The sequence below is a fragment of the Xanthomonas sp. NCPPB 2864 genome, from assembly GCF_056675615.1.
Window position 1 is genome coordinate 1 of the sequence record NZ_JBWWVS010000012.1, and the last position, 57,671, is coordinate 57,671.

A 57,671-nucleotide genomic window follows, 5' to 3' on the forward strand; every position below is an offset into this window, starting at 1 on the left:
TTCTTCAACGTGGGCTCGGTGAGCAGCCGCGGCGGCGAACTGACCGTGATCTGGAAGCCGACCAGCTACCTGCAGTGGTACAACTCGGCCTCGATCAACCGCTCGACCTACGACGACAACTACGTGCAGAACGGGGTGATCATTCCGACTGCCGGCAAGACCACGGTGGATACGCCCAAGCGTATGTTCGCCAGCGAAATCGCCTTCAACTACGCCAACTGGAACATCAACCTGCGCGGCAAGTACACCGGCCAGCGTTATTACACCTACACCAACGACCAGGGCTTCGGCGGTTACACCTCGTTCGATGCGGGCGCCGGGTACGACTTTGGCCAGGCCGGCGTGCTGCAGGGGCTCAAGCTCTCGCTCAACGTGACCAACCTCACCGACAAGCGCTATGCGTCCAACCTCACCGCGTTCGCCAACAGCGATCCGAATGGCCGTCAGCTGGCATTCCATGCCAGCGCGCCGCGGCAGGTGTTTTTGACCTTGGATGCCAAGTTCTGAGTTAGGGATTGGGGAGTCGGGATTGGGGATTGGTAACAGCGGGTCTTGTGGCTGCTGACTGATTTCCGGTGGCGATCGACGTGGATGGTTTTAGAGTGGCTGGCAAGACCTGTCGAGTGATTGTCGGGCGGATGCGACGATGCGAAGGTGCGGGATGCAAGGTCGTGCATCCCGCCTCGCTCATCGGCCGCGCTCGTCTGGCGGTCGTGCCGTGGTGTTGATGGCTGCTTTTTTGTTGGAGAAAGGCATGATGCAGTTCCACCGTGCGTTGGTGTTGGGAGCGATGATGGTCGGCATGAGCGGGCCCGCGTTGGCAGAGGCGCCGTTGGCGAAGACGGTGCAGATCTTTGCGCACCGTGGCGCCAGCGCGTTGCGCCCGGAACACACCCTGGCCTCGTATGCCAAGGCGATCGTCGATGGCGCCGATTTTGTCGAGCCGGACTTAGTGTCCACCAAGGATGGTGTGCTGGTGGCCCGGCATGAGAACGAGATCGGCGGCACCACCGACGTGGCCAGCCACCCGGAGTTCGCCGCGCGCAAGACCCGCAAGACCATCGATGGCCAGGCGATGGAAGGCTGGTTCACCGAAGACTTCACTCTTGCCGAATTGAAGACCTTGCGCGCGCGCGAGCGGTTGCCGCAGTTGCGCGGCACGCGTTGGGACGGGCAGTTTCAGATCGTCACCTTCGACGAGATCATCGATTTCGTCGCAGCCGAATCGGCAGCGACCGGGCGCACGATCGGGCTGATTCCGGAGATCAAGCACCCGAGCTATTTCAGTGCGCTGAATCTGGCGATGGAAGACAAGGTGCTGGCGAGCCTGCGTGCGCATGCCTACACGCAGACCGCGCCGGTGGTGATCCAGTCGTTCGAGACCGGCAACCTGCGTTACTTGCGCGGCAAGATCGGGCGCAACAGCACTATTCGCTTGCTGCAGCTGCTGGGCGGCGCGCAGATGGCGCTGCCCGATGCGGGCTTGGGCAACGCGCCGCGCACCTACGCGCAGATGATCACGCCCGAAGGGCTGAAGCAGGTTGCCGGCTATGCCGATGCGATCGGCCCGGACATCCGCAGCATCATTCCGCTGGATGCGCAGCAGCGCCTGGGCACGCCGACCAGCCTGGTGCACGACGCGCATGCGGCAGGACTGCAGGTGCAGCCGTATACCTTTCGCCCGGAGAATTATTTCCTGGCCGCCAACAACCGCAGCAGTGCTGCGGTGACCGAGCGCAACGAGGCCGGCGCATTGGCCGAGTTGAAGGCGTATCTGGATGCTGGTATCGATGCGTTCTTTGCCGATGATCCCGGCTTGGCGCGGCGTGCGTTGAGCGAGCGTGCAACGCGTTAAACGTTGGACGCATATGCGGTCTGTAGGAGCGCGCTGGCGCGCGATGAAGCGTTCCCGATAACGCTCCATCGCGCGCAAGCGCGCTCCTACGTCCCAGGTGGCCGTTCGCGTGGCGGGAAGTGCAGCACCACGTTCTGCGAGCCGTCTTCCTGGCGCTGCCACAGCACCGGCACCTGGCGTGGCGGCGGCGGTTCCAGCACGTCGCGTTCGGCGTTGCTGATCTCCCAGGCTGCGTCTTCGTCCTCGTCTTCCCAGCTGTAGCGCGGCCTGGCCTGCTGCGGGTCGCGCAGGCGCAGCAGCAGCGCGGCGATCAGGCCGGCCACCGCGCCGCCCAGATGCGATTGCCAGGACACACCGGCCTCGTGCGGCAGGATGGTCAGCAACATGCCGCCGTAGAACAGGAAGGCGATCATGCTGGTGGCAATCGCCGGGCGGTCGCGGCGCAGCAGGCCCAGCACGAACACCAGGAACATCAGCCCGTGGGTGACGCCGCTGGCACCCAGATGCCGGCTGCCGGGCTCGCCCAGCAACCACGCGCCCAGCCCCGAGCCCAGCCACAGCAACGGCAGCGCCAGGGCGGTGGCGCGCGGATACACGCTGCCGGCCAGCGTGCCCAGGATCAGCAGCGCGGCGGCGTTGGCGCCCAGATGCGCGAGCGAGCCGTGCAGCAGCGGTGCGGTGAGGATGCCGAGCAGGCCGTCGGCCTGCAGCGGTGCCACCGCCCAGGCGCGCCAGTCGAACATGCCCTGGGCGGTGAATACCGCCACCAGCAGCAACACGGCAGCCAGGCTGAAGTTGAAGGCACGCAAGACCCGGGAACGATCCAGGCGATCTTGCGAGGTGGCGTCGGCGGCAACAGGATGCGGTGTCATGCCTTCACGGATGGCGTCGCGCGGATGTTTTACAAGCCTGTCCGGCGCGGGATAAGCAGGCCCGACGACGGGATAATCCAGTTCCGCCACCGGTGATTGGCGCAGCGGCTCGCGTTGCATCACGCAGGTGGCCGAAGCGCGACACCCATTGGCTGCGGGCCCTTGCCCGCCCACCGTCGCGGGACACGCCCCAAGTACGTACTTGTAGGCGCCTACGCGGCATCCATGCCGCATAAGGTCCCGCGACGGTGGGCAGGCAAGGACCAGTCGAGATGGTCGGTGCGCTTGGTTGCGAGCAGCGCATGCGGCGCGGCCGTTCCCGATTCCCTAATCCCGATTCCCGACTCCCAGCCCCTCAGTGCCGAGCCGGCTTGGGCGGCCGCAGCAGGCTGAGCACGATGGTGAAGACCAGGATCACGATCACCACCGCCAGCGAGACCAGCACCGGGATCTTGTACAGATCGATGATCATCATCTTGGTGCCGATGAACACCAGGATCACCGCCAAGCCGTACGGCAGCAGGTGGAAGCGGTCGGCCATGCCGGCCAGCAGGAAGAACATCGCGCGCAGGCCCAGCACCGCGAACACGTTGGAGGTCAGCACGATGAACGGGTCGGTGGTGATCGCGAAGATCGCCGGGATGCTGTCCACCGCGAAGATCACATCGATCACCGCAATCAGGATCAGCACCACGAACAGCGGGGTGAACCAGCGCTTGCCGTCCTTGATCACGCTCAGCGCATGGCCGTGGTATTGCGGACTCAGGCGCAGATGGCCGCGCATCCAGCGCAGCACCGGGTTGGCTTCCAGGTCCGGCTCCTTGCCGGCGGAGAACCACATCTTGATGCCGGTCAGCAGCAGGAAGGCGCCGAACACGTACAGCAGCCAATGGAACTTGGTCAGCAGCACCGAACCGGCGAAGATCATGATCGCGCGCAGCACGATCGCGCCCAGCACGCCGATGATCAGCACGCGCTGGCGCTGCTCCTCGGGCACGCCGAAGTAGGTCATCACCATCAGGAACACGAAGATGTTGTCGACCGCCAGCGATTTCTCGACCAGGTAGCCGGTCAGGAACTCCAGCCCGATGCGGTCGGCCGCCGCATCGCCCATGCTGCCCTGCAGGTACCACCACAGGCCGGCGTTGAAGGCCAGCGCCAGCAGCACCCAGCCGATGCTCCACCAGGTGGCTTCCTTGAAGGTGACCTTGTGGGCACCGCCGTGGCGCATCAGCACCAGATCGACCAACAGCGCCACGATCACCACGATCGCGAAGCCGCCCCATAACCAGACATTGCCAATGGTTTGCATACAAGAATCCCGAAAGTGAAACGACCTGGACAGCCGGTGGGCTGAGGCCTTGTGACACGGAAATCGTGGATTCCGGGTGACGGACCTTCGCCTGCGCGGCGAAGGTCTCGCTCACAACCGGCCGGGCCGGTTGCCGTTGCACCGGAGCGCCTGATGGCAGGGCTCGTCATGACGGCGACAACGCTGGGAGCTACTCCCCTTCTGCAGCCGATTCTGCGTGCCCGGGGCAGGCACGTCAATCCAGCCGGATACAATGGGCGGATGAATACTCCTGTCCCCGTCGTCCGACTCAAGAATGCGTGGCGCTCCAGCCACCCGTGGATCTTCCAGAAGCTGGTGGAAAAGCCCGCCGCCAAGCCCAAACCCGGCACCATCGTCGATGTGGTCGGCGTGGACGGGGAGTGGGTCGGCCGCGGCTTCTACAACGGCCACTCGCGCATCGCCGTGCGCATCCTGGAGACCGACCAGGCGGTGCCGGTGGATGCGGGCTGGTTCTCGCGCAAGATCGCCGCGGCAGTGAGCCTGCGCCGCGACTGGCTCAAGCTCGACGCGGTGTCCGATGCCTGGCGCGTGGTGCACAGCGAAGGCGACGGCCTGTCCGGCCTGGTGGTGGACCGCTATGGCGATCTGGTGGTGGTGGAGTTCTTCGCCGCCGGCATGTTCCGCCACCGCGAATGGATCTACGAGGCGCTGCGCGAGCAGTTCCCGGGCTGCCGCTTCCACAGCTTCGCCGACGAACACGTGCAGAAGCAGGAAAGCTTCGATTTCCACGGCAACACCACCACCGAAGCGTCGGTGATCACCGAGTACGGCATCAAGTTCCGCGCCGACCCGGCCGGTGCGCACAAGACCGGCTTCTTTGCCGACCAGCGCGAGAACCGCCAGTGGCTGAGCGAGCAGGTCGAAGGCAAGAGCGTGCTGGACCTGTGCTGCAACACCGGCGGCTTTGCGGTGTATGCGGCTGCGCGCGGCGCGTCCGAGGTGCTGGGCGTGGACATCGACGAGGACGTGATCGCCATCGCCAAGGGCAACGCCAAGCTCAACAACGTGCGGCCGAAGTTCGTGCAGGCCGACATCTTCCCCTGGCTGCGCGATGCCTCCAACCGCGGCGAGCAGTTCGATGTGGTGATCCTGGACCCGGCCAAGATGACCCGCGACCGCGAGCAGGTGATTCCGGCGCTGAAGAAGTACCTGGACATGAACAAGCTGGCGCTGGGCGTGGTCAAGCCCGGTGGCCTGTTCGCCACCTTCTCGTGCACCGGGTTGGTGGCCGAACAGGAGTTCCTGGACATGCTGCGGCGGGCCTCGTATTTCTCCGGGCGCACCATCCAGATCCTGAAGATGGCCGGTGCCGGTCCGGACCACCCGTTCATGGCGCACGTGCAGGAATCGCGCTATCTGAAGGCTGTTTTCTGCCGCGTGATCTAGCGCGGCGATCACCCCCTGGAGCGGCCAGTCGATGACAGCGGACGATGAGGAACGCAAGGCGCTGAGCCGGTTGCTGCGCGAGATCGAGCGGCCCCATGCCAGTCTGTTGGCCAGCAACTGGCCGGTGTTCGGGGTGTGGCTGCTGTTCGCCGGCGCCTTCATGTACCTGTTCCAGACCGGCAACGGTTCGCCATTGCATCCGTTGCTGCTGGCGCTGGGCTCGACCTGCCTGGGCGTGCTCGGTGCCTGGATCGTGCTGCGCTCGGTGTGGGCGCGGCAGTGGCTGCACGTGCGCGAACACGTCGATGTCGAGAGCGTGCGCGCGCGTCTGGCCGAACTGGGCGATTGAACCCACACCTGGCCCCCGCACGCCATCGCCAGGCGAGCGGTCACGGTGGGCGACGCATGGATCCCTGCGTGCGGCTGCAAGCTTGGCGCGGCGTACAGACGTTGGCACTGCGCGCAATGTAATTTCGTGTGTATTTTTTCAGAGCCGCAATGTGCGCATCGCCTGCGCCGTGGCGCGTGCAGTACGCGTGCCGCAAGTCGTTATGATCCGGTGACCCCCACCTGGCTGTGAGATCGCATGCACCTGCACACGCTGTCTCTGTCTGTCTCGCTGTTGCTCGCCACCGCGCTGCCTGCCCACGCGCTGGAGTTTTCCAAGGCCGAACTGGCGCGCGCCACGGCGCTGCAAAAACGCCTGGTCACGCTGGATTCGCATCTGGACACGCCGGCCAACCTGGAGCGCCCCGATTTCGACGTGTTGCAGGCGCATGCCGGCAACCGGCTGTCGCAGGTGGATTACCCGCGCATGGTCGAAGGCGCGCTGGATGGCGGCTTCTGGGCGGTCTACACCGCGCAGGGCAATCGCAGTGCGGCCGCGCACCTGGACGATCGCGATGCCGGTCTGCAGCGCTTGTTGAAGATCCACACGCTGCTGGCCGCGCAACCGCAGCGCTTCGCCTTCGCCACCACGCCCGCCGATGCCGCGCGCATCAAGGCCGCTGGCAAGCGCGTGGTGTACATCAGCATGGAAAACGCCAGCCCGCTGGTGGCCGACCCCACGCTGCTGCGCTTCTATTACGCGCAGGGCCTGCGCCTGATGAGCACCGTGCATTTTCTCAACAACGAGTTCGCCGACTCGGCCACCGACCCCAAGGGGCCGGAGTGGAAGGGCCTGAGCCCGGCCGGCAAGCAATTGGTGCAACAGGCGCAGGCGCTGGGCATCGTGATCGACCAATCGCATGCCTCCGATGCGGTGTTCGACCAGTTGATCGCACTGTCGCCGGTGCCGATCGTGCTCTCGCACAGCGGCGCGCGTGCGGTGTTCGACCATCCGCGCAATATCGACGACGCGCGGCTGAAGGTGCTGGCCGAGCACGGCGGGGTGATCCAGGTGAATTCCTACGGCGGCTATCTGGTCGATAGCGGCGCCAGCCCCGAGCGCAAGGCCGCCGAGAAGGCGCTGACCGAGCAATACGGCGGCTGGGAGCACATCAAGATCGCCGACGGCACGGCCCTGAGCGCCGCGCTCAAGGACCTGGATGCGCGCTATCCGATCAAGCGCGCCACCGAGGAGGATTTCTTCGCCCATCTGGAGCATGTGCTCAAGGTGGTCGGGCCCGAGCACGTGGGCATCGGCATGGACTGGGACGGCGGCGGTGGCGTGGTCGGCCTGGAAGACGTCTCCGACCTGCCGCGCATCACCGCCTGGCTGCTGCGCAAGGGCTACACCGAGCAGCAGATCGCCGGCATCTGGGGCGGCAACCTGCTGCGGGTGATGGGACAGGCGCAGGCGTATGCGGTGGGGAATGGGGAATCGGGAGTGGGGAGGTAGTGCTGGGATTGGGGAGTCGGGATTCGGGATTCGCAAGGCCGAGGCGGTCTGTCGTGCGGGCTGGGTGCTGCGTCGGGCTTGGCGGTGAGGCGCCAGATTGGTTGTTGGTGCAGGGCTGGGGTAGAGGCGCGTTGCTGCTGCGGGCTTCTTCGCCGGATGGGCTGATTGGGGCGCGCGCGGAGTGCGCCGGCACTAGTTGTCAGCCAGGTGGTTGGGTGGCGGGTCGCCGTCGCAGCATCGGGATGGTCAGCCTTGTACCAACATCATGGTTGCTGCAGCGTTCCGAGCCTCGCACACGCTCGGGACACCTGATGTGGATTTGGGCATTTGCACAAAAACCCACGTCCGCTTGCCCGCAGACAGGTAGCAGGCTGACGATGCTTCCGGGAAAAAGCTCCAACTAGAATGCGCCGACCCCTGTGTGGTGCCGGTGCCAGCACTGCGCGCCGGTGGGCCCACCGACTGCTGGAGCGTGCGATGACCCAAGCCACCCGGCCACTGCCGCCCCCCGATGGCATGGCCCCGACCTACCGCAAGATCCTGTGGCGGCTGATCCCGTTCCTGTTCGTCTGCTACCTGTTCAACTACCTGGACCGGGTCAACGTGGGCTTCGCCAAGCTGCAGATGCTCGGCGATCTGGGCATGAGCGAGACCGTGTACGGGCTGGGTGCGGGCATCTTCTTCATCGGCTACCTGGCCTGCGGGGTGCCGAGCAATCTGATCCTGCAGCGCATCGGTGCGCGCCGCTGGGTGGCGATCATGATGGTCAGCTGGGGCCTGCTGTCGACCTGCCTGATGTTCGTGCGCACGCCGGCCGGCTTCTACACCCTGCGCCTGCTCACCGGCGCGGCCGAGGCCGGCTTCTTCCCCGGCATCGTGCTGTACCTGACGCGCTGGTTTCCGCGCGCCCAGCATGGCCGGGTCATGACCGTCTTCATGTCGGCCATCCCGATCTCCGGCGTACTGGGCGGGCCGTTGTCGGGCTGGATCCTCGGCCATTTCTCGGCCGGGCAGGGTGGCCTGGCCGGCTGGCAGTGGATGTTCCTGCTGCAGGGCCTGCCGACCGTGCTGCTGGGCATCGGGGTGTGGTTCCTGCTCAGCGATGGCGTGCAGCAGGCCACCTGGCTGGACCCGCAGGAGAAGCAGGCACTGACCCGCGCGCTGGCCGCAGACGAAGCCGGCAAGCCGGCCGGCGCCTCCAGCTCGCTGGGCGCGGTGCTGCGCAATCCGGCGGTGTGGATGCTGGGCACGGTGTACTTCTGCATCCAGAGCGGGGTGTATGCGATCAACTTCTGGCTGCCCTCGATCATCCAGGGCAGCGGCGTTACCGACCCGAGCCGGATCGGCCTGATGAGCGCCATTCCGTACCTGGCCGCGGCGGTGTTCATGCTGCTGATGGGGCGCTCGGCCGACCGCCGCCGCGAGCGCCGCTGGCATCTGGTGATCCCGTTGCTGATGGGGGCGGCCGGGCTGTGCATCGCCGCCAGCGTCACCGACAACCTGGCTCTGGCCCTGTTCGGCATGACCCTGGCCACGATGGGCGCGGTCAGTGGGCTGCCGTTGTTCTGGCCGCTGACCAACGGATTTCTCACCGCCGCCGCCGCGGCCGGTGGGCTGGCGCTGATCAACTCCACCGGCCAGGTCGCCGGCTTCGTCAGCCCGTACCTGGTGGGCTGGATCAAGGACGCCACCCACAGCACCGAGCTGGCGCTGTACGTGCTGGCCGGGGCCATGCTGCTGGGCGCCGCGCTGGTGCTGCGGGTGCCGGCACGCGCGGTGAACCAGTGATGCGTCCGTCCCAGCGAGTGTGCCCATGAAGATCGTCATCGCCCCCGATTCCTACAAGGAAAGCCTGTCCGCACTGGAGGTGGCCACCCAGATCGAGGCCGGCTTCCGCGAGGTGTTCCCCGACTGGCAGTACCGCAAGGTGCCGGTGGCCGATGGCGGCGAAGGCACGGTCGATGCGCTGGTGGCGGCCACCGGCGGGCGGGTGATCGACTGCACGGTCAGCGGCCCGCTCGGCACCCCGGTGCAGGCGTTCTTCGGCCTGACCGGCGACGGCCGCACCGCGGTGATCGAAATGGCCGCCGCCAGCGGCCTGGCACTGGTGCCGCCGGCCGAGCGCGCGCCGCTGCGCACCAGCACCGCGGGCGTGGGCGAGTTGATCCTGGCCGCGCTGGATGCCGGCGCGCGCCGCTTCATCATCGGCATCGGCGGCAGCGCCACCAACGACGGCGGCGCCGGCCTGGCGCAGGCGTTGGGCGTGCGGCTGCTGGATGCGCAGGGCGAGTCGATCGGCCCCGGTGGCGGCGCGCTGGCGACGCTGGCGCGGATCGATACCCAGGACCTGGACCGGCGGCTGCAGGACTGCCAGTTCGAAGTGGCCTGCGATGTGGACAATCCGCTGATCGGCCCGACCGGCGCCTCGGCAGTGTTCGGCCCGCAGAAGGGTGCCACCCCCAGCATGGTGCGCCAGCTCGACAGCAACCTGCAGCGCTACGCCGATGTGCTGCAACGCGACCTGGGACTGCGCCTGCACGACCTGCCCGGCGGCGGTGCGGCCGGCGGCCTGGGCGCGGCGCTGGTGGCGTATCTGGGCGCGCAGTTGCGGCCCGGCGTGGAAATCGTGGCGCAGGCGCTCGGGCTGGATGCCCTGGTCGCCCAGGCCGATCTGGTCATCACCGGCGAAGGCCGCCTGGACAGCCAGAGCCTGCACGGCAAGACCCCGGTGGGCGTGGCGCGGCTGGCGCAGCGCCACGGCAAGCCGGTGATCGCCATCGCCGGTTGCCTGGGCAATGGCGCTGCGCTGCTGCACGGGCACGGCATCGACGCGATGTTTGCGGTGGTGCATCGCGCCTGCACGGTTGAGCAGGCGCTGGCCGAAGCCGCCAGCAACGTGCGCATCGCCGCACGCAATGTGGCCGCGGCGTTGCAGGTGGGCCGGGCCTTGGCGCAGTTGCCTGCGCGTGCAGCCACGCGCTGACGGCAGCGCGCGGGATGCCGTGCGCAGGCTGTGCCACGCGGTCGCCACGTGATCCACTGATGCTGCCTGCCTGATGCATGCGCGCACAGGACGGGGCACCGCCATGCAGCACCGAACATGCCACCGTGTCCTCCCCGATCGCGTCAACAGACCCCTCGCCCATGCTCACGCTCGACCGCACCCTGGCGCAGTCCATCGTCGACCGCGCGATGACCATCATCGACGGCAACGTCAATGTGATGGACCACACCGGCGTCATCATCGCCAGCGGCGAACCGGCGCGCATCGGTCAGCTGCACGAGGGTGCGCTGCTGGTACTGTCCAGGCAGGGCCGGGTGGAGATCGACGCGGCGCTGGCCCAGCAGCTGGATGCGGTTCGCCCGGGCGTCAACCTGCCGCTGATCGCCGATGGCCGCATCGTCGGCTGCGTCGGGCTGACCGGCGACCCGCAGCGGATCGGGCAACAGGCCGAACTGGTGCGCATGGCCGCCGAAGCGATGCTGGAACAGGCCGGCCTGCTGCGCCTGCTGGCCCGCGATGCGCGCCTGCGCGAGGAAGTCACGCTCGGCCTGATCCGCGCCGACGGGCCGACCCCGGCACTGGCCGGCTGGGCCGAACGGCTCGGCATCGCGCTCGATCTGCCGCGCGTGGCGGCGGTGATCGAAGTGGAAAGCGACACCCTCGACCTGGACGCGATGCTGGTGGAACTGCAGCGCCTGCACACGCTGCTGTCCACGCCCGAACGCGGCAACCTGATCGCCGCCACCGCGCTCAACGAACTGGTGGTGCTCAAGCCCGCACTGGACCGCCGCGGCCACTGGGATGTGGACGAACAACGCCGCCGCGCCCACACCTTGCTCGAGCGCATGCGCGCCAGCAGCCCGCTGCGGATCCGCCTCGCGCTGGGGCAGTACATCCCGCAGCCCGGCGGGCTGGCGCTGTCGCACCAGATCGCGCGCACCACCATGCGCATCGGCAAGGCGCGCGCGCCGCAGGCCGATGCGTTCTTCTACGACGACCATCGCCTGCCGGTGCTGGTGGACGACCTGCGCCAGGCCTGGCAGGCCGAGGAACTGCGCAAGCCGCTGCAGGCGCTGCTGGCCCAGGACCGCCGCGGCGACCTGGTGCAGACGCTGTCGGTGTGGTTCGGCGCCGGCATGCGCATGGCGCCCACCGCCAAGGCACTGGCCATCCACCGCAATACGCTGGATTACCGCATGCAGCGCATCGCAGAACTCTGCGGCGTGGACCTGCGCAATACCGACGACTGCGTGCGCCTGTATCTGGCCTTGCAGATGCGCGACGACAGCGCGGCAAGCGGGACCGAGCCCATCCAGTGACGGAGCGTGTGGGCTGCGCACAAGGCATCTTCTGTGCGATGGCGCACGCAACGCTGCGTTAGCAGGTATGTTCGGTCCGCTAGACTGAGCGGATTGCCCGGGGGACCAAGCGAGCATTTCATTGAGCCACTGCGACGCCGTCGTGTCATCCACCTCCCGCGAGGCCGAGCGGCTGTCGCGTCTGGCGCTGTTGCAGGTCGTCGATACCGATGCCGAGCCGTTCTTCGATGCGCTGGCCGCCGCCGCGCAGGCGATCGCCGGCACGCCGATCGCGCTGGTGTCGCTGGTGGACGAACATCGCCAATGGTGGAAGGCCAATATCGGCCTGCCCGATGCCAGCGAAACCCCACGCGAACTCGCGTTCTGCGCCTACACCATCCAGGACGATGCGGTGATGGAAGTACGCGATGCGCCGGCCGATCCGCGCTTTCGCGACAATACGCTGGTCACCGATGCGCCGGGGATCCGTTACTACGCCGGCGCGCCGATCGTGTTGTCCGACGGCTTGCGCATGGGCACGGTGTGCGTGATCGACCAGCGCCCGCGCGCGCTGGAGCCGGCGCAACTGGCCGCCTTGCAGCAGCTGGCCCGGGTTGCCGCCGAAGGCCTGGAGCAGCGCCGGCTGATGCTGGAACGCCAGGCCGCCAACGAACAGCTGCAGCAACGCCTGCGCGAGAGCGAGGCGTTCCTGGAGCGCACCGGCCGGGTCGCCGGCGTCGGCGGCTGGGAAGTGGACGTGGCCAGCGGCGCCCTGACCTGGTCGGACCAGACCTGCCGCCTGCACGATCTGCCGGCGGGCTACCGGCCGACCCTGGCCGAAGGGATCGGCTTCTATCCGCTCGATGCGCGCGCGGTCATCACCGAGGCGGTCGAGGCCTGCGTGCGCGATGGCACGCCCTGGGATCTGGAACTGCCGCTGGTCAGCGCCACCGGCCGGCAGCTGTGGGTGCACAGCACCGGCTCGATGGAGCATGTGGACGGACGCACCCGTCTGATCGGCGCGATCCAGGACGTCACCGACCGCCATCGCGCGGTGGATGCGCTGGCCGCCAGCGAGCGCAAGTTCCGCAACATGTTCCAGTACAGCCTGGGCCTGATCTGCACTCACGACATGGATGGCCGCCTGATCAGCGTCAATCCGGCCGCCGCGCGCTCGCTGGGCCGCAGCGTGGAGGGCATGGAAGGCCGCTCGTTGCTGGAATTCGTCCGCCCCGAGCTGCATGCCGCCCTGCACGGCTATCTGTCGCGGATGGTGCTCGACGGCCAGGACGCCGGCGTGATCGAGCTGGTCGCCAGCGATGGCAGCCTGCGCCACTGGCAGTACCGCAACGTGCTGGACGTGGAGGCCGACGCCACCATCGTGCTGGCGCACGCCCAGGACATCACCAACCAGTACCAGCAGGAGAAGCAGCTGCTGGAATGGTCGTTCACCGACCCGCTCACCAACTGCTACAACCGCCGCTTCCTGGACGAGCTCGACAAGCGCGACCCCAGCGTGCGCTGGGGCTGCATCGTGGTGGATCTGGACAAGTTCAAGCTGGTCAACGACACCCATGGCCACCAGCGCGGCGACGAGGTGCTGGTGCAGATGGCCTGGTTCCTCAACCAGCCGCTGCGCACCCAGGACCGTCTGGTCCGCCTGGGCGGCGACGAATTCCTGGTGCTGCTGCATCAACCCACCCAGCCGCAGCTGGCGGCCCTGGTGCGCGACTACATGGCCGCCATCGACGAGGCGCCAATCCGGTTCACCCTGGGTACCGCCCTGCGCAACGACGGCGAAGCGCTGGCGGCGGTGGTCGACCGCGCCGACCACTCGCTGTATGCGCTGCGCCGGGCGCGCCGCGGCACCGGCCTCAGCGACCAGCGTGAATAACGCGCGCTGCACCGCTGCAAGCGGCCACTGCCGAAGCTGATCGGCGGCTGACCCCGTCTTCCGTCCGGCGCCCGCAAACGTGTCCGGTGAATACGCGATCGCCTATCATGTAACCGTTTTCAACTACATGGTTTGGAATGGACACCTTCGATCGCACCCAGCTCAGTCCCAAGTGGCAGTTCCGTTTCGACTTCTTCGACCGGCACGGTGGCCCCAAGGACCCCAGTTACAAGAACGCACTGAAGACCTTGAGCTTTGGTGAGAAGGTCAAGGTCGGCATGAACTTCTATGCCTTCTTCTTCGGCGTCATCTACTTCTTCATCATCGGCCTGTGGCGCAAGGCGTTGAGCCTGATCGGCATCAGCGTCGTGGTGAGCATCGTGGCCTCGTTCCTGCCGGCCGCGTTTCAGAATGTGCTGTGGCTGCCGCTGTCGTTGTTGACCGGCATGATCGCCAACTACGCCTATTACCTGGACAAGGTGAAGGGCAGCACCAGCTGGAACCCGTTCGAAGGCATGCGCTGGATCTGAGCAACTGCGTCACCGGCGCGTCGGCCCCTCCCGCCGCCACGCCAGCGTCGCCAAGCCCGGTCACTGACCGGGCTTTTTTTATGGGCCAACCAAATCCCCGGGATCCAGCCCCTCTCCCCCCGGGGGCGATAAGGCACAGCTTCCGCGCCACCGGCGCGCGTGCCTGGGAGCGCCCGCGCTGCCAGCGCGGGCCGGGGCGCGGAGCGGGGGGTGGGGGTGAGGATCCGTCCCCCGACGCGCAACACGCCCAGGCGCACGCCCCTCAACCGACCGCGCGCAACGCAGCCAAATCACCCCAAGCCAGCTCATCCGTCAGCACAACTGACACGCTTCAAAACTGCTGCACCCGGCCACGCGCAGCAGCCTGATTCAAAACGCCTAAAACACCGAAAAACTGCCAGAGCCCGCACACTTTGCTGCGCCGCGGTGTGCAGCCGTGGGTCGGGAATGCTTAATCTTTGCCAACCGATGACACAAAGCGGCACAGGATTTAGATCGATCCAAGTACGCCATTCCCCCGCAAGCGTTTGAAGACGAAGTCTTTCCGTCGTACCACCGCCCTCGACGAGACGCTTGAATGACCGATTACCGCCGTTGTCGCCCGCAGCAGCTGTACCGTGCCGTGCTGCTCGTATTGCCGTCGCCCCTGTCCGCCCTGGCCCAGCAGGCCGGTGCCCCGCAACAACTCGATGCCGTCACCGTGACCGGTTCGCGCATCAAGCGCGTCCAGGTCGAAGGACCGGCGCCGGTGCAGATCATCGGCTCCGAGGAGATCCGCAGCCGCCTGTTCAGCCCGGTCGGACGCGAGATCGCGGCAGAATACGTGTTCGATTTCTGAGCCGCTGCCAATCCGTCGCAAGCCGCCGTCAGGCGGATATCGACCGGTCGCCGCGTCCGGGCCGTCGGCACGCGTCATCCACCTGCGGCCTCGCCCGCTCTCTCCCCCGAGGTGTCCTGCATGCCCTTCGCCGTTGCATCCGATCGCTCTTCGTCGCATTTCCCATCAACGCCGCGGTGGCGCCGCGCCGCCGCCGGCCTGTGCCTGCTCGGCATGGCGGTGTGCGCGCCGCTGGCCGCGCAGGACCCGGCGCAGGTCAACACCTTCATCGGCAGCAAGGACGACGGCAACACCTTCCCCGGTGCCTCGGCGCCGTTCGGCCTGGTCCAGGTCAGCCCGATCGGCGCGCACTACGCCGGCTGGCGCTACGACGACCCCAGCATCCGCGGCTTCGGCCATTCGTTCCTGTCCGGGGCCGGCTGCTGGGAGCAGGGCGGGCAGGTCTCGGTGCTGCCGGTCACCGGCCGCATCGGCCCGGGCGGCGACTTCGACACCGGTGACGCCAAGGCCTTCGACCAGAAGCGCTACGCCGCCCGCTACACCCATGACGGCGAAGTCGGCCAGGCCGGCTACTACAAGGTGCGGCTGACCGACTACGGCGGCATCGACGCCGAAGCCACTGCGCTCACCCGCGCCGCCGCCGAGCGCTACACATTCGCCCCCGGCGCCGACACCGGGCATGTGCTGGTCAACCTGGGCCAGGCCAACGACCGCCACGCGGTGATCGGCAGCCAGCTGCAGGTGGTCGGCGACCGCGTGGTCGAAGGCAAACTGACCACGCAAAGTTTCTGTGGCGGCCATGAATACACCACCTGGTTCCGGCTGGAATTCGACCGCCCGTTCACCGCGCACGGGGTGTGGGGCGAAGACGGCGGCGTGCCCGATGCGCGCCACGGCATGGGCGGCGAACTCAAGCCCAATGGTGCCTGGCTCAGTTTCCCGCTGGGCAACAACAAGAACGCGCGCGCAGTGACCGTGGTCAGCGCCATCTCGCACGTGGATGCCGAAGGTGCACGCAACAACCTGCGCGCCGACGGCATGCTCGACGGCAAGCTGCTGGGCCTGGAGCAGATGCGCCAGCGCGCGCAACAGGCCTGGCGCAAGCAGCTGGCCAGCCTGCAGCTGGATGGCGCCAGCAACGACGATCGCAGCGTGGCCTACACCGCGCTGTATCACGCCCTGCTGCAGCCGCTGACCGGCAGCGATGCCGATGGCCGCTATCGCGGCTTCGACGATGCGATCCATCGCGCCGATGGCTGGACCTACTACGAGTATTTCTCGCTGTGGGACACCTATCGTTCGCAGAACCAGCTGCTCGCCTTGCTGCAGCCGGCGCGCGCGCGCGACATCGGCCGCTCGCTGCTGGCGATCCATCAGCAAGGCGGCTGGCTGCCGCGCTGGGGCTATGCCAACTTCGATACCAACATCATGACCGGCGACCCGGTGACCCCGTTCCTGGTTGACCTGTGGCGCTTCGGCGCGCTGCAGGACAACCAGGCGCAGGCGTACGCAGCGCTGCGCAAGAACGCCTTCGAGCAACCGCCAATCAACTCGCGCCACGCCGGCCGTTCCGGCAACGCCAGCTACCTGGCCAACGGCTTCGTGCAGTACGACCGCGCGTTTCCGTCCAAGGGCATGGACGTGGACCCGCACCACGGCGGTTCGGCCACGCTGGAATACGCGCTGGCCGACTGCGCGCTGGCACAGATGGCGCAGGCACTCGGCCACCCCGACGACAGCGCGCTGCTGCGCAAACGCGGCGGCAACTGGCATAACGTCTGGGACGCCGGCGTGCGCGATGCCGACACCGGCTTCAGCGGCTTTCCACGGCCGCGGCTGGAAGACGGCAGCTGGTACGCCCCCTCGGACGATCGCTACAGCCCGCGCTCGCAGCACGGCTTCCACGAAGGCACCGCCTGGCAATACCAGTGGCTGGTGCAGCAGGACATCCCCGGCATGCTGCAGGCCATGCACGGCAGCGAGCAGGCCGGCCAACGCCTGGATGCCTTCTTCGCCTACGACGACCTGCTGAAGGACCCGCTCAACGCCGCGCGCACGCACTGGGTGGTCGGCCCGTACAGCTACTACAACCAGTACCGCTACAACCCCAACAACGAACCGGACCTGCACGCACCGTGGATGTACACGTTGATCGGCCAGCCGTGGAAGACCGCCACCGTGGTGCGCGCCGCCCAACAGCTGTTCACCAACGCGCCCAACGGCGTCACCGGCAACGACGACCTCGGCACGATGTCGGCCTGGTACCTGTTCAGTGCCCTGGGCCTGTATCCGGCGGTGCCGGGCAGCGGGCAGTTCCTGCTGCATGCCCCGCGCTTCAAGCGGGCCACGCTGGACCTGGGCAACGGCAAGCGCCTGCGCATTGACGCCCCCGGCGCCGACGGCCGCGCGCTGCAATACGTGGACAGCGTGCGCTTCAACGGCGCACCGCAGCGGCAGGTGTTCCTGGACTGGGCCCAGCTGCAGCAGGGCGGCACGCTGTCGTTCGCGCTGACCAGGCAGCCCCCGACCCAGGGCTGGGGCACGCAGGCGGATGCACTCCCAACCTCGTTCTGCGCCACGCCTGCAGCCGCGCCTTGAGCCAACGCTCCTCCCCGGGTTGCGGGGAGTGCGAGGGAAAGCCCTGACGTCGCCGGAGCATGAGCTAAAGCCCCTCTCCTGCGGGGCGATAAGGCACAGCTTGCGCGCCACTGGCGCGCGTGCCTGGGAGCGCCCGCGCCGCATGCGTGGGCCGGGGCGCGGAGCGTGGGTGGGGTGAGGGTAGGGAGCGGAGCCCCTGACCAAGTTGGATAACACCAGGCGTCGCCCGTCCCCTCATCCAGCCCCTCGGGCCACCTTCTCCCGATGGGAGAAGGCAGTGGTCAGCGTGCATCCGCAAGCCGTCGTGCAGCACGGGACGGCTACCGCCAGGACTTTCCCATCGACGATTCAAGCTTGAAGGCGCGTGGCGACGCGTTCGTCAGGCATGGCACTGAAAGATATCTGGGGCGCCCCTCATCCGGCCCCTCGGGCCACCTTCTCCCGATGGGAGATGGAACTAGCCAACCTTCGCCAACCGGCTATTCCGCCGCCCATAGGCCACATACACCACCACGCCCAATACGTTCCAGACCAGGAACCAGCCCTGCGTGGTGCTGGGCAGGCTCCAGAACAGGTACAGGCAGCCCAGGATCGCCACCGGCCCCACCACCCACGCCAGCGGCGTGCGGAAAGCCCGCGCACGCGTCGGCTCGCGCACGCGCAGCACCAGCAGGCACGCCGCCACTGCGGTGAACGCAGCCAGGGTGCCGGCGTTGGCCAATGCGGCAATTTCATCCAGGCGTGCCACACCGGCCAACGCGGCCACCAGCACCGCCGTGAACAAGGTGATCGCCACCGGTGTGCCGGTGCGCGCGTTGACCTTGGACAAGCCGCGCGGCAACAGGCCATCGCGCGACATCACGAAGAAGATGCGGCTCTGCCCGTACAGAAACGCCAGCAGCACCGTCGGCAGCGCGATGATCGCCACCGCGCCGATCACCAACGCCGCCTTGCCGTGGCCGAGTTCGCGCATGATCAGTGCCAACGGCTCGGGGCTCTTGCCGAACACGGTGAAGCTCATCGCGCCCACCGCCGACAACGCCACCAGCACATAGATCAGCGTGCAGCCGATCATCGAACCGACGATGCCGATCGACAGATCGCGGCCCGGGTTCTTGGTCTCCTCGGCCGCGGTGGAGATCGCATCGAAGCCATAGAACGCGAAGAAGATGATCGCCGCCGCCGCCATCACCCCGCGCTCCACGCCATCCGGGCCAGCGGTCTTGGGGAAGCCATACGGCATGAACGGCTGCAGGTTGGCACTGTCGAAGGCCGGCAACGCGATCGCCACGAACACGCCCAGCGCCACGATCTTCAGCACCACCAGCACCGCATTGAGCGTGGCGCTTTCCTTGGTGCCGGCCATCAGCATGCCGGCCACCAGGAAGGTGATCACCACCGCCGGCAGGTTGACGATGCCGCCGGCGTGCGGCCCGGCCACCAGGGCATGCGGCAGGTTGACCCCCAACCACTGCAGGAAGCCGACGAAATAGCCCGACCAGCCCACCGCCACCGTGCTCACCACCAGCGAGTACTCCAGCACCAGGCTCCAGCCCACCACCCAGGCGATGCTCTCGCCGAGCGCGGTGTAGCTGTAGGTGTAGGCGCTGCCGGCGGCCGGCATCATCGTGGCCATCTCCGCATACGCCAGCGCCGCGCAGGCGCACACGATGCCGGCGGCCACAAACGACAGCAGCACCGCCGGGCCGGCCTTGTCCGCGCCCACCCCGATCAACGTATAGATGCCGGTGCCGACGATCGCGCCGATACCCAGCGCGATCAGATGCGGCCAACTCAGGCTGCGGACCAGTTGCCGACCGGCCTCGTGCACGGTGACCTGATCGATGGATTTGCGCCTGAGCCAAGACGACATGCGGACCTCGCGGGAATCAAAGAATTCCCGAGTGTCGCCCAACGCGCTGCAGCAAAGCTATCGGTCCGAGGTCATGCGTCGGTGCGGGCATGGCAGCGCAGGCACGCCCACCGCCTTCTGTGAGCGCGCGCCACACCTCGCCGTTCCCTGGTCAAACGCGACCGCCCCGCACAATCTCGCTCACTCAACCGACGGGCGATGCGGTGGACGCACATGGCGATAGACCAACTGCACCGCCCACGCGCCCACCAGGCCCACCGCACCGGCGGCAAAGTGGGTCCAGTCGAGCAGGCGTGGCGCCGCCCCGTTGGCATCATGCCCCCAGAAGTTGAACCACAGCAGCACCAGTGCGGTAACCCCGATCCCGATCCAGAACCACAGCCGCGTGCCGCCGATCGCATAGAACCCGAACGGCAACGCCGCACCGATCAAGAAGTGCACCGGGAAGAAATACGCCGTGCCGTATGGCCGCATCAGGTACCACACGATTGCCGCAAAGCTGCCGAGAAACCCGAACAGGCCCAGCGCGAACAGACGGGTTTGGTTGGTGGCAGTGGTCATCAGCTGGCCTGGCAGGAACGAAGCCCCACCCTAGCCATGCGCAGGTCACGTTGAGGTCAATGCGCTGCGAGCAGCCTGCAACTCCATCACCGCGGCGGTGTCTGGCCCGCTTTGCGCAGCGGTTGCAGGCATCTGCGCGAAGTGGCTCCCGACGTGCTGCGTTGGCGCAGTGCGCGTCACCCAACTGCGCCCGGCAGCCGCCGCCGGCCGGCAAGCCGCTGACGCAGCCCCTGCGACCGGCCCGGCTACACTGCGCACATGTCATCCGAATCCCTGATCCTTCTCGGACTGCTCGTCGCAGTCCTGGTGTTGCAGCTGATCGCGCTGCTGCGACGTCCTTCCACCAGCGGCCTGGAGCTGGCGCTGCGCGCCGAGCAACGCGACGGCCGCGGCGAATTGCGCGAGCAACTCGAAGGCCTGGCGCGGCAGCAGGATGGCCGCCTGGAAACCTTCGCGCGCAATCTCACCGAACTGTCCACGCGCACCGACCAGCGCCTTGACCTGTTGCGCGACGCGCTCGGCGAAGATGCCCGCAAGGCCCGCGAAGAAAGCGCCCTGGCGCAACAACGCACCGGCGAATTGCTGACGCTGCGGCTGACCGAATTGCGCACCCAGCTCGACGGTTTCGGCCAGCAGCAGGAAACCCGCATCCAGGTGTTCGGCCAGCAACTGACCGAGCTGATCGCACGCACCGACACCCACATGGCCGCCTTGCGCGATGCGCTGGCCGAAGACTCCCGCAAGGGCCGGCAAGAGGCCGGCGAGTCGCAGCAGCGCTTCACCGAGGCCTTGGGCCAACGTCTGACCGAACTCACCCAGCGCAACGAACTGCGCATCGGCGAAATGCGCGCCACGCTGGAACAACAGCTGGCCAACCTGCAGAACGACAACGCCAGCAAGCTCGAACTGATGCGCGCCACCGTCGACGAAAAACTGCAGACCACGCTCAACACGCGCCTGGATGCCTCCTTCAAGCTCGTTTCCGAACGCCTGGAGCAGGTGCAGCGCGGTCTGGGCGAAATGCAGCAGCTGGCCACCGGCGTGGGCGATCTCAAGCGCGTGCTGACCAACGTCAAGGACCGCGGCGGCTGGGGCGAGGTGCAGCTGGAGAACATCCTCGAGCAGACGCTGACGATGGAGCAGTACGCGCGCAGCGTGCGGGTCAGGCCCGACAGCGCCGAAGCCGTGGATTTTGCGATCCGCCTGCCGGGGCGTGGCGACGACACCGTGGTGTGGCTGCCGGTCGATGCCAAATTCCCGCGCGAGGACTACGAGCGCCTGATCGATGCGCAGGAAAAGGGCGACCTGGATGCGATCAAGAATTCGACCGCCCAGCTGGAACGCGCCATCCGTATCCAGGCCAAGTCGATCAGCGACAAGTACGTCTGCCCGCCGCAGACCACCGACTTCGCAGTGATGTTCCTGCCGACCGAAGGCCTGTACGCCGAAGTGATCCGCCGCGCCGGCCTGGTCGACCTGCTGCAGCGCGAACATCGCGTGGTGCTGGCCGGCCCGACCACGTTCACCGCCCTGCTCAACAGCCTGCAGATGGGCTTCCGCACGCTGGCGATCGAGAAGCGCTCCAGCGAGGTCTGGCAGGTGCTTGGCGCGGTGAAGAGCGAGTTCGGCAAGTTCGCCGGCATTCTCGAAAAGGCCGAGCGCCAGATCAGCACGGTCGGCAAGAGCCTGGGCGAAGCCAGCCGCAAGACCCGCACCATCGAACGCCGCCTGCGCGGCGTGGAAACCCTGGCCAGCGAACAGTCCCAGGCGTTGCTGGACGATCCCGGCAGCGACGACACCGGAAGCAGCAGCGAAGACGACGGCAACGACGAGCAGGAGTGATCCATTGCGTAAGGCGATGCCACACGCCATGACGTAGGAGCGCACCCGGGCGCGACCAGGCATTACCGATAACGCCTCATCGCGCCCGGGTGCGCTCCTACCAACGCAGGCCTCCGGCGAGTCCTCCTGCGCCGATAGCGAGCACGCCGCGCAGACATCGCCACCGCGATGCTGGTACCCACCTGGTTCAAGACGAGAGTTTCAACATGGCAAGCCGATGGATCCACGCAGTGCTCTGCGCGCTGCTGTTGACCGCATGCAGCAATACCCCGGCGACCAGGTCGGGCGCTGCGGCGGACGCCCCGCAGCCTCCGCGCGCCGTTTCCGCCGACGCTGCCGACTGCACGGCAAAGGGCGGGCAGCTGCGTCCGGTCGGCCGCATGCAGACGGTGCGTTGCGTGGTGCCGTACGCCGATGCCGGCAAGACCTGCAGTGACAACTCCGACTGCAGCGGCGATTGCCTGGCCACCAGCATCGTGCCGACCGGCACCGCGACCTCAGGCACCTGTCAGCGCGACAGCGACCGCTTCGGTTGCCGCCAGGAAGTGATTGGCGGCATGGGCCAGGCCGCGTTGTGCATCGATTGATGGCTGCGAACAGGGTCAAGCGCGCGCACAGGCCGTTTAGTCGATCGGCCTGTGCGCGTCACGTCAGATAACTGCAAGCGCCATGAGCCAGCGGCATCGCTCGCTCCACCCTGGCGGTTTATGCTTTCGGCTCCACCTGTCCAGGACGCACCGATGAGCCAGACGCTGTACGACATTCCTGTGGCCCGCATCGACGGTGAGCCCGCCACGCTGGCCGACTATCGCGGCAAGGTGTTGCTGGTGGTCAACGTCGCCTCCAAGTGCGGGCTGACCCCGCAGTACGAAGGCTTGCAGGCGCTGTATCGCGACAAGCAGGCACAGGGGCTGGAAGTGCTGGGCTTTCCGGCCAACGACTTCAAGGGACAGGAGCCGGGCAGCGAGGCGGAGATTGCGCAGTTCTGCCAGCTCACCTACGACGTGAGCTTTCCGATGTTTTCCAAGATCGCCGTCACCGGCGCCGAAACCCATCCGCTGTATCAGGCATTGACCAATGCCCGCCCCCAGGCCACCGGCGATGGCCCGATGCGCGAAAAGCTGGCCGGCTACGGCATTACACCCAACCCGGCACCGGGCGTGTTGTGGAACTTCGAGAAATTCCTGATCGGCCGCGACGGCCAGGTCATCGATCGCTTCGCCCCCGACGTGCCGGCAGACGATGCGCGCCTGCGTGCAGCAGTGGATGCGGCGCTGGCGGCGTAGCACCTGGCGCGGTGGCGAACTGATTTGATCCGCGTCGCTGCGATCGCTGTTTATATTGCCGGTGATCTGCGCCATCTAAGGGGAAGGCCTTGCCGGCGGAGTTCCCTCCACGCGCGATCGCGGCCCGGACGGTGCTCCAGCTACCCCAGCCGCCACCGTCAGCCGGAAGGCCGTAAAAGACCAGCGCACAAAAAAGCCCGGGATCGCTCCCGGGCTTTGTATTCATCCAAACCGCAAGCTCAACAGATCAACGGATCCACTGCGGGATCGGCATCGCATCCACCGGCACGGTGCTGTCCTTGTCCTCGCGCAGGTAGTCGGGCAACTCGTTGTCCTTCTCGCGATGGCTGCGCAGATCGCGCACGATCTGGTAGTTGCGGCGCTGCATCCATGCATCGCGGGTCAGCGCGTACTCGTCCGGTGCCTGGTCGCGCAGCGAATCCAGCGACATCAGTTGCGAGCGCGTATCCACCAGCTGCAAACCCTGCAGGGCGAAGCGCGCACCGCTGTCGTCGACCTGGCGCAACGGCGACAGCGGAATGTCGCCGCCCAGGCCGAAGGTATCGCGCACGGTGCGCGGGCCGAACAGCGGCAACTCGAAGTAGCGCGAATTGCGCCAGCCCCATACACCCAGGGTCTGGCCGAAGTCCTCGCTGCGGCGCGGGATGCCCGCCGCGGAGGCCGGGTCGAACAGACCGGCCACGCCCAGCGTGGAATTCATCACGAAGCGGCCCAGCGACTGCACCGCATACACCGGGTGGCCCTGCAGCAGCTGATTGACCATGGTCAGCGGCGTGCCGAGATTGTCGAAGAAGTTGGTCACGCCCAGGCGGGCCGGACGCGGCACCACCTTGGTATAGCCGGTGGCCAACGGACGCGCCACGCCGCGGTCCACCGCCAGGTTGAAGCGGTGCATGCCGCGGTTGTAGCGCTCCCACGGATCGTAGGACGGCGCGTCACCGGGTTGTGCCGGTGCACCGTTGGCGCCGGCCTGCGGGGTGGTGGGGCCGTAGAGCGCAGCGAAGTCGTCCTCGGCCGAGGTAGGGGCACCGGCCGTGCCGGCATCGGCGCTGGTCTGCTCGGCAGGCGCCGCCGCGGTGGCCGGCAGGGCGTCGGGGGCGGCAAAGCCGGCGGCGGCCGGCTGCGCGGTCACACCGGCATCGTCGCGTGCCGGCGCGGGCGTCGCATCCGGTGCGGGCGCGGCAGCGGCCGCAGGCGGTGCGGGCTTCGGAGCATGGCTGGCACAGGCGCCAAGCAGCAGGCAGGCCAACAGGGAAAGGGGGCGAAGCTGGGTCATGGGGTGGCGCTCAGGCCTGGAAATCGAAAGTAGGGGACAAACGGTAGGCGGCACGCAATTCGTCCAGACCGGACGCTTCACCCACCACCGTGACAGGACCGGCACCGCTGCTGCGCACACGTGCAGCCAGTTCGGCCAGCATCGCCACGCCGGCACTGTCCAGGCGTTGTACACCCGACAGGTCCAGCGTGCGAATGCCGTCCAGCTGCGCGATCGCCTGCGGCCAGGCCGCAGTGACCGCGTCGCGGTCGAGCACGCCGGTGAGTACCAGCGTGTCGCCATTGCGTTGCACGGAGCTGTTACTTGCCATTGGCCGGTGCCGGACCGACCTGCAGATTGCCGCTACGCAGCTCTGCGGCGACCTTGGCGATGCCCTTCTCGCGCAGCGGGCCGTCGAACTGGGTCTTGAAGGTCTGCACGTAGGAGATGCCTTCGATCATCACATCGAAGATCTTCCACTGGCCACCAACGTTACGCATCATGTAGTCGACCGGGGTCGGGTCGTTGCCGGCGCGCAGCAGGTCGGTAGACACCTTGACGCCGCGGTTGCCCGGCAGCGCGCTCTCGGACTTGGCGCGGAAGGTCGGCTTGCCTTCGAAGTTCAGCAGCGCGGTGCCGTAACGCTGCATCAGGTTGTCGGCCAGCGCATCGGCGAACAGCTTGACGTCCGCATCGGAGGCGCCACGGCCGTTGACGCCCAGCACCAGGCGGGCCGAGTAATCGCGGTCGAAGGCCTTGTTCAATTCGCCATTGATGTACTGGCGCAGGGCGGCCGGGTTGCTGCGGAACTCGGCGCGGCGCTGATCCAGCGTGCTCAGGATGCGGGTGCTGCTGTCGATGACGGTCTTGGTCGCCGCGCCCTGCGCAGGCGCGCTGGCGGCAGCCGGCTGCGCCAGCACGGTGGCCGGTGCGCACACCAGCAGGGTCGAGGCCAGGATGGCGGAAAGCAGGGTGGTCTTCATTGGTGTGGTTCCGTAGAGGGAGAAGCGGTCTGGGCAGGCGCCGGGGCCTGGCCATCGGTGGCGGCCGGGGCATTGCTGCCACCACCGCCACCACTGAACATGTACTTGCCGACCAGCTGCAGCAGATCCACCGCCGGCTGGGTGAAGCCGATTTCTTCGCCCGGCTTGAGCGTCTCCGGGTCGCCGCCCGGCTGCAGCCCGATATAGCTCTCGCCCAGCAAACCGCTGGTGAAGATGCCGGCGGAGGTGTCGGCGGGCAGATCCTTGTATTTGTTGTCCAGCGACAGGGTGACCACCGAGTCGAACTTGGTCGGGTCCAGGCTGATGTCGGACACCTTGCCGATGGTCACGCCGCCGATCTTCACCGGCGCCTGTGCCCGCAGCTGGCCGATCTGGCTGAAGCGTGCGGTCAGCGTGTACTGGCTGGAGCCGAAGCCCCAGCGCTGGTTGGTCGAGGCCACCGCCAGCACCAGCAGCGAGGCCAGGGTCAGCAGCAGAAAGGCGCCGACGGCGAATTCGAGTCGTGGTCCACGCATGGCCATAGTTATTCCACTCACCTAAACAACATTGCAGAAAGGACGAAGTTGAACATCAGCACCAGCAGCGAGGCGTTCACCACCGCACGGGTGGTGGCGATCGAGGTGCCTTCGATGGTCGGCTCGGCGTGGAAGCCCACATAGGCGGCGACCAATGCGGCCGTGCCGCCGAAGATCGCCGACTTGAGCATCGCCACGCCGAAGTCGTCCCAGAAGTCCACGCTGTTGCTCAACCCCGACCAGAATGTGCCGTTGTCGATGCCCAACACGTGTACGGCCTCGAAGTAGCCGCCGGTGATGGCCAGCGAGCAGAACACGCCGGTGAGCAACGGCACCGTCAGCACCGCCGCCCAGAAGCGCGGTGCCACCGCCTTGGCCACCGGATCGATGGCCATCAGCTCCAGCGCCTTGATCTGGTCGGTGGCGCGCATCAGGCCAAGCTCGGCCGCGATCGAACTGCCGGCCCGGCCGATGAACAACAGCGCGGTCAGCACCGGTGCCAGTTCGCGGTACAGCGACAGCCCCAGCAAGGTGGACAGCGCATCCGACGCACCATAGGTGGTCAGCGTGCGGTAGCCCTGCAGGGTCAGCACCAGGCCGACGAAGGCGCCGCCGACGGCGATGATCGGCAGCGAGCGCGCACCGACCTTGTAGATCTCGCGCACCAGCTCGGCGATGAAATCGCGCGTGGGTACCGAGCCGCGCAGCACGGTCAGCGAGAACAGCCCGGCGCGGCCGAAGGCGCGGATCGAGTCGACCATGGCCATCAGGCAGCACTCCGGTCGCGCCGCGGCGCCGCATCGAAGGCGATCGGGCCATCCGGCTGGCCATGCAGGAACTGCTGCACCAGCGGGTCGGTGCTGTCCTGCAATTGCTCAGGCGTGCCGGCGAACACGATGCCGCCATTGGCGATGACCACCGCCTGGTCGCTGATCGGCAGGGTTTCGTGCACGTGGTGACTGACGATGATGCTGGTCAGGCCAAGGCTGTCGTTGAGGCGCTGGATCAGGCTCATGATCACGCCAGACGCGATTGGGTCCAGCCCGGTCAGCGGTTCGTCGTAGATCATCAGCGGCGGGTCCAGTGCCAGCGCCCGCGCCAACGCCACACGCCGCGCCATGCCGCCGGACAGTTCGCGCGGCCAGGCATCGGCGGCGGCCAGCAGGCCCACCGCATGCAGCTTCATCTGCACCAGGCGCTGCAGCACCGGCGCCGGCAGGCGAGTGTGGGTGCGCAGCGGCAGCGCGACGTTGTCGGCCACGCTCAGGTCGGTCAGCAGGCCATTGCCCTGCAGCAGCACGCCGACATTGCGACGCATCTCCAGCAGTGCACGATTGCCATGCGGGATCGCGCTGCCGAACAGGGTGACCGTGCCGGCAACCGGACGCAGCTCACCGGTCAGTGCGGCCAGCAAGGTGGACTTGCCGCTACCAGAAGGACCGAGCACGGCCGTAATGCTGCCGCGCGGCACATCGAGCGAGACGTCGCGCAGGATCGTGCGACCGCCGCGATCGATGCGGACACCGGACAACTGCACGACAGGGGATGCGGACGCCGTCATCGAAGCCTTTAACAGAATTCCAACGCGATAGAGTAGCCGTCATCCGGCTGAACATAACCGAACCGGCGCGTGCAGTATTGTCGCATGACGCCTGTACTGCAGCAGACGCGTCACCGCCAGCGCGTATGCAACAGGCCGTCTCATGCATGACGCAATGCAATCTTCGAACGCGCAGGTGTTGTGGCAGGTATGCCCTACGTGGATGATCGGATTCCCGGCCGACCATGAGCACAAAATGGACTTACTGACCCTGGAGCACTTTGCAGGCAGCGTCAACGACACGTTCTCGGCTGCATTGAACGAAGGCGAGGTTCCATTCGTGCTGGTCGAGGCGCGCGCGCTGCCCACCACGCACGCGGTGCATCGCGCGCCATTCTCGCTGCTGTTCCGCAACAGCTCGGCATTTCTGTTTCCGCAGCAGACCTATCGGTTACGTCACACGCGGCTGGGCGAGATCGGCATCTTCCTGGTGCCGGTGGCGCGCGAGCGCGACGGGTTTCTGTATCAGGCGATCTTCAACTGAGCTGCGTGACCGCGTCTGCTTCGGTGCCGCGCCAATGCATTGCCAGATGCGTATCGCCGGAATCGCCGGCGACAAACCCCAGACGCGCATAGAGACGTTGGGCAGCTGGATTGGCATGCAGAACGTGCAGCGATAAGCCGCATCCCGCTGCACATGCGCGTGTTTGCGCCTGCACGATCAACGCAGTGCCGATGCCTTTACCGCGCCAGGCCGGCATCAGGCTGATATCGATCACTGCGTGTTGCGACGGTGCGCGCTGCAGATACAGCCGGCCGATGCGTTCGTGCTGCCACTGCACGACCATAAAGTCCGCATCGGGAAAATGGCGCAGATAATGCGCGCGCTGCAGGGCGAACTGCTGATCCAGAAACGCGCGCTTGGTTGCGTCCGGCCAGGGCACCTGCGCCAGCTCTTCGCTGCGCGTGCTCGCGTAGAGATCCTGCAGCCAGGGTAGATCGGCATCCTGCTCGGCCCGCAATGCGATGGCATGCGCATCCGGTACAGCGGCCTGGCCTGCACCCAATGATGCTGTCATCACCTTGCTGGAAAGCAGGCGTGCCATGACCTCAACCGAAGTCTGGGTAGTCGCCGTACAACGCAATGCAGAAGTTCACTGCCAGATAGGGCTGCTGGTTCTCGTGCGCTACGCCATTGCCGGTTGGCAGCAGCGCGGTCGGCGAGAACTGCGTATCAGGCTGCGTCACCGTCACGAATGGACGTGCGGTGCTGCTGCTCATCGTCGACAGTGCCGCACCATTGGCGGGTGTGCCGGTCTTTTTGGTCGAGTCTGCTTGTGAAAATGCGTTGATGCCGTGTTGGTGCGGCGGAATTTGATTGCTCAGCAGGCCCACCCCGGCTGTGCCGAACGTGTCACCACGCTGCCGGTTGCTCAGTCCGCCGCCCTGGCCTTGCTGGCAGCCGGCGCGTGCGCAGAAGTTGGGCAACTGGAACGTACTGGAGCCGTTGCCGCCATAGGCGACACCCAGCAGCGAGTACAGCGCAGTGTTCTGAACGATTGGCAATGTGGCGCCATTGCACAGCGCCCAGCCGACGGGATTGAAATCGAAGCCGAACAGCTGGATTTCGCCGGTATAAGGTTCGGTCATGAACGCATTCCTCCGATGGAACGGGTGGGCGTCGCGATGAGCGCAGTGCGCCGAATCGATCAGCTCTGCTGTGGAAAAATGCCGGCGGTGGAGATGCAGTACTGCACCGTCAAGGTCGGCATAGTGTTGTCGTGCGCCTGGCCGCCGCCGGTGATCGTGGTCGATTGCGTCGCCATCGGCGCTGCCGTGGCACCGGTCGTATCGGTCGCGTAGAACACGTCGCCGGTCACTGTGCCGGGCAGCAATCCCGCAGGCGCGGTCGCGGTGGCGGCAGTGGGTGTAGCGACCAGCGTGTGCGTGTGCGCCGGCATCTGCAGGCTGTCGAGCGTCACCGTTTCGGTGCCAGAGGTGTGGGCAATGACGTAGTTGCTCAGACCAGGGCCCTGGCCCTGGTGCAGCGGCACGCGTCCGCGCAGGTCCGGTACCGCAAAGGTGTTCTGCCCGTCACCGCCATAGAGCGTGCCTATCAGCACGAACAGGGTCTCGTACTCGGAGATCGACAGCAGGCTGCCGTCGCAGGCCTGCCAGCCCTGCGGGGTGCGGCCGAAGCCGAACATGCGGATCTCGCCGATGAATGGAGTGGCCATGGTGTCCTTCCTGGTCTGTGATGCCGCGCCGTCATCGGCACGCAGCGTGTAGAAGTGCCGGCGAACTAGCTACGCGAGGGAAAGATGCCGGACAGCGCAATGCAGAAATTGATCGTGGTGTAAGGCTGCATGTTTGGATGCGGTTGGCTGCCGCCGGCAGGGCCTACCGACTTCGGGTCCAAGGACACCAGCGTCCCCGGTGCCGCATAGAGCGCAGTGGCCGGACCCGTGGTGCTGGCATTGTTGCCGAAGTTGCGGCCAGAAGGACTGCGGTTATTGCCCGTAGTGCTGGTGGATTCCAGCAGGTGGGTATGTGCGGGCAAATTGCTTGGCAGCAGCGTCACGTTCTCGCTGCCAGCCATCTGGCCCAGTGGCGGCACCGGCGGTTGCCAGCTCGGATCCGTTGACGGTGCGAAGCCGATGGGCGTGCGCCCGCGCATGTCCGGCAAGCCAAAGGTAGTGCGGCCGTCGCCACCGAAACGCGTACCAAGCAAGCTGAAGAGTGCCTGGTTTTGATTGACCGGCAGCAGTTGGCCATTGCACTGCGCGAAATACTTGGGCGCAAACGCAAAGCCGGTCATCATGATCTGACCCAAGAAGAACTCACTCATGCGGACTTCCTTCCCGTAAGTGCAACGTCGACTGCGTGTCGGAATAATTTGCACAAATACATGTCATGTTTGGATAGAGCAAGTCTCAACTATTCAGAATTGGGATGAAGTATTAAGTTTTTGTTCTTTATTCGTTAGTCAGTTCCTGTTCAAATACCCTCGCAATGTCGAAGGGAGCAATCCCGCTAGGGCGACGTTGCCTTCAGGCACGAGGATCGTTGCCGGCGCCGGGGATGGTGCTTCTGCAGGGGTGTGGACAGTGAATAAGCAGCGTAGGTTTCCAGCGGACGCCACCGGCGGCCGCGCACGTCTGGCCGTGATGTTTGTCCTGTTCGCGATGATGCTCTTGGCGCCAGGCTGGGCGATGGCGCAAGCCTCGACCTACTGCCCGACGCTGAACGCCACCGTGGTGCAGGGCGGTTCGGTACAGATCGACGTGACGACCTGCGATGGCACGGGAGCAGACGATATCGGCATCGGCTGGAACGGCGTGCAACCCCCGCACGGCACGCTCGTGGTGCCCAATCCGAGTGGCGCGCAGGGTACGCAGATCGTCACCTACACCCACAACGGTGACAGCGCCACCAGCGATACGTTCCCGCTGGAAGATGGCCGGGGCGACACCATCACCGTCAACATCACCATCACTCCTAACCAGCCGACGCTGTCGATCAACGACGTGTCGGTGAACGAGGGCAATGCCGGCACCACCAATGCCACCTTCACCGTCTCGCTCAGCCAGCCGGCCGGCACTGGCGGCGTCAGCTTCGATATCGCTACCGCCGACGGCACCGCCACTGCCGGCGTGGACTACGTTGCCTCCAGCCTGACCGGGCAGACCATCCCCGCCGGCAGCAGCAGCGCCACCTTCACCGTGCTGGTCAACGGCGACACGCTCAGCGAGCCGAACGAGACCTTCTTCGTCAACGTCAGCAACGTCACCGGGGCGAGCGTGGGCGATGGCCAGGGCCAGGGCACCATCGTCAACGACGATGCGCTGCCCGCACTGTCGATCGACGACGTCAGCGTCAATGAAGGCAACAGCGGCACCACCACGGCCACCTTCACGGTGAGCCTGAGTGCGGCCAGCGGCCAGACCGTGTCGGTCAATTACATCACCGCCGATGGCACCGCCACCGCCGGCAGCGACTACGCCGCCCGCTCCGGCACGCTGACCTTCGCGCCGGGCGTTACCGCGCAGGGCGTGGCGATCACCGTCAATGGCGACACCGCGGTCGAACCCAACGAGACCTTCAGCGTCGGCCTGTCCGGCGCCAGTAACGCGAGCATCGCCCGCGCCACCGGTACCGGCACCATCGTCAACGACGACGTGGTGGTGGTGGTCGGGCCGGCATCGCTGCCGGCGGCGACCGCGGGCAGCGCCTATAGCCAGACCCTGAGCGCCAGCGGCGGCACCGCGCCGCACACTTTCGCCATCACGGCCGGTGCGTTGCCGGCCGGGTTGAGCCTGAGCGCTGGCGGCGTGCTGTCCGGCACGCCCACCGCCAGCGGCGGCTTCAACTTCACCGCGACCGCCACCGACAGCGGCGGCAGCCCCACCAGCGGCGCCCGTGCTTACACGCTGACCGTGGCCGTGGCCACGACCACCTTCCCGGCGACCAGCCTGCCGGCCGGCACCGCCGGCCAGGCCTATTCGAGTGCGCTCAATCCGGCGACCGGCGGCGTTGCGCCGTACACCTACGCCGTCACCGCCGGTGCCTTGCCGGCGGGCATCACGCTCGACGGCAGCAGCGGCGCCCTGACCGGCACCCCCAGCAGCGTGGGCAGCTTCAGCTTCAGCGTGACCGCCACCGACAGCACCACAGGCACGCCGTCGCAGGCCACACGTGGCTACACCTTGACCATCGCTGCGCCGCCGATCGTGGTCGCGCCGTCCACGCTGCCGGCCGCCACCCGCGGCACCGCCTACAGCCAGACCCTGAGCGCCAGCGGCGGCACCGCGCCGTATACCTACGCGCTCGCCAGTGGCACGTTGCCGGCAGGCATCACCCTGGCCAGCAACGGCACGCTGTCGGGTACCGCCACGGTGGAAGGCAGCTTCAACCTCACCGTGACCGCGACCGATGCGGGCAGCTTCACCGGCAACCAGGCCTACACCCTGACCGTGGCTGGCCCGAATCTGGTCTTGCCTGCCAGCACCTTGCCGGCAGGCACGGCCGGGCAGGCGTACTCCGCGGCGATCACGCCGGCCACCGGCGGCACGGCGCCTTACAGCTATGCATTGACCGGCGGTGTCCTGCCGGCGGGTGTGGTGGTGGACGCGGCCACCGGCGCGCTCAGCGGCACGCCGACCGTGGCAGGCACGTTCAACTTCACCCTGACCGTGTCCGACAGCACGCCCAGCCCGGCGGCGCAGGCCAGCCGCAGCTACACGCTGACCATCGCGGCACCTGTGGTCGTGATCGCGCCCACCACGCTGCCGGCCGCCACCCGCGGTACCGCCTACAGCCAGACGTTGAGCGCCAGCGGCGGCACCGCGCCGTACACCTATGCAGTCAGCGCGGGCAGCCTGCCTGCCGGCATCACGCTGGCCAGCAACGGCACGTTGTCGGGCACCGCCACGGTGGAAGGCAGCTTCAACGTCACCGTGACCGCGACCGACGCGAACACCTTCACCGCCACTCAGGCCTATGCACTGACCGTGGCCGGCCCGAACCTGGCGTTGCCGGCGAGCACCTTGCCGGCAGGCACGGCCGGGCAGGCGTACTCTGCGGCGATCACGCCGGCCACCGGCGGCACGGCGCCTTACAGCTATGCATTGACCGGCGGTGTCCTGCCGGCGGGTGTGGTGGTGGACGCGGCCACCGGCGCGCTCAGCGGCACGCCGACCGTGGCGGGTACGTTCAACTTCACCCTGACCGTATCCGACAGCACGCCCAGCCCGGCGGCGCAGGCCAGCCGCAGCTACACGCTGACCATCGCGGCACCTGTGGTCGTGATCGCGCCCACTACGCTGCCGGCCGCCACCCGCGGTACCGCCTACAGCCAGACCCTGAGCGCCAGCGGCGGCACCGCGCCGTACACCTATGCAGTCAGCGCGGGCAGCCTGCCTGCCGGCATCACGCTGGCCAGCAACGGCACGTTGTCGGGTACCGCCACGGTGGAAGGCAGCTTCAACGTCACAGTGACCGCGACCGACGCGAACACCTTCACCGCCACGCAGGCCTATGCACTGACCGTGGCCGGCCCGAACCTGGCGTTGCCGGCGAGCACCTTGCCGGCAGGCACGGCCGGGCAGGCGTACTCCGCGGCGATCACGCCGGCCACCGGCGGCACGGCGCCTTACCGCTATGCACTGACTGCGGGCGCATTGCCCAATGGCGTGATTGTCGATGCAGCGACCGGCGCGCTCAGTGGTACGCCGACCTTGTCCGGCACCTTCAACTTCACCCTGACCGCCACCGACAGCACCCCGAGCCCGGCTGTGCAGGCCAGCCAGAACTACTCGGTCACCATCGCGGCGGCAACGCTGGTGCTGGCGCAACCGACCCTGCCACCGGCGGTGCGCGGCAGCGCGTACAACCAGGTGATCACGGCCAGCGGCGGCGTTGCGCCCTATCGCTACAGCATCGCCAGCGGCACGTTGCCGACCGGCCTGACGCTGGCCAACGACGGCACGCTGTCAGGCACGCCGACGACGCAGGGCACCTCGTCCTTCACCATCGCGGTGGCCGATGCCGGCAATGCCAGCGCCACCCAGGCCTACAGCTTCACGGTGAGCGATGCGGCGCCGGTGGCGGTGGCGGATGTGGCGGCCACCATGAGCGATGCTGCGGTGACGGTGGCGGTGACCGCCAACGACACCGGCAACATCACCGCGATCGCCATTGCCGCTGCGCCGACCAACGGCACCGCCGTGGTCAACGGGCTGGAGCTGGTCTACACGCCGGCCGCCGGTTTCGTCGGCACCGATGTGGTGAGCTACACGGTCACCGGTAGCGGCGGCACCTCGGCGGCGGCCACCGTGACCATCGCGGTCAATGCGCGGCCGGTTGCGGTGTCGGTGACTGCGGCGGCAGTGCCGGGCGAGGCGCAGCAGGTCGACCTGACCCGCAATGCCACCGGCGGGCCGTTCGTGGCGGCGGCCGTGGTCGCGGTGCTGCCTGCGTCGGCCGGTACCGCCACCATCACCCAGGTTGGTGGTCTCGCCACCGCGGCGGCGGCACGTGCTTCGGGCCCGTCGCCGGCGGCTGCTGCAATGGCCGAGACGCCGACCTTCATGCTGACCTTCACCCCGAACCCGGCCTTCGTCGGCCAGGCCACGGTGCAGTTCACCTTGTCCAACGCGTTCGCCACCTCGGTGCCGGCCAACGTGGTGTTTACCATCGCGCCGCGCCGCGACCCCAGCGTGGATGCGGAAGTGCGTGGCCTGATCGATGCGCAGTCCGAGTCCACGCGGCGTTTTGCGCGGGCGCAGATCGACAACTTCCAGCGCCGTCTGGAAGCCACCCATCGCGGCGGCAGCACCTTCAGCAACGCGGTGAGCTTCCAGCCGACCTCGCATTGCCGCCAGGCCGACCGCGGCATCAGTGCGCAGCCGTGCAGCCCGGACACGCAGGAGGCCGACAACGACTTCCGCGATGCGCCGGCAGTGGCCAGCAGCGGCACCAGCACTGCGCAGGGCCAGGGCGATCTGGGGCTGTGGGTGGGTGGTGCGATCCGCTCGGGCAGCCTGGACAAGCAGTCCAACAGCAACGGCGTGGACTTCCAGACCGACGGCCTGAGCGTGGGCGCCGATTACCGGGTGGCGCAGTCGTTGGCGATCGGTGCGGGCCTGGGTTGGGGCCGCGACGACAGCGATGTGGGCAGGAACGGCAGCCACTCCAAGGCAACCGCCTACACCATGGCGTTGTATGCCAGCTTCCATCCGGGCAAGGCGTTCTTCTTCGACACCCTGGTCGGCTACCAGCTGCTGTCCTACGACCTGCGTCGCTATGTCACCGACGACGCCTCGATGGCCGAAGGCAACCGCGACGGCAAGCAGTGGATCGCCTCGCTGTCCACCGGTGCGGACCTGCAACGCGGCGAGCTGCAGATCACCCCGTATGCGCGTGTGGATTTGGCGCGCGCCACGCTGGATGGCTATGTCGAAGATGGCGTGGCGCCGTTCGCGCTGCGCTATGACGACATGGACGTGGCCACCACCACCGGCAACCTGGGCCTGCGCCTGGAATGGCGCCGCGAAGTGGCCTGGGGCCGGCTGACCCCGCAGTTGCGCGTGGAATATCAGCGCGACTTCCAGGGCCGCGGCGATGCCACGCTGAGCTACGCCGATCTGAACGGTGGGCCGTTCTACCGCGCGGGCCAGAGCGCGTTCGATCGCAACCGCCTGATGGTGGGCATCGGCGCGGCGTTGCTGACCGAGCAGGGCCTGTCGACGCGGCTGGAATACCGCGGCATCACCGATGGCGACAGCAACAACGATCAGACCTGGATGATCAACCTGGAAAAGAAATACTGATCGTCTCCAGCGTCATGCTCCAAGCCAACGCGATGGGCCGGGCGAAGACCCCGGCCCATCGCTTTTTGTGATGCCGCCGCAGGGGTATTGCATGGCGGTGCCGGCGCCTGGAGGCGCGTTGGTCGACGGCGGCTTGCAGCGATATCGCCGAGCGCCGCGGCCGCACGGCATCGCAGGCAATCGGCAATTCGCTCGTGCCTGCTGCATTCGGGTGCAGTAGCTCCAGCGTGTCGGCCGTCATCGCCACGGTTGGCCGCGCGCCTGCCCACTCCAGTACGGCCCGAACAGCGGCGCCACTCGCTGCGCGCCGCCCTGGGCCAACAGCGCAGCACGGCCGCATCCGGCACAATGCGCATACGCATGCACGCCACTTCCGCGCCCGATTTCCGCCTCTATCCCTCAAATGCGCTGGATACGCTGGCTGCCTTGCTCGCACAGGAGCTGCGCCGGCCGGTGCCGGAGCAGCCGTTGCTGCAGCCGGAGGTGGTGCTGATCCCGCAGGTGGCGATGCGGCGCTGGCTGCAGTCCACGCTGGCGGCCGAGCACGGCGTGGCGGCCAATCTGGAATTCCTCACCCCCGGCGAATTCGTCGCGCGCGCGCTGGAATGCAATCTCGGCCCGGCCGACGACGATCTGGACATGGCGACCACGCAGTGGCGCCTCTATACCGCCTTGCAGGCCGATCTGGGCAGCGACGCGGCGTTGGCGCCCCTGGCCGGTTATCTGTCCGATGGCGACGCGCTCAAACCCTGGGCGCTGGCCGGCGAGCTGGGCAATGTGTTCGAGAAGTACCAGGCCTGGCGACGCGACTGGTTGCTGCGCTGGGAAGGCGGCGCCGACCCCGATGATCCGCAGGCGCGGCTGTGGCGCAGCATCGCCACCGGCCGGCAATACCGCGCGCGCCGCATCGGCCAGTATCTGGATCGCTACGCGCGCCCGGACGGCCCGCTGCCGCAGGGCTTGCCCGGGCGCCTGTTCGCCTTCGCCATCTTGAATATTTCGCCCGACGTGCTGCGCGTGCTGGCCACGCAGGCGCGCGTGGGCACGCTGCATTTCTACCTGCCAACGCCCACGCAAGGTTACTGGGGCGATCTGCAGACCCTGTGGCAGCGCCGTCGCGAAGACGGTGCGGTGCAGCTGTTTGCCGAGCAGGTGCAGGAAAACCCGCTACTGCAGGCCTGGGGCGCGGCCGGGCGCGACTTCATGGCATTGGTCGGCGACTACGAGGTGGTGCACCCGCTGGCCGAGATCGCCGCCTACGCCGACCCGCTGGAGTCCGGCCGCCGCGCACTGGCCGACGGCGGCCTGGGCGACAGCCTGCTGCGGCGCATGCAGAGCGACCTGTTCCATCGCCGCGCGCCCAGCGTGCCTGCCGCGTTGCCGGCGGTGAATCTGCACGACCCCAGCCTGCAGGTGCACGCCTGCCACACACGGCTGCGCGAGCTGCAGGTGCTGCACGACCAGCTGCGCGCCTTGCTCGACGATGCGCGCTTCGACCCGCCGCTGCAGCCGCGCGAGATCGCGGTGCTGTCGCCAAATATCGACCCGTACGTGCCGTATCTGGACGCGGTATTCGGCAGCCACGGCAACGACGACGCGCTGCCGTATGCACTGGCCGATGCCAGCCCGTTGGCCAGCGAGCCGCTAGCCGAAGTGTTCCTGAGCTTGCTCGGCCTGCCGATCGCACGCTTCGGCCTGCACGAGATCCTCGACCTGCTCGCCAGTGCGCCGATCGCCGAGGCCGCCGGCCTGGACGAAGCCGGGCTGGAACGTCTGCGCAGCTGGCTGCATGCGGCCGGCGCGCGCTGGGGGCTGGATGCGGCGCACCGGCGCCAGCATCAGGCACCGGGCGACGACGCCTACACCTGGCGCTTCGCGCTGGACCGGCTGCTGCTCGGCCATGCCAGCGGCGCCGACGACGATATCGAGGGTGTGGCGCCCTGGCCGCAGCTGGAAGGCAGCGCGCTGGCCGCACTGGATATCTTGTTGAAGCTGCTGCGTGTGCTCGAACGCCACCAGTCCGTGTTGGCCGAGGCGATGACGCCGGTCGAGTGGCGCGAGCGGCTGCTCGGCCTGCTGGAGGCGCTGATGCCAAAAGCACCTTCGGCACCGCGTGCGCAGCGCGCGCTGGACCGCTTGCGTAGCTTGATCGACCAGTTCGCCCGCGATGCAGTGCGCGCCGAGTACGCAGGCAGCGTGCCGGCCGAGGTGGTGCGCGCGCATTTTGCTGCGGTGCTGGGCGAGTCGGACACGCGTGCGCCGCTGCTCACCGGCGGCATCAGTTTCGGCCGCATGGTGCCGATGCGCTTGCTGCCATTCCGCGCGATCTGCCTGCTCGGCATGAACGATGGCGACTTCCCGCGCCGCGACCCGGCCGCCGGGCTCAATCGTCTCACTGCAGAACTGGGCACCGAGCGTCGCCGGCACGGCGACCGTTCAACCCGCGAGGACGACAGGTTCCTGTTCCTGCAGTTGTTCGCCTCCGCGCAGGAAGTGTTCTACCTGAGCTATCTCGGTGCCGATGCGCGCGACGGCAGCGCGCGCGAACCGTCGGTGCTGGTCAGCGAGCTGCTGGGCAGCGCCGCGCAGTACCACGCCGACCCGGCGGCAATCGACACGCTGGTGGTGCACCACCCGTTGCAGCCATTTGCCGCCGCCGCCTTCGGTGCGCCGGGCGATCACGGCGCCGACCCGCGCCGTTTCAGCTATCGCCGGCAGTGGCGCCCCGCGGTGGACAGCCTTACCGGCCAGCGCCAGCCGCTGGCGCCCTGGGTGGCCGGTGCGTTGCCGGCCGATGACATCGCAGTGCCGACGAATGTGTCGATCGACGAACTGCGCCGCCTGTTCGCCGACCCGGCCGGGCAGTTCCTGCGCCACCGCCTGGGAATGCGCCTGCCGGATCCGGCCGGCGAAGACAGCGATCTGGAGCCGCTGCTCGCGCCCACGCGCGGGCTGGAGCAATACGGCCTGCAGCAGCATGTGTTCGACGCCGCGCTGGCCGGCGACACCGAGCGGCTCTACGAGCGTCTGCGCGCGCGCGCGTTGCTGCCGTCCGGGCCGCTGGGGCGACGCCAGCTCGATGAGCGGGTGGCGCAACTGCGCCCGTATGCCGAGGCATTCCGGCACTGGCGCGGCGAGGCGCCGGCGCAGTCGCGCCGGTTGCAGGTGCAGATCGGCCAGACCGAGGTGCACGGCCGTGTGCCCGGCTGGTATGCGAGCGGGGTGGGGCGGGTGCAGGTCGGCGCGCTCAGCGGCCGCAGCGCGATCCGCCACGGCCTGGAATGGCTCCTGCTGCGCGCCGCCGGCGAGCACGCGCCGTATGTGCGCTTCTTCGAAGACGAAGACGGTTTAGGCCCGCATCCCATCGATGCCGAACCGCTGTCGCAGACCCAGGCGCAGGGCGCGTTGGCTGCGCTGCTGCAGGTATACCGGCAGGGCTTGCAGACGCCGCTGGCGTTCGCGCCCTACAGCAGCTGGAAATACCACCAGGCCGCGCGCAGCGACGACCTGGACAAGGCCATCAAGGACGCCGCCGGGCAGTGGCAGTCCAGCTTCGGCTGGAGCGAATCGCACAGCCCGGAACTGCGCCTGGTCAACCGCGGCCGCGACCCGTTCGCCGACGCGCAGCGCTTTGCCGATTTCGCCATCACCAGCCATCGCGTGTACGACCTGCTCGGGCGCGGCAACGCCGATGCCACGCTGGATCCGGAGCGTCTGATCGAGAGCTGGCGCCACTGGCATGGCGCGCAGGAAGAGGCCGAATGAGCGCCAGCCCGGTCACCGACCCGTATCTGCAGCTGCCGCTGCATGGCGTACGCCTGATCGAGGCCAGCGCCGGCACCGGCAAGACCTTCACCCTGGCCACGCTGTTCACCCGGCTGGTGGTCGAGCGTGGCCTGCGCATCGGCCAGATCCTCGCCGTCACCTTCACCGAGGCCGCCACCCAGGAACTGCGCCGCCGCATCCGCGAGCGCCTGGTGCTGGCCGCGACGCTAGTCCCCGACGCCCCCGTAGGAGCGGCCCCGGCCGCGACTGACTTCGCCGACGACCCGTCGCGGCCAGGTCCGCTCCTACACGAAGCGCCCGACGCCTTTGTCGCCACGCACCTGGCCACTGACACCGAAACACCCACCGCCCCCGTAGGAGCGGCCCCGGCCGCGACCGACCTCACCGACGACCCGTCGCGGCCAGGTCCGCTCCTACAGGACGCGCCCGACGCCTTTGTCGCCACGCACCTGGCCCCTGGCACCGAAACACCCACCGCCCCCGTAGGAGCGGCCCCGGCCGCGACTGACCTCGCCGACGACCCGTCGCGGCCAGGGCCGCTCCTACAGGACGCGCCCGACGCCTTTGTCGCCACGCACCTGGCCCCTGGCACCGAAACACCCACCGCCCCCGTAGAAGCGGCCCAGGCCGCGACCGACCTCGCCGACGACCCGTCGCGTCCAGGTCCGCTCCTACAGGACGCGCCCGATGTGCTGCTTACGCGCGCCATCCTCGCCACCCACCTGGCCACCGGCACCGAAACACCCGCCGCCCTGCGCCGCCGCCTGCAACAGGCGGTGGAAGAAATCGACCTGGCCGCCGTGTTCACCATCCACGGCTTCTGCGCGCGCGTGCTGCGCGAGCATGCGCTGGAAAGCGGCCAGGCTTTCGCCGCACCGGAACTGCTCGCAAACGACCGCGAACTGCTCGGCGAAGTCGCCGCCGATCTATGGCGCCAGCGCGCCGCCGATGCGGCAATGGCCGAAGACCTGATCGCGCTGTGGTCGGGCGGCCCCGATGCATTGGCCAGCGATCTGCGCGCCTTGGTGCGCCATCCAACGCTGCTGCCGGCCGCCGCCACGACAAACGACGATTCCGCTGCGCTGCTGCAAGCGGTGCAGGACGCCAGTACTGCACTGGCCGCGGCATTCCAGGCGCACGGCAGCGCGTTTTTCGACACCATCATGGCCGCCATCGACGGCGGCATCCTGAGCAAGGTCAGCTACAAGCCCGAGTGGCTAACAGCGTTGTGGCACTGGTTCGACAGCTTCGCCGCCGCACCATCGATGCACGCAACGCCGCACGCCAAGCTGATCAAACTCACCGCCGCGGAACTGGCCGCCGGCACCAACAAGAAGTTCGTCGATCGCACCCCGGCCTCGCCGCTGAGCCACGAGATCGACGGCTATCTCACCGCGCTGGCCGGTGTCGAAGCATGGCGCAGCCGTCGCCGCATCTGCCTGCTGCACGCCCTGCGCGAGGACGCCATTGCGCGGCTGGCATTGCTCAAGCGCCAGCGCCGCGTGCAGACCTACGACGACCTGGTCGATGGCGTCGCGCACGCGCTGGAAGGCGCGCAGGCGCAGGCGCTGGTCACGCGGCTGCGCGCGCAATACGCCATCGCGCTGGTGGACGAATTCCAGGACACCGACGACCGCCAGTGGGCGATCTTCTCCAACGTGTTCGGCGAAGGCGCGCTCGCACGCGCCACCGGCCTGGAGCCGGCGCTGTTTCTGATCGGCGACCCCAAGCAGGCCATCTACGGCTTCCGTGGCGGCGACGTGCGCACCTATCTGGCCGCCGCCGTCACTGCTGAACTCGCCCCGCCGCTGAGCCACAACTTCCGCTCGCGCCCCGGCGTGCTGGCGGCCATCGACGCGCTGTACGCGCAGGCCGGCTACACCGACGCCTTCCTCACCGATGGCATCGCCTTCCACCCGGTGCGGCCCGGCACCAAGCGGGTGGATGCCGACCTGCAACGCGATGGCGGCCCCGCCCCGGCGCTGACGCTGTGGCGCGCCCCGGACCCGCCGCCGCCACCTGCCGCGGCAGCGGCAAAAACCAAGCAAGCAGGAAAGCCCAAACCCTGGAGCGCCAACCGCGCCCGCGAGCTGGCCACCGCCGCCTGCGTGGCGGCGATTCGCGGCTGGCTGGCCGGCGGCCGCGATGGCACCGCCACCGTCAATGGCCGCCTGGTGCAGGCCGGCGATATCGCCGTGCTGGTGCGCAGCCACGGCGAGGCCACGCGCATGCAGCAGGCGCTGGGCGCGGTGGGCATCCCCGCCGTGGCGGCCGGCAAGCAGAGCCTGTTCGCCACCGACGAAGCGCTGGAGCTGCTGGCCCTGTTGCAGGCCTTGCTCGACCCGGGCGACGACAGCCGCCTGCGCGCCGCGCTGGCCACCGTGCTGATCGGCGCGGACGCCGCCGCCATCGCCGCGCTCGCACACGACGGCGAGCGTCACCGCCGCTGGCAGCAGCAGGCGCTGGACTGGCGCGAGCGCTGGCAACGCGGCGGCCCGCTTGCCCTGATCGGCGACCTGGGCGCCGCGCACGGGCAACGCCTGCTCGCCCTGGTCGATGGCGAGCGCCGCCTCACCAACTACCTGCAGCTGGCCGAACTGTTGCAGGAGGCCGACGCCCGCGCACTCGGCCCGCACGGCCTGGTCGATTGGCTGTCGCGCCGCATCGCCAATGCCGACGACAACGACGAAGCCCAGCAGCTGCGGCTGGAGTCGGACGCGCGCCGCGTGCAGATCGTCACCCTGCACAAGAGCAAGGGCCTGGAATATCCGCTGGTGTTCCTGCCGTACATCGGCATCGGCCGCAGCGACAAGGGCGCCGGCCGCCATTGCGTGGTGCATGCGCCCGAGCTCGGCCGCCAGCTGCACTGGAAGACTGATAAAGACGACCCGACCTGGAGCGCCGCCGAAGCGGCCTGGAAGCAGGAACAACGCGCCGAAGACGCACGCCTGCTCTACGTCGGCCTGACCCGTGCCGAGCACGCGCTGTGGATCGCCAGCGGCCCGTTCCACCAGCACGAGCGCACCGCACTGTCCGGCATGCTGCGCGCGCTGGACGCACTGCAGGGCACGGCCGGCGAGGGCGCAGTGGTGGTCGATATGTCCACGCCGCCCACCAACCTGCCGCGCCTGCCGCCGCCGGTCGAGGCGCAGGTGCCGCCTGCGCGCGCGCCGCAGCGGCATATCGCCCCGGACTGGTGGGTCTACAGCTTCACCCAGCTGGCCAATGCCGATGCCGGCGCCGCCACCGACCCGATGGCCAGCGCCACGGTGGTCGGCAGTGGCGGCAGCGACGAGCCGTCCGGCAGCGAGGCCGTTGCGGTGGCCGCCGAGGTCGACGCCTTCGACCCGCGCTTTGCCGGCAACCGCTTCGGCGTGGTGATGCATGACGTGTTCGAGCGCTGCGACTTCGCCGCCTGGCAGGCCTGGCGCCCCGGTCTGCCCGCACCCGAAGGCCAGGCCGCCGCCATCCTCGAGGCGCTGCAGCGCGGCGGCTACGTCGAGAAGGAATGGGACGACGGCCTGGCCATGCTCACCGCGCTGATCGGCCACACCCTCACCGTGGCCCTGCCCGAAGGCACCACCCTGGCCGCCGTGCCCGCGCCGCAGCGCCGCAACGAGATGGAATTCCACTTCGCCATGCGGCCCACCCGCGTCGATGCGCTGCTAGCGTTGCTGCACCGGTTTGGCGTGGTGAGCGACCGCCAGGCCTTCGGCGCACGCCAGCGGCTGGAAGGCCTGATGACCGGCCTGATCGACCTCACCTACACCGTGGACGGGCGCTGGTACGTGCTCGACTACAAGTCCAACCGCCTGCCCAGCTACGACGCCGACGCCCTGGCCCGCGCCATGGCGCACAGCGAGTACGAATTGCAGGCGCTGATCTACACCGTCGCCTTGCACCGCTGGCTGCGTTTCCGCCTGGGCGATGGCTACGACTACGCGCGCGACTTCGGCGGCGTGCGCTACCTGTTCTGCCGCGGCCTGGACGCCACCCGCAACCCCGCAGCCGACTCCAGCTCTATCTCCGGTTCCGGTTCTGACTCCGGTTACGACTCCAACTACGACTCCGTCAACGGCGCCAGAGCCGCCTCCGATTCCGACCCCGTCAATGGCGCCAGCTCCATCTCCGATTCGGGTTTCGACGCCGTTAACCGCGTCACGCCCGCACCCGGCATCCACGCCTGGCGCTTCGACCCGGCGCTGGTCCAAGCCCTGGACGCCTTGTTCGCCGGCAGCGCCCCGGAGCCGACATCCAGCAACCCAGGCACGCCCGATGCCCGCTAGCGCACAGCCCCTTACCGCTGACGCACCAAAGCCCCGCTCTCCCCGGGGCGATAAGGCACTGGCTGCGCGCCACTGGCGCGCGTGCCTTGGAGCGCCCGCGCCGCTGGCGCGGGCTGGGGCGCGGAGCGGGGGTTGGGGTGAGGGTACGTCCGCCGCCGAAGCATCCAAGCCATGACCCTCCAGACCGCACGCCCGATCAGCGCTGTGCGCACGCCCCACTCCCCTCGGGGCGGGCAGACACCGCTTGCGCGCACTTGCGCGCGTGCCTGGCAGTGTCTGCGCCACGCCGCGCGGGCCGGGGCGCGCAGCGGAGGTTGGGGTGAGGGCGCATGTGCCCGGGAGGCGTCCACCGCATGAACCACCCAACCCTCTTCAACGCCCTGATCAAGGCCGACGCCCTGCGCCCGCTGGATCTGGCCTTCGCCCAGAGCCTGCAACGCCTAGCCCCGGACACCGACTCCCAGGTGTTGGCCGGCGCCGCACTCGCCTCGCTTGCCGTCACCAGCGGCCACGCAGGGCTGGACCCCAGCCGCGCCGGCATGCTGCTGGACACGCGCGAGGGCCCAGCGCCCGCACTCCCGGACCCAGGCGATTGGCAACGCACCCTGGCCGCCTCGCGCTGGGTCGACCAACCGAATCCGCAAGACCCCGCCGCCGCCGACTGCCCGCTGGTGCTGGAACGCGGCCTGCTCTACCTGCGCCGCTACCGCGAGTACGAGCGCCGCCTGGCGCTGGGCCTGCAACGCATCGCCGCCCAGTCGCCGCCCCCCTTCGACGCCGCCACGCTGGCCCCGCTGTTCGCGCAGCTATTCCCCCAGGCTTCCTCTCTCCACATGGGAGAGGGTGCCCGAAGGGCGGGTGAGGGCACGGGCCTGCCCGAGCCATCCGTCGACCAGGAAGGTGCGGCCCCACCGGCCCCATCCCACCACCCAGACCGCCAGGCCCAGGCCGCCGCCCTGGCGCTGCGCCGCACCCTGCTGCTGGTCACCGGCGGCCCCGGCACCGGCAAGACCACCACCATCGCCCGCCTGTTGCTGCTGCGCATCGCCCAGGCACACGCCTCTAACACCCCGGCCCCGCGCATCGCCCTGGCCGCGCCCACCGGTCGTGCCGCCGAGCGCATGGCCGAAAGCCTGCGCCTTGCGGTCACGCGCGCCATCGCTGGCGGCATCGACCCGGCCCTGGCCGATGCGCTGCCCAATGGCGCCAGCACTCTGCATCGCCTGCTCGGCGTCATCCCGGATTCCCCGCACTTCCGCCATCACGCCGACAACCCGCTGCCGTTGGACCTGATCGTCGTCGACGAAGCCTCCATGGTCGACCTGCCGCTGATGTGCAAGCTGGTCGAAGCCGTGGCCGATGGCACCCAGCTGATCCTGCTCGGCGACGCCGACCAGCTGCCCTCGGTGGAAGCCGGCGACGTGCTCGCCGCCATCCTGCAGGCCGCCGGCCCCGGCGATGCCCTGCAGCCGCAGGACGCACAGGCACTGCAAGCGCTGCTCGGCAACGCGCCCAGCGCCACCCACGGCGGCGGCCTGGCCGGCCACCGCGTGCACCTGCTGCGCGGCTACCGGCAGGCGCACGACTTCGCGCTCGCCCCATTGGCCGACGCCGTGCGCGCCGGCGACGCCGACACCGCCCTGGCCCTGCTGCGCAGCGGCGAGCTGGCCGGCGTGCACTTCCACGAAGATGGCGAAGACCCGCTCACCCTGGGCCGCGACGCACTGCTCGCGCACTGGCGCGCGCTGGCCGACGCGCAAGACCCGGCCGCCGCCCTGCGCGATGCCGCGCGCCTGCGCCTGCTCACCGCCGTGCGCGCCGGCCCGCAGGGCGCACGCGGCCTCAATGCCCGCATCGAACAACTGCTGGCCGAAACCGGCTCCGGCGCGCGCCGCCTCGGCGCCGCCTCTCCCTGGTTCCAGGGCCGCCTGCTGCTGATCACCGAAAACAGCTACCGCCACGGCCTGTTCAACGGCGACGTCGGCATCTGCCTGCGAAGCGACGCGAGTCCCTCTTCGGGGCGCAGCGACGAAGGCGCCTCTTCAGGGCCAGGCCAGTCCGTTGGCACCGCCAGCCGTGCCCAAGGCCCGTTGGTCGCCTGGTTCGAAGGCGACGGCGACGGCCAGGTGCGCGGCTTCCACCCCGCCGCGCTACCCGCGCACGAAAGCGCCTTCGCCATGACCGTGCATAAGGCCCAGGGCAGCGAATTCGACACCGTCTGGCTGCAATTGCCCACCCGCGACGCCCGCGTGCTCAGCCGCGAACTGCTCTACACCGGCATCACCCGCGCCCGCCGCGCCCTGCACCTGGCCGGCAGCGAAGCGGTCATCCGCAGCGCGCTGGCCCGGCACGCCGCGCGCATCTCGGGCCTGGCGTGGCGGTTGGGTGGGGAACAAATACGGCCCGCTGCTGAAATCGCACAGGACTTGCTAGAGGCACCGGTTGCACCGTTGCAAGGCTCGTTATTCTGATGACATCACGCGCTTGGAAATCGCATGAACACTGATGACAAGGATGCCCCTGCTTCCCAGCTGATCCTGTATCGCACCGACGATGCGCAAACGCGCGTCCAAGTGCGTCTGGAAGGCGATTCGGTTTGGTTGACCCAGGCGCAGATTGCAGAGCTTTACCAGACGAGTCCACAAAACATCACTCAGCACCTTAAAGCGATCTTTGAGGAGTCTGAGCTAGAGGAAGCAGCAACCTGTAAGGATTACTTACAAGTTCGCCAGGAGGGAGAACGGCAGGTTCGCCGGCAGCTTAGACACTACAGTCTGGACGCCATCCTGGCCGTCGGCTACCGCGTTCGCTCCCCGCGCGGTACGCAGTTCCGACAATGGGCCACCGCCCGGCTTACCGAGTATCTGGTCAAAGGCTTCGCCATCGATGACGAACGCCTCAAGCGTGGCCCTGATGACGGCTACTTTGAAGACCTGCTCGGCAAGATTCGCGACATCCGCTCCTCGGAGAAGATGTTCTGGCGCAAGGTGCTGGAGATCTACGCCACCAGCGTCGACTACGATGCCTCGGCCGAGGCCAGCCAGCGCTTTTTCGCTACCGTGCAGAACAAGATGCATTGGGCTGCGCACGGACACACTGCCGCCGAGCTGATCATGGAGCGCGCCGACGCAGGCAAGCCGCGTAGCGGGATGACCAACTGGGTTAGCGCTACGCCGCGTGCGTCCGACGCCACGGTCGCCAAAAGCTATCTAAATCCTGACGAGCTGGACGCACTGAATCGCATCGTCACTGCCTATCTGGAATTTGCGGAGCTTCAGGCGCTGAACCGCAAGCCCATGACCATGGCCGACTGGATCGCCAAGCTTGACGACTTTTTGCGGCTAAGCGACCGAGAAGTGCTCACCCACGCGGGCCGGGTCAGCCGTGAGCAGGCGCTGGAATTTGGTAAGGCGGAATTCGCACGCCACAAGCAGCAGAAGCTGGCCGAGCCCTCAGCGGTCGAGCGCGATTTCGACGCCGCTACGCGAGAGTTGAAGAAGATGGCACGTGCGCGGGGCAGTGGCGCAGCTGGCAAGAAGGCCGGAGATGCATAAACCCAGTCCCGGCATTGTCGATTACCACTGAGCACGAGGCATCTGTTCATGACAGTCCTACCCAACATCCACCCTGGCGAAATCCTGCTTGAGGAGTTCCTCGAGCCGATGGGCATCAGCCAGAACGCACTGGCGCGGGCTACCGATGTACCGCCGCGTCGCATCAACGAGATCGTGCTGGGCAAGCGCGGTATCACCGCCGACACCGCCGTGCGCCTGGCTGCAGCGCTGGGCACGACCGAGCGCTTCTGGCTGAGCCTGCAAGCCGATTACGAGCTGGAACAGGCGCACCGCGCGCTGGGCGATCTGCCATCGCGGATCAAGCGGCCCGCGGCTTGATCCGGGCTTCTTCCAGCACGCCGCATTGAGCAGGCAATTCAAGACCGTCATCTGATCTGGCTGGGCCGCTGCTCGGCATGGCAGCATGCAGCGTTGCTTGCGACAACGCCTGGCCGTTGGAAGCATGAGTCAACTCCCGAAACAGGACCGCACCGATGGACCGACGTCGCCGCAAACGCATGGAGCGCTATTGGGTGCGGGCAGAAGCCAAGGCGCGTGCAGCGGTTGACCGGTTGGACCCGGAAAGCTGGTTCGACCTGTGGCATACGCATGTGGACTGGAATGGCCGCGGCCACTCCTGTGTTGAGCATCGGCAGATGGTCAACGCGGTTGCAGTGCGCGTGTTGTGCTACCTGGAAGCACGTCTGGCGCAACGTGGGGCAGCGGTGCAACTGTGGGCAGACCTCAGTGAGGACACGATGGATACGGGCATCTACGCGCACTCTGCCAATCCGAATGGCACGAGCTTCCCGGCCGCCTTTCCCAACCTGGATTGGCAACTGGCTCTGCCTGCCGAGGTCGCAGCGATCCTGCCCGCCACGCATCGGGCCGGCACCGCGTCATGCGATGGCAGTACTTGGTATGTCGTGCAGCGTCAGCCAGCCGTGGTCGGCCCGGAGGCACGTCAATGAGTTCCACCGACAAAGCCCATCGCACCGCATTGCGTTATGCCGTCGGTGCTCGTCAGCCGCGTGTGGTCAAGGCGCCCGTCGCCGGCGCCGCCTATCGGCTAGCGCACGCCTGCTTCGGTTGCCGCAGAAGTTTCAAGATCGCTCCGCGCGAGCAGGTGGCCCCCTGTCCCGGCTGCGGTAACGCGCTGTGCGTGATGGGGCGTTCGTTCAAGGCACCCCCGGCCCGCAACCAAGCGCAATGGCGCAAGGTCGAGCGCTTGTATCGCGCTGGCTTTCGGTTCTTCAGTTACCGCAGCCACCCGTGCGTTGCTCTCCCAGCCAAGCTGTCGGAGGTCGATCGCTTCATCCGTGAGAACCCTGAGCACCCATTACGCCTGGGGGGTCATTGAGGCTGGCACGGCGTCACACCGCGAGGCCAGGCCTGCGCCTGACCTCGTCTGCCGTCTGGCAGGCCGGGCGGCTTACTTGCCCTTCTTTTCCTGCTTGGCCGCGCGCTTTTCCTTCAGCGTCTTGGTCGGCTCTTTCTTCTGGCTCTTCTTCTGGTCCATCCCCTTGCTCATGACACCCTCGTAGTTGCTGGATTGATCGGTCGGGCAGCGCCATGACCCTGGCGTGCCTGCGCACTGTAAGGCTTGCGCGGGGTGGAATGGCAGCGGCAGCGCAAGGCCGGGCGACGGGCGGCGTGTCCGGCCCGGCGTCTGCGCGAGGCAGCGTGCACCAGTAGCCCTTCGGCGTGGCCGGCTAGGCCACAAACGCAAACGCCCGCGTGCGGCCGGCAAGGTCCACACGCGGGCGCTGGCGACAGCGGCGGCCTTACTTGGCCGGCACGCGCTGGTACTGCTCGCCACCGGTGTTGAGGTGGCCGTTGGCCGCGTCGATGGCGAAGTTCACCGTCTCGCCATCGTTGGTGACCTGCAGCGCGCCGTCCTTGTAGACCGCCGGGTAGCTCTCGGTCTTGGGCTTGCGGCTGAAGAACTTCGGCGTGGTGCTGCGGACCATGAAGGTCTCGCCATTGCGCTCGATGTCCATCGTCTCTTCCTGCGTCTGCACGTTGACCCAGTGGCCGACGAACTTCTCGCCCTCCTCCTTGGCGCAACCGCTCACCAGCAGTGCCGCGGCCAGCGCGGTACCCATCCACTTCATCATCGTGTGTTCTCCAGTTGAGTCTGGAGCGAGGATGGCGGGTGGGGGATGTACGGCGGGTCAAGAGCCAGGAATGCTCCAAGGGGAGAACCGCCGCCGTCTCGGATGCGTCATTGGCAACGACGCTCCGCCCGGTCTGATGACGGGTCAAACCCGATCTGACTTGCCAACCCTTCAGGGGCGAGCGGAAGCTAGCGGTGCCATCGCGAGCACGGTGACGTTCGCAAAGCCGTTGCAAAGACATCCTGTTGCGACCAAGCCCCGACGAAGAACAACCGTTGAACCTCTCAACTACCGCCACATGAGTCGGAACAGTACAAAAATGTCAAAGGAGTATTCCTTCAACGACACTCACGCTGCGCATTCATCGCCATCAGCCGGCCTGTCGCCAAGGCGGATAAGCTGGCCTCGCATCCTGCGTGTTTGTTTACTTTTTGCGCCGTTGCTCGCCATCGTGCTGTTGGCAAAGCCGATCACTTCCTCCATTGCACGATCTGCCGAACAACCAGCACCACCGTCGCCGCCTGCAGCTCTATCGAAGCAGGACGTGATCCTGATCTGGGCAGCAGTCGCTGACCAGCGGTATCCCGTCTATTCTCCTGCCTCAGAGTCTGACGAGCCCCTCGCACGTGCAAAGCGTAAACCGGTGGTGCTGCTCGATCGATCTACCCAAACTTGCGCCGCCGATACAGCGGGGCAAGTGTGCGCCTCGAATCTGGATCAAAACTTACTTTCCTCCACGACTGCACACGCGTTCGTATCAGCACAGGCGCGACGGGCCCTATTGCTGGCAAATTCGGTTCCGGTGCAGGTACGGCTGCCCGAAAGCATCTATGTCCACGTGGCATCCACCGATCATGTCAACGCAGTGCTGACGGACATCAATTGGCCTGCGTTCTATAAAGCCTACCCAGGAACGGCCGGCTATCTACAACTCAGTGTGCCAGTCCCTGTCGATGGATCCCATGCGCTCGTATATGCCGAACAGCGTTGTCATGGACGGTGTGGCACCGGCATGCTCTATCTGCTCGCGCGCACCGAGAAAGGATGGAAGATCACCAAACGGCTTGAGCTATGGGTAAGCTGAGGTGGTCTTGAAGCAGCTGCCGAGATGAGTCTTTCAGATGCCACGGCCATGAATAAAGGAAGAATGATGAGCATGCGCGCCTGTCACTTGAATCCATATAGCGCCTTTGCTGCGGTGCTTTGTCTTTGTATGGCGGGATGCACTTCGCCCGCCAAGGCGGTTGCGTCGCAGCGCGAGCAGACTCGCCATAACGAGCAATCTGTCGCTGTTGATTGTCCCTCCAAAGATTTCGCAACGTTCCTTGAGCGCTATGCCGATTCTTCAGATGACAGTGTGCGTCTCCGCTTTACGGATGACCCGCTGGAATATGAGGTGCCAACGTATACGGTGGAGGACATGACTGATTCGTCCCCTCTTACGCACATCTCGAAAATAAAAGGTTCCTCCCGCTTTGAGCTATTCTCATATCGCTATTTCAGGAATGCCAAAGTCTTCGATCACATCGATCCTGGCGAAGCAAATCCGCAGCCGGAAGGCGACGCCGGATTCCCCTTTAAGATTGAGGCCGGCGTGGGTGGGGGGTACACCGTCTCTTTCGGCATGGAATATGAAGTGGATTCGTACCTGTTCAAACGTAGCAAAGGCTGTTGGCGCATGACGCGCGCGATCAACCTGAGAGACTGATAAGGAGTTGGTACATGGCTGCACAGGAAGCAACGCCCCAAATCCCCTATCGACTCATGCAGCTCGAATGGGACCAGAAAAAGGAATACCACAACGAGATTGTGGAGAACTTCGACGATCTGGTCACCCATCATCCTTACGGTAACCGCGGCGCCAATCTGCAAAACGGTAGCGCTGTCGGTGGACAAAGAGGTCGAACGCTGGGGCTGATCGGTGGCGAATTCCAAGAAATCGAGGTAGCCGAGCCAGGACAAACGCATGGCCTTCGTCCTGATCAGGTTTTGCTAAAGAAGGACTTCCTCCTTGAAGACTCCAGGCAGTCCCCCGGGCCTGCTTCAAGGGCTTTGGATGTCCCGTCGCCCGTTGCTGGTGTGGTGGGTACTGTCGATGCGCGTCAGGGTTTGGTCGATGTGCTGGATCGGGAAGGTGGCGACGTAATCCTGCGTGTCCGGCACATGTCCCCGATCCACGTTCAGGCTGGCGATCGAGTCGAGTATGGGCAGGCGTTGGGGGTTCAGGGCAAACAGGCAACACAGGCAATTCATGTCCACATGGAAGTTGATACTCGCTACTACCAACACTACGAGAACTACGTAGGCGATTTGGTCAGCGGTCGCCTGTCGATCGATGCAGAAAGGCGGGATCGTGGCATTGAACCCAGGCCGTTCGTGGATGACGGAACAATCCGCATCGGTGAATCGTCCGAGATGGTTCGCAAGGTGCAGCAAACCTTGAACGCCGAAGGGTATCGCGGCGCAGACAGTCAGCCACTTCAGGAGGATGGTGTCTACCGCCTGTCGATGCAGGCAGCAGTGATCAACTACCAGCAGGCCCATGGTCTCTCCCAAACGGGAGACATCGACCCAGCGACATTGCAGCAGATTGCTCCGCGTACCTTCCCGCCCGAGTTGAATCGGGAAGATCACAATGCCGCGCCAACCTACCGAAATATCCAGGGCGCCGTGCCCTCGCAAGATCCGCTACATCGTCAGGCCGAGGAGGCCGTGCGCCGTCTGGAGCAGAGCCTTGGCCGCGACTATGACGACAACAGCGCGCGGCTGGCGGCCAGTAGCGCCCACCTGGCCAAAGCGAACGGACTGACCCAGATCGACCATGTCGTGCTGAGCAATCAAACCATGTCCGTCGGACGCGGCGAGAACGTGTTTGTGGTCCAGGGTGCATTGGATAACCCCGCGCATCAGATGGCGTACATGAAGACCAGCGACGCTATCGCACAGCCCGTGGAGCAATCTCTTGCGCAGCTGCAGACGCTGAGCGAAACGCAACGGCAGCAACAGGCCCAGCAGCAAAGCCAGCAGCAGGATCAACAACAGCAGCTGAGTGCGCCCCAACATCGAATGGTCTGAGCAGCTGAAACTTTGGTCTGGCAGCTTGACTCAGTGGCCGACGAACTTCTCGCCCGCCACCTTGGAGCAATCGCTCACCAGCAGTGTCGCGGCCGGCGCGGTGCCCACCTACTTCATTATCGTGTGTTCTCCAGTTGAGGCTGCGCCGAGGATGGCGGTTGGGGGGATGTCTGGGAGATCAAGATGTCCTAGACGAGGCCTTCGAATGTGAGCGCTGATGAGGTTAGAAAAAAACAACCTGACCCCGTTATTCAGGGCGCGTATCGCGTATTGCGCGCGCGCATCAAGAAGGCCTGCGGGAGCGAGTTCGATCCGGTGGCCCAAGCGCGACATATGCTAAACGGCCTTTAATAGGAATATCTCTGGCCGAAAGGAAGCTTGTCACCAAATAATTTTCTCCCAAGCAATCAGCTAGGACAATAGAGGGGCTGGCGCAGACTGCTTTTCGTCATTAGTTACAGCCGAACTAGAACCCCCTCCCTTATTGGACATATTTTCAGAAACAGAAATAACAGAATCAATCTCCGCCAACTTCAGGTGCTGACGAAGAAGTTCCATTTTTAGTTTTACGCGCTCTTGGAATACTTCATCATCCGAAATATCCAGCCCCCGCGAACTTGTATGCACGGTATCCCTAGCAATTACTAAAAGCTTTGCCAGCGCAAGCCTCTCGCCATGAATGGAGATAACCTTATCGAGCAACATATGCGCCACTTTTATTAAAAGTGTAAATGCAATTATTGTCGCCATAGTGTAAGGCGCACGCTGAATCAGATGACTAAAAGCTTCCTGAGGAGTTGATACAATTATCCCAGCAAAATCCCATCCCGCCCTCAGCAGAAACCACAATATAATAAGGGCGCCAAAAAGTGGAAGGATCGAAAGCTCACCATATATCTTAGCCTGACCGCGCCCCTCCAGCACAAAATCAGAGTATTCATCGGAAATCAAACGCTTCTGCTGTATTAAATCATTCAACTCTACGCGCACACCCGCCAACTTTTCATTAAGAACGGAAAGTTCAGCATCCAACCGTTTCTTGCTATTAACAGCACCATCAAGTCGCGAGGTTTCGGAATCGAAAAGTGATTTTGCAACTTCTACATCGCTTTTTAATTTTATAAGATCCGCATCAAGCTTTTCTTTTGAACCAGTAAGCTCTTGGACCTCAAGATCAATTTCATCTCTAATTTCAGCTGCTACAAGGTTAGCCGCCTTGGCTGCTTCGATTGCTTCAATAAAATCTTCCCTGAAGCTATCAAGATCGAATCTCAACTGTATAAGCTTACGAGTTGTCTCAGCACCCTCCTCAAGCTGGCCAACCGTATAGCCAGTAACTTCAATCCTTGAAATTTCAACACCAACACGCTTTGAAACAGACTCTAGTTCAAATGAACTAATGAGATCATCAACTCCGGTATAAGCGTACGCGCCATTAGAAACCTTGAGCAATTTACGTGCCGTACTCTTCACGCCTGAAGACTTTACTGTTCTAACGGCAAGGCTCTTTATTATCTTATCTACATCAGGCCCATAAAACCTTATTGCACGAATGTAGAAAGGCTCTGATGCTGAGTATGCCACAAATCCCTTACGCACTGCGAGGGGACTCAATAGACCCTTTTTGAAAATAGCTTTTAGAGCCTTTTGTTTAACAGTATATGCGCCAGGCACAACCTCAGGATGAGCGGGCATGCTCTCCGCAAGTTCCGCCAATAGCTCCGCAGCATTTTCAATTGTGATTTCCATGCTTCCCCCTTTTTCTGAACTATAGCCTAAGACATGTACGGAGCGGCGTCACACGTTAATCGAGGCTGCCGACGATGCATTTGGGAACATGATCACTTCAGCCCATCGCGAGAAATCTAATGACATCATTCACAGCGGTCGACTTGTCGAAACTTCAAGCTCCAGACCTCATAGAGGTGCTGAGCTTTGAGGTGATCTTCGCGGAAACACTTGCCCAGTTTCGCCGGTTCATGCCGGAATTCTCCGCACTCACAGAAAAAACGGGGTCAGATTCAGTTACGAAGTTCCCCTGCACTTCGGGAACTGGATGCAGCCCAAGAAGTTCTCGCCGGTGCGCCGATTTGTTCTCTGCACAAGCGCGCTGCTGCAGCGCGGGCAGCTTGGGATGGCAACGGCCGCGGAGCCAGTGGAGTCAGGTGAAGCAAAGACAGGCTCAATCCGCGCGGATGTGACGGTCGGTTGCGCTGTGGCTTGTTGTTGCACTGCTCCTATCATTTCCAGCAACTGCTCGCCGCCAATCAACTCAATCGGCTTGCCTTCGGCAAAGCGCTCCGCATCTTTCGTGTAGGTACCGATACAGGCGATCTTTACTGCGTGGGCTTGGTGATGAGCGAGCAGGCCGTACATCTCCCGCACGACGCTGACGCCAACTTGCTGGCGCTTCCACTGTTTGCATTGCACCAGCGTGCGGCGGCCGTCCTTGCGCAGGATCAGGTCGATGCCGCCGTCGGCGCCGCCCAGGCCGGTTTCTTCGACGCTGTAGCCCTGGCGGCGAAATGCTTCGCCCACCAATTGTTCGAACTGGCGCCAGCCGCCAGCGGCCAGGCTCTCCAGTGTTGTGCGCGTCTCCAAAAAGCGTCGCCGGCTGCGTGTGCCCAGGTAGGAGAACAGCGCGGCAAGCCAGCAGACGCCGAGCAGCGTCCACGCCAATGGCGCGAACATTCCACTCGATTGCTGGGCGAAGCCCTGCGACAGCATTCCGCTCTGGTGAGAGAACCACCAGGCAATGCCATAGCGCACCACCAGATATGCAGCGATTCCCATCACGAAGCCAACCGGCCACGGCAATGCGGCCAACGCTTCGAACCCGCTCTGCCTCTTTCTGCGTCCCATGCAAGAACCCCCGTTCCAGGTTCGAACATAACCGCTGGAACAAGGTTTGTCAGCAAACCAACCGGCGTTGCTATCTATCTACCATTAACTGCGCTGCATTAAGTGCTCCGTTGCGGTAGAGCTCGCCGTTGTGCCAATGCTTGAGTTTGCTTGTGTCGCTATCAGCGCATCTTCGTAGGCCGCAGACGGGGAGCGCTTTAAATACTGAGCAATAAGATGGCAGTTCTATAGCCCATCCTCATTCCCCAGGCTCACGACAGCGCTCAGCAACGTTCCGGTCCGCCACAAACTCAGCAACCGCACTCGCAAAACACGCAGGGGCTGCAAACGCGAGCAGATGCGCGCCACGCTCAACGGTGCTGAGGGTCATCGGGCCTGCCGTTTTCAGCAGTGCGGCATGCGCCTGCGCGCCGGCGTACGGGGTGTTGGGATCTAGCGTGCCGTGAATGACCAGCGTGCGTGGCAGGGTGGCGGGGCTGCGGCCGAACCAGGCGTCGCGCGGGTAGGTGGGCAGGCCGGCGTCCACCAGCAGGCCGGGGATGGGGCTGACGAACAGGGCGTCCTTGGCTTCGGCCGCGACGGTGTCGCGGGTGAGGGTTGGCCGCGCATTGTTTTCGGACGCGGCAATCAGCATGACCAGCGGCAATGCGGGCTGGTTGTCGCCGCCTTGGCCCATGGCTGCAAGTGATGTCTGCAGATCGGTGATAGTGGCAGTGAGCAACGTGGCGTCGTCACGGGCAAGGCCGTCGATGATCGCGGGGATCCGGTCGCGCAGCGTGGGGAAGTTGAGCAGCATGCCGAGAAAGCGCTTGAGGTCTTTGCCGGGGATTTGCGTGCGCCATGCGGTGCTATCGCTGCGATCGAGCACGCTGCGATAGGTGGCGATGTGTGCGTCGTCCAACAGCGCGCGGCCTACCGCATCGACCACCGCGGTGCGGTGGCTCAAGTCCCATTGCGCGGCAGTTTCCGGTGGCACCAGGCCATCCAGCACCAGCCCATCCAATGGCACGGGCGCCACTTGCAGGGTGCGTAGTGCCAGCTGCGTGCCATAGGACACGCCGTATAGCAGCACCTTGCCCTTGCGTCGTTGCTGGCGGATCAGCAGTGCAAGATCTTGCGCCGCTTCGGTGATGGTGAAGGCCTTGGTTCTTTGCGCATCTGCATACAGCGCGCCGATGCACGGGCCCCATTCGGCGCCGGCCAGGCCCACGCCGTCTGCGCTTTGCGGCGCTTCCTGCGCGGGGCACAGGCGGGCCGAGCGCCCAGTGCCGCGATGGTCCGGAATGATCAGGTCATAGCCGGGAAAGGCGCGCCGGTAAGTGCTGATCATCGGGTACAGCGATGCGCCGGCTTCGCCCGGCCCGCCCGCAATCAGCCAGACTTCGCCGCGTCGCTTGCTCTGGTCCGGCGTAGGAAAACGGCGAACGAATAGCTCGATCGTGCCAGCATCCGCGGCTTCATGACGCAGCGGCACGTCGGTGATCAGGCATTCGCTACCGACCAATGGTGTGTGTGCCGCAGCGTCGGCACATGCGGTGAATGATGGCGGTGGCGTCTGCGCCGCGGCGGCAACCGGTGCAAGGAATGCAGCAAGGCAGGCAACGGCCGCGTAGATCGTAGGACGACGCATCGAGTTCCATCTCTCGGCAAAGAGCCGCAGCATTACCTAATGGGGCTGCGCGCGTATCGCCCGAAAGTCATTCTTCGCCGATGAGGTGCGCATGTCGCTGCGCAGATTGTGCAACAGTCAAGCGCGCGCGCGGTACGATCCAACCCCATCTGTTTGAGCGCGCATCGCTGTCGCCATGGTTTCAACACGCCCGATCCTCGGTGGCATGGCCGCCAGCCAGTTCCAGCTACCAATGGGAAGCTGGGCCACGGTATTGGAGGCGCTATGCGCATGTTTCCCGAGTGTGGATGCGGCCACGTGGCGTGACCGCTTCGCGCGTGGGCGTGTGCTGGACGCGAATGCGCAGGTGCTGGATGTGTCGGCGCCGTATCGATTGGGTGCGGAGATCTATTACTTCCGCGAAGTGGCAGATGAGCCCGTCATCGCGGCGGCTGAAGCCGTGGTGCATGCCGACGCGCACGTGGTGGTGGCGTGCAAGCCGCACTTTCTGCCGGTGGTGCCCGCAGGCGTGTATGTGCGCGAGACGTTGCTCACGCGGCTGGTGCGGCATTTCGATAATCCCGCGTTGGTGCCACTGCACCGCATCGATCGTGACACTGCCGGATTGGTGTTGTTCTCTGCCAACCCGGCCACACGCGGGATCTACCAGGCGCTGTTCCGCGAGC

Annotated in this window: 45 protein-coding genes and 3 pseudogenes (1 of these 48 running past the window's edge); 30 read left to right on the plus strand and 18 right to left on the minus strand. The window is 66.3% G+C overall.

The window, feature by feature from the left end; genetic code table 11:
* Positions 1-507: pseudogene (locus AC1KVE_RS18810) on the plus strand (TonB-dependent receptor); the annotation flags it as partial.
* Positions 508-754: 247 nt separating this feature from the next.
* Entirely contained in the window at positions 755-1,855 is a 1,101-nt protein-coding gene (locus tag AC1KVE_RS18815) for a glycerophosphodiester phosphodiesterase (RefSeq protein WP_481092492.1), read from the plus strand.
* An 86-nt stretch (positions 1,856-1,941) separates the two neighbouring features.
* On the opposite strand, the gene AC1KVE_RS18820 is transcribed toward AC1KVE_RS18815, so the two are convergent.
* A complete protein-coding gene (locus tag AC1KVE_RS18820; RefSeq protein WP_046346131.1) occupies positions 1,942-2,727 on the minus strand; it encodes a rhomboid family intramembrane serine protease in 786 nt (261 codons plus the stop codon).
* A 355-nt stretch (positions 2,728-3,082) separates the two neighbouring features.
* Positions 3,083-4,039 (minus strand): TerC family protein, encoded by a 957-nt coding sequence (locus AC1KVE_RS18825; protein ID WP_016901852.1) that lies wholly within the window; start codon positions 4,037-4,039, stop codon positions 3,083-3,085.
* Positions 4,040-4,300: 261 nt separating this feature from the next.
* Between AC1KVE_RS18825 and AC1KVE_RS18830 the strand changes: the two genes are divergently transcribed.
* From AC1KVE_RS18830 to AC1KVE_RS18875, 10 genes are all read left to right on the plus strand, one after another.
* On the plus strand, positions 4,301-5,467 hold the full coding sequence (locus tag AC1KVE_RS18830) for a class I SAM-dependent rRNA methyltransferase (RefSeq protein ID WP_481092491.1): 1,167 nt from the start codon (positions 4,301-4,303) through the stop codon (positions 5,465-5,467).
* A gap of 31 nt (positions 5,468-5,498) precedes the next feature.
* Positions 5,499-5,816: a hypothetical protein gene (locus AC1KVE_RS18835; RefSeq protein ID WP_039518152.1), complete on the plus strand. Its 318-nt coding sequence runs from the start codon at positions 5,499-5,501 to the stop codon at positions 5,814-5,816.
* A gap of 237 nt (positions 5,817-6,053) precedes the next feature.
* Entirely contained in the window at positions 6,054-7,307 is a 1,254-nt protein-coding gene (locus tag AC1KVE_RS18840) for a dipeptidase (protein ID WP_481092490.1), read from the plus strand.
* A gap of 477 nt (positions 7,308-7,784) precedes the next feature.
* Entirely contained in the window at positions 7,785-9,095 is a 1,311-nt protein-coding gene (locus AC1KVE_RS18845) for an MFS transporter (RefSeq protein ID WP_481092489.1), read from the plus strand.
* 25 nt (positions 9,096-9,120) lie between these two features.
* The gene (locus AC1KVE_RS18850; protein WP_481092488.1) at positions 9,121-10,290 is read left to right on the plus strand and encodes a glycerate kinase; all 1,170 of its coding nucleotides are present in this window, start codon (positions 9,121-9,123) and stop codon (positions 10,288-10,290) included.
* Positions 10,291-10,451: 161 nt separating this feature from the next.
* On the plus strand, positions 10,452-11,630 hold the full coding sequence (locus AC1KVE_RS18855; protein ID WP_481092487.1) for a sugar diacid recognition domain-containing protein: 1,179 nt from the start codon (positions 10,452-10,454) through the stop codon (positions 11,628-11,630).
* A 142-nt stretch (positions 11,631-11,772) separates the two neighbouring features.
* The gene (locus AC1KVE_RS18860; protein WP_374057831.1) at positions 11,773-13,503 is read left to right on the plus strand and encodes a sensor domain-containing diguanylate cyclase; all 1,731 of its coding nucleotides are present in this window, start codon (positions 11,773-11,775) and stop codon (positions 13,501-13,503) included.
* A 137-nt stretch (positions 13,504-13,640) separates the two neighbouring features.
* Positions 13,641-14,033 carry a DUF2628 domain-containing protein gene (locus tag AC1KVE_RS18865; protein WP_016902101.1) on the plus strand — a complete coding sequence of 131 codons (393 nt, stop codon included), beginning with the start codon at positions 13,641-13,643 and terminating at the stop codon, positions 14,031-14,033.
* A gap of 577 nt (positions 14,034-14,610) precedes the next feature.
* Complete coding sequence (locus tag AC1KVE_RS18870; RefSeq protein ID WP_481092486.1) at positions 14,611-14,871, plus strand: hypothetical protein; 261 nt, start codon at positions 14,611-14,613, stop codon at positions 14,869-14,871.
* Between the two features lie 120 nt (positions 14,872-14,991).
* Positions 14,992-17,469, plus strand: coding sequence for a GH92 family glycosyl hydrolase (locus AC1KVE_RS18875; protein WP_481092485.1), 2,478 nt, complete (start codon positions 14,992-14,994; stop codon positions 17,467-17,469).
* Between the two features lie 457 nt (positions 17,470-17,926).
* Here AC1KVE_RS18875 and AC1KVE_RS18880 read toward each other — a convergent pair whose 3' ends face one another.
* Both AC1KVE_RS18880 and AC1KVE_RS18885 read right to left on the minus strand, forming a co-directional pair.
* A complete protein-coding gene (locus AC1KVE_RS18880; RefSeq protein ID WP_039518183.1) occupies positions 17,927-19,342 on the minus strand; it encodes an amino acid permease in 1,416 nt (471 codons plus the stop codon).
* 180 nt (positions 19,343-19,522) lie between these two features.
* Positions 19,523-19,903: a hypothetical protein gene (locus AC1KVE_RS18885; RefSeq protein WP_481092484.1), complete on the minus strand. Its 381-nt coding sequence runs from the start codon at positions 19,901-19,903 to the stop codon at positions 19,523-19,525.
* Between the two features lie 258 nt (positions 19,904-20,161).
* Here AC1KVE_RS18885 and AC1KVE_RS18890 point away from each other — a divergent pair, with 258 nt between their 5' ends.
* The 3 genes from AC1KVE_RS18890 (at position 20,162) to AC1KVE_RS18900 (ending at position 23,031) form a co-directional block, all read left to right on the plus strand.
* The gene (locus AC1KVE_RS18890) at positions 20,162-21,745 is read left to right on the plus strand and encodes a DNA recombination protein RmuC (RefSeq protein WP_102252983.1); all 1,584 of its coding nucleotides are present in this window, start codon (positions 20,162-20,164) and stop codon (positions 21,743-21,745) included.
* A gap of 182 nt (positions 21,746-21,927) precedes the next feature.
* A complete protein-coding gene (locus tag AC1KVE_RS18895) occupies positions 21,928-22,332 on the plus strand; it encodes a hypothetical protein (RefSeq protein WP_209272085.1) in 405 nt (134 codons plus the stop codon).
* A gap of 153 nt (positions 22,333-22,485) precedes the next feature.
* Positions 22,486-23,031, plus strand: coding sequence for a glutathione peroxidase (locus AC1KVE_RS18900; RefSeq protein ID WP_054592477.1), 546 nt, complete (start codon positions 22,486-22,488; stop codon positions 23,029-23,031).
* A 247-nt stretch (positions 23,032-23,278) separates the two neighbouring features.
* Here the strand turns inward: AC1KVE_RS18900 and AC1KVE_RS18905 are convergent, their stop codons facing one another.
* The 6 genes from AC1KVE_RS18905 to AC1KVE_RS18930 are packed head-to-tail and all read right to left on the minus strand — an operon-like array spanning position 23,279 to position 27,387.
* On the minus strand, positions 23,279-24,328 hold the full coding sequence (locus tag AC1KVE_RS18905; protein ID WP_047129784.1) for an MlaA family lipoprotein: 1,050 nt from the start codon (positions 24,326-24,328) through the stop codon (positions 23,279-23,281).
* Positions 24,329-24,338: 10 nt separating this feature from the next.
* Positions 24,339-24,638, minus strand: a complete 300-nt coding sequence (locus tag AC1KVE_RS18910) for an STAS domain-containing protein (RefSeq protein WP_016902122.1) — start codon at positions 24,636-24,638, stop codon at positions 24,339-24,341.
* The gene (locus AC1KVE_RS18915) at positions 24,628-25,290 is read right to left on the minus strand and encodes an MlaC/ttg2D family ABC transporter substrate-binding protein (RefSeq protein WP_024940545.1); all 663 of its coding nucleotides are present in this window, start codon (positions 25,288-25,290) and stop codon (positions 24,628-24,630) included. Before AC1KVE_RS18915 ends, AC1KVE_RS18910 begins: the two co-directional genes overlap by 11 nt.
* Positions 25,287-25,832, minus strand: a complete 546-nt coding sequence (gene mlaD, locus AC1KVE_RS18920) for an outer membrane lipid asymmetry maintenance protein MlaD (protein ID WP_016902127.1) — start codon at positions 25,830-25,832, stop codon at positions 25,287-25,289. The genes AC1KVE_RS18915 and mlaD overlap by 4 nt, the downstream gene beginning before the upstream one ends.
* A gap of 11 nt (positions 25,833-25,843) precedes the next feature.
* Positions 25,844-26,593 carry an MlaE family lipid ABC transporter permease subunit gene (locus AC1KVE_RS18925; protein WP_016902129.1) on the minus strand — a complete coding sequence of 250 codons (750 nt, stop codon included), beginning with the start codon at positions 26,591-26,593 and terminating at the stop codon, positions 25,844-25,846.
* A complete protein-coding gene (locus AC1KVE_RS18930; RefSeq protein ID WP_054592475.1) occupies positions 26,593-27,387 on the minus strand; it encodes an ABC transporter ATP-binding protein in 795 nt (264 codons plus the stop codon). The genes AC1KVE_RS18925 and AC1KVE_RS18930 overlap by 1 nt, the downstream gene beginning before the upstream one ends.
* A gap of 235 nt (positions 27,388-27,622) precedes the next feature.
* Between AC1KVE_RS18930 and AC1KVE_RS18935 the strand changes: the two genes are divergently transcribed.
* Positions 27,623-27,910, plus strand: a complete 288-nt coding sequence (locus AC1KVE_RS18935) for a DUF6916 family protein (protein ID WP_024940543.1) — start codon at positions 27,623-27,625, stop codon at positions 27,908-27,910.
* Here the strand turns inward: AC1KVE_RS18935 and AC1KVE_RS18940 are convergent.
* From AC1KVE_RS18940 to AC1KVE_RS18955, 4 genes are all read right to left on the minus strand, one after another.
* On the minus strand, positions 27,903-28,472 hold the full coding sequence (locus tag AC1KVE_RS18940) for a GNAT family N-acetyltransferase (protein WP_184515098.1): 570 nt from the start codon (positions 28,470-28,472) through the stop codon (positions 27,903-27,905). The genes AC1KVE_RS18935 and AC1KVE_RS18940 overlap by 8 nt on opposite strands.
* 4 nt (positions 28,473-28,476) lie before the next feature.
* Entirely contained in the window at positions 28,477-29,016 is a 540-nt protein-coding gene (locus tag AC1KVE_RS18945) for a phage tail protein (RefSeq protein ID WP_481092483.1), read from the minus strand.
* Between the two features lie 59 nt (positions 29,017-29,075).
* On the minus strand, positions 29,076-29,603 hold the full coding sequence (locus AC1KVE_RS18950) for a phage tail protein (RefSeq protein ID WP_024940540.1): 528 nt from the start codon (positions 29,601-29,603) through the stop codon (positions 29,076-29,078).
* A 65-nt stretch (positions 29,604-29,668) separates the two neighbouring features.
* Positions 29,669-30,214: a phage tail protein gene (locus AC1KVE_RS18955; RefSeq protein ID WP_024940539.1), complete on the minus strand. Its 546-nt coding sequence runs from the start codon at positions 30,212-30,214 to the stop codon at positions 29,669-29,671.
* Positions 30,215-30,764: 550 nt separating this feature from the next.
* On the opposite strand from AC1KVE_RS18955, the gene AC1KVE_RS18960 reads away from it, so the two are divergent.
* From AC1KVE_RS18960 to AC1KVE_RS18995, 8 genes are all read left to right on the plus strand, one after another.
* Entirely contained in the window at positions 30,765-35,696 is a 4,932-nt protein-coding gene (locus AC1KVE_RS18960; protein ID WP_481093096.1) for a putative Ig domain-containing protein, read from the plus strand.
* Positions 35,697-36,056: 360 nt separating this feature from the next.
* On the plus strand, positions 36,057-39,461 hold the full coding sequence (gene recC / locus AC1KVE_RS18965) for an exodeoxyribonuclease V subunit gamma (RefSeq protein WP_481092482.1): 3,405 nt from the start codon (positions 36,057-36,059) through the stop codon (positions 39,459-39,461).
* Positions 39,458-43,768: a UvrD-helicase domain-containing protein gene (locus tag AC1KVE_RS18970; protein WP_481092481.1), complete on the plus strand. Its 4,311-nt coding sequence runs from the start codon at positions 39,458-39,460 to the stop codon at positions 43,766-43,768. The genes recC and AC1KVE_RS18970 overlap by 4 nt, the downstream gene beginning before the upstream one ends.
* A gap of 353 nt (positions 43,769-44,121) precedes the next feature.
* A complete protein-coding gene (recD, locus tag AC1KVE_RS18975; RefSeq protein ID WP_481092480.1) occupies positions 44,122-46,239 on the plus strand; it encodes an exodeoxyribonuclease V subunit alpha in 2,118 nt (705 codons plus the stop codon).
* A 24-nt stretch (positions 46,240-46,263) separates the two neighbouring features.
* A complete protein-coding gene (locus AC1KVE_RS18980) occupies positions 46,264-47,322 on the plus strand; it encodes a virulence RhuM family protein (RefSeq protein WP_481092479.1) in 1,059 nt (352 codons plus the stop codon).
* 48 nt (positions 47,323-47,370) lie between these two features.
* Positions 47,371-47,661: a HigA family addiction module antitoxin gene (locus AC1KVE_RS18985; RefSeq protein WP_481092478.1), complete on the plus strand. Its 291-nt coding sequence runs from the start codon at positions 47,371-47,373 to the stop codon at positions 47,659-47,661.
* A 155-nt stretch (positions 47,662-47,816) separates the two neighbouring features.
* Positions 47,817-48,293, plus strand: coding sequence for a hypothetical protein (locus tag AC1KVE_RS18990; protein ID WP_456362977.1), 477 nt, complete (start codon positions 47,817-47,819; stop codon positions 48,291-48,293).
* Positions 48,290-48,682: a hypothetical protein gene (locus AC1KVE_RS18995; RefSeq protein WP_481092477.1), complete on the plus strand. Its 393-nt coding sequence runs from the start codon at positions 48,290-48,292 to the stop codon at positions 48,680-48,682. The genes AC1KVE_RS18990 and AC1KVE_RS18995 overlap by 4 nt, the downstream gene beginning before the upstream one ends.
* Positions 48,683-49,106: 424 nt before the next feature.
* Here the strand turns inward: AC1KVE_RS18995 and AC1KVE_RS19000 are convergent, their stop codons facing one another.
* The gene (locus AC1KVE_RS19000) at positions 49,107-49,439 is read right to left on the minus strand and encodes a lipoprotein (RefSeq protein ID WP_039513672.1); all 333 of its coding nucleotides are present in this window, start codon (positions 49,437-49,439) and stop codon (positions 49,107-49,109) included.
* A 319-nt stretch (positions 49,440-49,758) separates the two neighbouring features.
* Between AC1KVE_RS19000 and AC1KVE_RS19005 the strand changes: the two genes are divergently transcribed.
* The 4 genes and pseudogenes from AC1KVE_RS19005 to AC1KVE_RS19020 all read left to right on the plus strand — a co-directional run.
* Complete coding sequence (locus AC1KVE_RS19005; protein ID WP_184457539.1) at positions 49,759-50,523, plus strand: hypothetical protein; 765 nt, start codon at positions 49,759-49,761, stop codon at positions 50,521-50,523.
* A 24-nt stretch (positions 50,524-50,547) separates the two neighbouring features.
* Positions 50,548-51,147 (plus strand): hypothetical protein, encoded by a 600-nt coding sequence (locus AC1KVE_RS19010; protein WP_456362976.1) that lies wholly within the window; start codon positions 50,548-50,550, stop codon positions 51,145-51,147.
* 551 nt (positions 51,148-51,698) lie between these two features.
* Positions 51,699-52,514: an XVIPCD domain-containing protein gene (locus AC1KVE_RS19015; RefSeq protein WP_481092519.1), complete on the plus strand. Its 816-nt coding sequence runs from the start codon at positions 51,699-51,701 to the stop codon at positions 52,512-52,514.
* Between the two features lie 266 nt (positions 52,515-52,780).
* Positions 52,781-52,906 (plus strand): annotated as a pseudogene (locus AC1KVE_RS19020) (phage virion morphogenesis family protein); the annotation flags it as partial.
* A gap of 19 nt (positions 52,907-52,925) precedes the next feature.
* Here AC1KVE_RS19020 and AC1KVE_RS19025 read toward each other — a convergent pair.
* On the minus strand, positions 52,926-54,263 hold the full coding sequence (locus AC1KVE_RS19025) for a hypothetical protein (RefSeq protein ID WP_481092476.1): 1,338 nt from the start codon (positions 54,261-54,263) through the stop codon (positions 52,926-52,928).
* Between the two features lie 119 nt (positions 54,264-54,382).
* On the opposite strand from AC1KVE_RS19025, the pseudogene AC1KVE_RS19030 reads away from it, so the two are divergent.
* A pseudogene (locus tag AC1KVE_RS19030) lies at positions 54,383-54,520 on the plus strand (baseplate assembly protein); the annotation flags it as partial.
* A 19-nt stretch (positions 54,521-54,539) separates the two neighbouring features.
* Here the strand turns inward: AC1KVE_RS19030 and AC1KVE_RS19035 are convergent.
* Both AC1KVE_RS19035 and AC1KVE_RS19040 read right to left on the minus strand, forming a co-directional pair.
* Positions 54,540-55,376, minus strand: coding sequence for a restriction endonuclease (locus tag AC1KVE_RS19035; RefSeq protein WP_481092475.1), 837 nt, complete (start codon positions 55,374-55,376; stop codon positions 54,540-54,542).
* Between the two features lie 238 nt (positions 55,377-55,614).
* Entirely contained in the window at positions 55,615-57,006 is a 1,392-nt protein-coding gene (locus AC1KVE_RS19040; RefSeq protein WP_481092474.1) for an alpha/beta fold hydrolase, read from the minus strand.
* Positions 57,007-57,181: 175 nt separating this feature from the next.
* Between AC1KVE_RS19040 and AC1KVE_RS19045 the strand changes: the two genes are divergently transcribed.
* Positions 57,182-57,671, plus strand: the 5' portion of a protein-coding gene (locus tag AC1KVE_RS19045) for a pseudouridine synthase (protein ID WP_481092473.1). The gene runs 407 nt beyond the window's last position; 490 of the gene's 897 nt are visible here — the first part of the coding sequence; the start codon lies at positions 57,182-57,184; the stop codon falls past the right edge of the window.

Coding starts and splice junctions, on each gene's coding strand:
- AC1KVE_RS18815 (WP_481092492.1), top strand. CDS start 755: ATGATGCAGTTCCACCGTGCGTTGGTGTTGGGAGCGATGATGGTCGGC.
- AC1KVE_RS18820 (WP_046346131.1), bottom strand. CDS start 2,727: ATGACACCGCATCCTGTTGCCGCCGACGCCACCTCGCAAGATCGCCTG.
- AC1KVE_RS18825 (WP_016901852.1), bottom strand. CDS start 4,039: ATGCAAACCATTGGCAATGTCTGGTTATGGGGCGGCTTCGCGATCGTG.
- AC1KVE_RS18830 (WP_481092491.1), top strand. CDS start 4,301: ATGAATACTCCTGTCCCCGTCGTCCGACTCAAGAATGCGTGGCGCTCC.
- AC1KVE_RS18835 (WP_039518152.1), top strand. CDS start 5,499: ATGACAGCGGACGATGAGGAACGCAAGGCGCTGAGCCGGTTGCTGCGC.
- AC1KVE_RS18840 (WP_481092490.1), top strand. CDS start 6,054: ATGCACCTGCACACGCTGTCTCTGTCTGTCTCGCTGTTGCTCGCCACC.
- AC1KVE_RS18845 (WP_481092489.1), top strand. CDS start 7,785: ATGACCCAAGCCACCCGGCCACTGCCGCCCCCCGATGGCATGGCCCCG.
- AC1KVE_RS18850 (WP_481092488.1), top strand. CDS start 9,121: ATGAAGATCGTCATCGCCCCCGATTCCTACAAGGAAAGCCTGTCCGCA.
- AC1KVE_RS18855 (WP_481092487.1), top strand. CDS start 10,452: ATGCTCACGCTCGACCGCACCCTGGCGCAGTCCATCGTCGACCGCGCG.
- AC1KVE_RS18865 (WP_016902101.1), top strand. CDS start 13,641: ATGGACACCTTCGATCGCACCCAGCTCAGTCCCAAGTGGCAGTTCCGT.
- AC1KVE_RS18870 (WP_481092486.1), top strand. CDS start 14,611: ATGACCGATTACCGCCGTTGTCGCCCGCAGCAGCTGTACCGTGCCGTG.
- AC1KVE_RS18875 (WP_481092485.1), top strand. CDS start 14,992: ATGCCCTTCGCCGTTGCATCCGATCGCTCTTCGTCGCATTTCCCATCA.
- AC1KVE_RS18880 (WP_039518183.1), bottom strand. CDS start 19,342: ATGTCGTCTTGGCTCAGGCGCAAATCCATCGATCAGGTCACCGTGCAC.
- AC1KVE_RS18885 (WP_481092484.1), bottom strand. CDS start 19,903: ATGACCACTGCCACCAACCAAACCCGTCTGTTCGCGCTGGGCCTGTTC.
- AC1KVE_RS18890 (WP_102252983.1), top strand. CDS start 20,162: ATGTCATCCGAATCCCTGATCCTTCTCGGACTGCTCGTCGCAGTCCTG.
- AC1KVE_RS18900 (WP_054592477.1), top strand. CDS start 22,486: ATGAGCCAGACGCTGTACGACATTCCTGTGGCCCGCATCGACGGTGAG.
- AC1KVE_RS18905 (WP_047129784.1), bottom strand. CDS start 24,328: ATGACCCAGCTTCGCCCCCTTTCCCTGTTGGCCTGCCTGCTGCTTGGC.
- AC1KVE_RS18910 (WP_016902122.1), bottom strand. CDS start 24,638: ATGGCAAGTAACAGCTCCGTGCAACGCAATGGCGACACGCTGGTACTC.
- AC1KVE_RS18915 (WP_024940545.1), bottom strand. CDS start 25,290: ATGAAGACCACCCTGCTTTCCGCCATCCTGGCCTCGACCCTGCTGGTG.
- mlaD (WP_016902127.1), bottom strand. CDS start 25,832: ATGGCCATGCGTGGACCACGACTCGAATTCGCCGTCGGCGCCTTTCTG.
- AC1KVE_RS18925 (WP_016902129.1), bottom strand. CDS start 26,593: ATGGCCATGGTCGACTCGATCCGCGCCTTCGGCCGCGCCGGGCTGTTC.
- AC1KVE_RS18930 (WP_054592475.1), bottom strand. CDS start 27,387: ATGACGGCGTCCGCATCCCCTGTCGTGCAGTTGTCCGGTGTCCGCATC.
- AC1KVE_RS18935 (WP_024940543.1), top strand. CDS start 27,623: ATGGACTTACTGACCCTGGAGCACTTTGCAGGCAGCGTCAACGACACG.
- AC1KVE_RS18940 (WP_184515098.1), bottom strand. CDS start 28,472: ATGGCACGCCTGCTTTCCAGCAAGGTGATGACAGCATCATTGGGTGCA.
- AC1KVE_RS18945 (WP_481092483.1), bottom strand. CDS start 29,016: ATGACCGAACCTTATACCGGCGAAATCCAGCTGTTCGGCTTCGATTTC.
- AC1KVE_RS18950 (WP_024940540.1), bottom strand. CDS start 29,603: ATGGCCACTCCATTCATCGGCGAGATCCGCATGTTCGGCTTCGGCCGC.
- AC1KVE_RS18955 (WP_024940539.1), bottom strand. CDS start 30,214: ATGAGTGAGTTCTTCTTGGGTCAGATCATGATGACCGGCTTTGCGTTT.
- recC (WP_481092482.1), top strand. CDS start 36,057: ATGCACGCCACTTCCGCGCCCGATTTCCGCCTCTATCCCTCAAATGCG.
- AC1KVE_RS18970 (WP_481092481.1), top strand. CDS start 39,458: ATGAGCGCCAGCCCGGTCACCGACCCGTATCTGCAGCTGCCGCTGCAT.
- recD (WP_481092480.1), top strand. CDS start 44,122: ATGAACCACCCAACCCTCTTCAACGCCCTGATCAAGGCCGACGCCCTG.
- AC1KVE_RS18980 (WP_481092479.1), top strand. CDS start 46,264: ATGAACACTGATGACAAGGATGCCCCTGCTTCCCAGCTGATCCTGTAT.
- AC1KVE_RS18985 (WP_481092478.1), top strand. CDS start 47,371: ATGACAGTCCTACCCAACATCCACCCTGGCGAAATCCTGCTTGAGGAG.
- AC1KVE_RS18990 (WP_456362977.1), top strand. CDS start 47,817: ATGGACCGACGTCGCCGCAAACGCATGGAGCGCTATTGGGTGCGGGCA.
- AC1KVE_RS18995 (WP_481092477.1), top strand. CDS start 48,290: ATGAGTTCCACCGACAAAGCCCATCGCACCGCATTGCGTTATGCCGTC.
- AC1KVE_RS19000 (WP_039513672.1), bottom strand. CDS start 49,439: ATGATGAAGTGGATGGGTACCGCGCTGGCCGCGGCACTGCTGGTGAGC.
- AC1KVE_RS19005 (WP_184457539.1), top strand. CDS start 49,759: ATGTCAAAGGAGTATTCCTTCAACGACACTCACGCTGCGCATTCATCG.
- AC1KVE_RS19010 (WP_456362976.1), top strand. CDS start 50,548: ATGAGTCTTTCAGATGCCACGGCCATGAATAAAGGAAGAATGATGAGC.
- AC1KVE_RS19015 (WP_481092519.1), top strand. CDS start 51,699: ATGGAAGTTGATACTCGCTACTACCAACACTACGAGAACTACGTAGGC.
- AC1KVE_RS19025 (WP_481092476.1), bottom strand. CDS start 54,263: ATGGAAATCACAATTGAAAATGCTGCGGAGCTATTGGCGGAACTTGCG.
- AC1KVE_RS19035 (WP_481092475.1), bottom strand. CDS start 55,376: ATGGGACGCAGAAAGAGGCAGAGCGGGTTCGAAGCGTTGGCCGCATTG.
- AC1KVE_RS19040 (WP_481092474.1), bottom strand. CDS start 57,006: ATGCGTCGTCCTACGATCTACGCGGCCGTTGCCTGCCTTGCTGCATTC.